Raw genomic sequence first — 57,671 nt, 5'->3', positions numbered from 1 at the left:
CTCAAGCAGCCGAGGCTTCGCCCACCATGACCAGCACACCCGCCAGCGCAGCCCGCTTGTCGAGCCAGCAACAAGCCATTCCACTGATCGCGGCGTTCATGGCGACCAGCGACATGCCCAACCTCAACACGGCGCTCAACCAAGGGCTTGATGCCGGCCTGACCATTAGCGAAACCCGCGAAATCCTCGTGCAGCTCTACGCCTACGTCGGCTTCCCGCGCAGCCTCAACGCCTTGAATGAATTGATGACCGTGGTGCAGGCGCGCAAACAACGCGGCCTTGACGATGCGCCGGGGCGTGAGCCGAGCCGGGTGATACCGGTGGGGGATGAGCTATTGGCAGCGGGTACGGCGAATCAAACGAAAATCTCCGGCGCCCCGGTCAAAGGCCCGGTGTTCGAGTTCGCCCCAGTGATCAACCAGTTCCTGCAAACGCACCTGTTCGGCGACATCTTCGAGCGCGACAACCTCGACTGGCAAAGTCGCGAATTGGCGACTGTCGGAGCGCTGGCAGCGACGCCGGGGGTCGAGCCTCAGTTGCGCTCGCACATGGCGGCGAGCCTGCGCGTCGGGCTCAGCGCAGCACAGTTGCACCTAGTCACCGAACTGCTGAAAAAGCATGGCGATGCACAGACTGCCGAGCGGGCCAACGCAGCGCTGGTCCAAGCCCTCGCGGCGTCGAGGAAGTGACATGAGAACTGCAAAACGTCTGCTGAGCGTCATGCTGTTGAGCCTGTTGGCGGCCTGCGCGAACCACTCCGAAGGCCCGCTGCTGATCCAGAAACAAGGCAGCTTCGCCGCCGGCGGAACGATGACCACGGCACCGGGCACCTTCAACCCGCGCCAACCGATGACGCCCAACGGTCAGACCTACCACGGTGACCACGCCTACGCCTTCTATCAAATCCCGGTGGACGCGCGAAAACTGCCCATTGTCATGTGGCACGGCGCAGGTCAGTTTTCCAAGACCTGGGAAACCACCGCCGATGGTCGCGAGGGTTTTCAGAACATCTTTCTGCGCCGCCACTACGGCGTCTATCTGATCGATCAACCCCGGCGTGGTGATGCCGGGCGCAGCATGGTCGAGACTACCATCAAGCCTGTGCCGGACGAACAACTGTGGTTCAACCAGTTCCGTATCGGCCTTTGGCCCCGCTACTTCAACGGCGTGCAAGTGGCACAGGACGCCCAGACCCGCGAGCAGTTTTTCAGGGCTATGACACCGAACACCGGGCCGTTTGACATGGGCGTGGTCTCCGATGGTGTGTCGGCGCTGTTCGACAAAATCGGCCCCGGCATCCTGTTTACCCATTCTCAGGGCGGCGGGCCGGGCTGGTTGACGGCGATCAAGAACGACAAGGTCAAAGCCATCGTGGCGTTCGAACCGGGCAGCAGTTTCGTGTTTGCTGACGGTGAAGTGCCGGCGCCGATCCCCAGCGCGTTCGACACGGTGCAAGGCGCAGCGGTGCCGATGGAGCAATTCATGGCACTGACGCGCATTCCGATTCTGATCCTGTACGGCGACAACATCCCGGAACAGGCAGTCGATCTGCCCGCTCAGGACAGTTGGCGCGCACGCCTGAAAATGGCCCGGCTCTGGCGTGACGCGGTCAATCGCCATGGCGGTGATGTGCGACTGATACACCTGCCGGAGATTGGCATTCACGGCAATACCCATTTCCCCATGTCGGATCTGAACAACGTGCAGATCGCTGACCTGGTCGCGCAGTTCCTCAAAGAAAAACAGCTGGACTGACCCAAATACTTTCGCAACTGCCGTCCTTTTTTTGCTCAGGAGCTTCACGTGAAGAACACCCTCAAAGCCACGTTCATGTCGGCATTGGTCGGCCTCTCGGCAGGCGAAGCCTTGGCCGCCGACTACAAGAAGAACCCATTCACCCTCGCCTACGACGGCGCGATCACCCGCAACGAACCGGGCAGGGTCAACATCCACCCGGTCAGCTATAAGCTCAACGGTCTGGACATCGCCGCCAACGTCTACACGCCTGCCAACTACGACGCGAAGAAGACCTACCCGACCGTGGTGGTTGCGCATCCAAATGGCGGCGTAAAGGAGCAAGTCGCCGGTCTGTATGCCCAGCGCCTCGCCGAACAGGGCTACATCACCATCACGGCCGATGCGGCCTATCAGGGCGCCAGCGGTGGTCAGCCGCGCAGCATCGATAAACCGGCGTATCGCATCGAAGACATTCACGGCATGGCCGATTTCATCAGCCAGTTCGCTGGCGTGGATGACAATCGTCTGGGCCTGCTCGGCATTTGTGGCGGCGGTGGTTATTCGTTGGCGGCGGCGCAAACCGACAAACGCTTCAAATCCCTGGCAACGGTGAGCATGTTCAACTCGGGTCGAGTACGCCGCAACGGCTACAGCGACTCGCAACTGGACAGCATCCAGCAACGTTTGCAACAGGCATCAGCAGCCCGCGCGCAAGAAGCAGCGGGGGGCGCGGTGCTGTATACGGGGGATGCCAACCTCACCGATGAGCAGACTGCCAAACTGCCTTTCGAACTGTATCGCCAAGGCTATGAGTACTACTGGAAAACCCACGCGCACCCGAACTCGACCTTCAAATACACCACCAGCAGCCTTATTGACCTGATGCGTTTCGACGCCACCGACCATATCGAGTTGATCAATCAACCGTTGCTGATGATCGCCGGCAGCAAGGCCGACAGCCTGTACATGACTCAGGATGCGTTTCCCAAAGCCGCCGGCACCACCGACAAGGAAGTGTTCATCATCGATGGCGCCACCCACATTGAAACCTACTGGGTGCCGCGTTATGTCGATGCGGCGATCGGCAAACTGACGGATTTTTACGCACGCACCTTGTGATCAGCGCGCCAAGGGTCGCACATCCGTGCGCGACCTGCTTTCATGGAATAATCACGCGCTCCTCATGAGAGGTTCTCATCAATGTCCCGCCCCAATCTCAACGACCTGCAAGCCTTCGTGGTCATCACCCGCGAAGGCAGTTTTACCCGTGCTGCCGCGCAACTGGGCGTTTCGCAGTCAGCGCTGAGCCACACTCTGCGGGCACTGGAAACCCGGCTGGGCGTGCGCTTGCTGACGCGGACTACGCGCAGTGTTTCACCAACGGAGGCGGGCCAACGCCTGTATCAAGCGATGGCGCCGCGCTTTGAAGAAATTGAACTGGAACTGGCTGCCGTCAGCGAGTTTCGCGACACCCCCGCCGGCAATGTACGGATTCAGGCGTCCGAGCATGCGGCGAACAATATTCTCTGGCCGAAGCTGCTGAAGGTGCTGCCCGACTACCCGGACATCAAGGTCGAAATCACCGTCGATTACGCCCTCGCCGACATCGTCGCGCAGCGCTATGACGCTGGTGTTCGACTGGGTGACCAGGTGGCCAAGGACATGATCGCCGTGCCGATCGGGCCATCGTTACGCATCGCCGTTGTCGGCTCACCGCAGTATTTCCAGCAGCGGCCTTACCCGATGGAACCGAGAGATCTGGCGGCGCACAACTGCATCAACCTGCGCCTGCCGACTCACGGCAGCCTGATGCAATGGGATTTCGAAAAGGATGGCCACGAACTCAAGGCCCGCGTCGAAGGCCAATGGACATTCAACAGCAGCGTGCCCATTCTGCGTGCGGCCGTGGCGGGATGTGGCTTGGCTTTCCTGCCAGAGGACATGGTGGCGAAGGAGCTTGCCGACGGTAGCCTTGTGCGGGTGTTGGAAGATTGGTGCCAACCCTTTGCCGGTTACCATCTCTACTACCCCAATCGCCGTGAACATTCGTCAGCGTTTGGCGTTGTAGTTGAGGCGTTACTCTACAAGAGCTGAGTCATCGACCTTCAAGGCGTCTGAATTTTTCCCGCCCCCTCAAACCGTGAATGAGCAGATGATTTTGATCGACTGCGTCGGGCGCGACCGGCTGCAAGCCGATTGCTGACCCTCGTAACAAGCAGCTTCTGGCTTATCCCCCCTAAAGCCCCACCCAAAAACGCCGATAACCTCCTACCACCAATCACCACCCGCTCCCCCACACCCGATTCGCTCCCAGCATGCCCGTATGGCACGTCGCATGCTTGCCTCACCCCGGCCCGTCCACATGGAGTACGAGTGAATGCCTGCCCAAGCCCGTTTCATCGAGCACTACCGCAAAGCCGACCGCATCATGCTCGCCCTGATCTGGCTGATGACCCTCTTCTCCCTCGGCCTGGCGTTCTGGCACGACACGCTGCTTCAAGCGCTCTTCATAGGCGGCGGCACCAGCGTGGTGCTGACCCTGGCCTATCGCGTCATCGGCGGCACCCGCCTGATGCGTTGCGCCCTTGGCGTCGGCCTGATGGTCATGGCGGCGTTGCACATCAACCAGGCCCAGGGTGTCATCGAATCGCACTTCGGTATCTTCGCGCTGCTGGCGGTGCTGACGTTCTACCGCGACTGGCTGCCTATCCTGGTGGCCGCTGTCACCATCGCGGTACACCACGTGGTGTTTCATGCCTTGCAGCACCAGGGTTTCCCGGTGTTTGTGATGGAGCATCACGGCGGCTGGAGCATGATTTTCGTCCACGCGTTCTACGTGGTGATGGAGACGGTCGCCCTGCTCTACCTCGCGGTGCACAGCCAGACAGAAGCGCTAGAAAGCCAGGAAATGCTCGAAAAAATGCTCGCCGTCACCACGCAGTTCAGCGGTGAGGCCGTCAAGGGCAGTCCGGAAAAAGTGCATGTCTCCCTTGCCACCCGTTTCGATCACTTTCTGACCCAGATCACCGGCCTGATCGACGGCGTCGCCCGTGACTCTCACGGCCTCGGCCAACTCGGCCAGGAGCTGGCTCACGCCAGCGGCACCCTGGAAAAAGGCGCGCGCCACCAACTGGCGGAAATCGCCCAGATGACCGGTTCCATGCAGCGCATGGACTAATGGCCGACAGTAGCCGCTCATGACAGACCACTTCCAGCCAAGCCATTGAGCCACTTCGACCCTATCGATGAGTAAAACCAAAACACCCCGCACTTCAACCAAAGGCGGGGTGTTCTCTCTTACCTCACTTCACATCAATCACATCGCCGTGTGAAAAATCTGCTCAATCTCATCCTGATTGGCAGGACGCGGATTGGTAAAACCGCAGGCATCTTTCATGGCATTGGCTGCCAGGGTCGGAATATCGTCAGCCTTTACACCCAGCTCAACGAGCCCGCTCGGAATCCCCACATCCGCAGACAGTTTACGGATGGCCGTGATAGCCGCCGCAGCACCCTTCTCCGCATCCAGTTGCTGAGTCTCAACCCCCATTGCATGGGCAATATCCTTAAACCGGGCCGGGCACACGCTGGCGTTGAAGCTCGACACATGGGGCAGCAGGATCGCATTGCACACGCCGTGAGGCAGGTCGTAGAACCCGCCCAGTTGGTGCGCCATGGCATGTACATAACCCAGCGAAGCATTGTTGAAGGCCATGCCGGCAAGGAATTGCGCGTAGGCCATGTTTTCCCGGGCGGTCATGTTGTCACCCTGGGCAACGGCGGTGCGCAGGTTGGCCGAGATCAATTCGATGGCTTTGAGTGCACAGGCATCGGTGATCGGCGTGGCCGCCGTCGACACGTAGGCTTCGACGGCGTGGGTCAGTGCGTCCATGCCGGTGGCGGCGGTCAGGCCCTTGGGCATGGCGGCCATCAGCGAGGGGTCGTTGACGGATAACAGGGGGGTGACGTTGCGGTCGACGATGGCCATTTTCACGTGGCGGACTTCGTCGGTGATGATGCAGAAACGCGTCATTTCACTCGCCGTGCCGGCGGTGGTGTTGATGGCGATCAGTGGCATTTGTGGTTTGGCGGATTGGTCGACGCCTTCGTAGTCGCTGATGTGCCCACCGTTGGCGGCGCACAGGGCAATGCCCTTGGCGCAGTCATGGGGGGAACCGCCGCCCAGGGAAATAATGAAATCACAGTCGCTGCGGGCCAGCAATTCAAGGCCCTTTTCCACGTTGCTGACGGTCGGATTCGGTTTGGCGCCGTCAAACAGGGTGGAGTCGATATCTTGCTGGGCCAGCAGGCCGGCGACCTTGGCCGCCACGCCGGCTTTGGCCAGGCCGGCATCGGTGACGATCAAGGCTTTGCGGAACCCGTACTTGCGGATTGCGAGCATCGCCTCGTCGAGGCTGCCAATGCCCATCATGTTCACGGAAGGAATGAAGAAGGTGCTACTCATGATAAATCCTCTTTTTATTATGGAGACACGGGAGTCAGTGAGGTTTTCTACTCATCTCGCAGGTGATGCGGCGCGCCTTGTTGTCATCGTTGACGATCACAAAGCTGAGCCTAAACCTATGGCGTCAGACCGAAATGGTCCTTTAGCGGGCATTGACACCTCCTTTAGTACTGGAAGCAGGGCTTCACCCATTCCATGGGGGGCGGCAGCAAAATCTGACTTGCGCAGACCCCGACCCGCACGGATGGTTATGATGGTTCGCTGATCAACAGCCCTCACCCACTCTCCTGTGCAGGAACTGATCGGGCTGTCCGTCAGCGTGTTTGTTCTCGGGTATCTGCCCTGGGCCTGCGGTCGCCCTTCTGTTTACCGGGCACTGGCAAATTCTCATCTTCGTAGTGGCGATGCTGGCGGGTATGCATGTGTTTTCCAGCCTGGAAGGCCGGCGCACGTCTTGATGGGGTTTGACCCCGATTTTTACTGAACGCAACTCAAGGACGGCTTCATGGAACAACTCCAACCTCGTGGCACTGATGCGGACGGTTATATCCTCACCGTGTCCAACGTCGAGACGCAGCCACAGTTTCAGGCTTTGCTGACGGACGTTTGCATGACGCTCGCGCGGCCGGAACCTTTGCTGGACGGGATTTATCTTTATGGCAGTGTCGCGAGAGGCGACGCCGTGCCGGGGGTTTCTGACCTTGACCTAACCCTTATTCTGCACAGCCCACCTACGTCGCAGGATCTGGAAATGCTGGAGTCGAAAAGGCGCACGCTGGAAAGTCGGCATGCCGAAGTCACCAAGATCGATTTCGATATCGGTAGTCGTGCTGAAGTATTGGCACCTGACAATCGATTGAGCTGGGGGTATTGGCTCAAGCATCACTGTCGTTGCTTATGGGGCGATGATCTGACCCAACGCTTCGACCGGTTCAAGCCGTCGCGCGATATCGCCATTGCCGTGAATGGTGACTTTGAATCCGTGCTGACCCGGTATGCCGACCTTATCGACCAGGCGACCACACCGACGCAATCGCTACGCTTGCAGCGAGAAGCTTCGCGCAAACTCATCCGGTCAACTCAAGTGCTTCGCTCTGAACAGGACCTGATGTGGCCGCAAACACTGGAAGAGCTTGTCGAGCAGTTTGTTCAGCATTACCCGAGTATGAGAATGCAGATCTCTTTTTTCTTGTCCCAGGCAAGAAACCCGGATGCCAAGCCAAAGAAATTTACGACTCAGCTCCATGATTTTTTGACCTGGATGGCTACACAAACCGGTTGAGTCCATAACGCGCCTATGAAATCAGGGGCGATTCATGTACCTACAGACGGGTTATCACGCATGCCATTACCGCGAAATTCGATATCCATAACCTGTTGGCTGCTCCGTGGTGTTACTGAATTGAGTGAGTCATCCTAAGCGGCCCTGGATCATCATCGGAAGATACGCTTCCAAGCGACAACAGGCTTTGGATCAACTTCCGCTGAATGACCGATACTCCTCTTCTTATTGATGAGTATCAGCCTCCTCTGCGGGATAAAACTCGCCCTCCTTCCCCATTTTTTTCAGCCGTTCGCGCACAATTACCTCGACGCTGGCTACGGCGGTTTGATCGTCAGGGTTGACCAACTGCAAGCACAGGCGTTGGACATTCTGATCGTGGGTGCCCTCGCTCATCATCTCGTGGGTGAAGACCTGTTCGCCACGCCATAGGCATAGCTGGGTATGCGTCCCGCCAAGCCATATTTCGTTGATTGATCCAAGGTCGGTGGTCTCTAGTTGATCGACGGTGATTGTCTTATCCATTGCGCTGTACCTTACCCATGAGTAGATACAGGTAGACTTGCCGGCATAGCGGGTCGTTCCACGCGTTGGCAGTTCAACCGGGCTAATGGTGGTTAAGCACGCCCCGGTTAGAACCAGGACAATTGACGATTGAAGGCGGACAGTACGAGCCGAGAAGGGCCATCACATGACTGATCCTGCTGTTTTACATGCAAATGACCGCGCTTGGATCAACCTTGATCTCCCCTTCTCGGGCTGATACTGCCAGCTCAACAGGTGGCGTGCAGACTACGGGACGACCGGCTGCTATCGGCCAAAAGCAGCCTTTGGTGAAGTGGTAAATTCCGGTCGTGAGCGAGCGTTGTGTTCTTAAAAATTTAACGCATCGTAGAAATTATTCTATATGCGTAACCGGATGGACGGAGTTAACTTTCGTCAACCTTACCTAATATATCTTCCGCTTTTGCTACATTCATAACTCGCACCATAGATTTTCCAAAGCCTAACGGAAATATTGGGTTTGACGGGTCGATCGCAATAAAAAACTCCAGTAAAACCAGTGCTGACTGTATGTGCCTGTATACACACTCTGCGAATAACTCTTCCAATATTGCATCTGTATTACTGGACTTGCTGTGTACTATCTCGTTTCTTAGTCTTTCAAGACTCTTGAAATCGGACCAGAAATTCTCGGATTGAGGTGGAGGGCATTTTAATATTGGTGGCAATATTGATGAAACTTTCTCAGAAGTAGAAATCCATCGTTCGATTTGCTCCTTGCTATAATGTTCTGTAGATTTGTTGGTGGACTTTATGTATACATGTGAGTCAGGGATTGCCGCATTGCAAAATGATTCCACTGCCTTATATGCGAAAATTATTGCCGTCTGTATGCTCTCAAGATAGTCATATGCCAGCCCCACATTGTGATCATATATCGATTGAGTAGACTCTGATAACCGTTCGAGTTTTACTTTAATTTTTTTAGCTTGCTGTAACGACTTGGTTGCTACATTTATTGCAAGAGTGATTTCATTGGGGACCACTATTGTAATGGTTTTTGAACCAATTTTTGGCTTTATTATTTTCTGAAAAAAAGCTGTCTTATTTGTGGAGGTTTCGTGAATGCCGATAGGTTTGTTTGCGCGTCTATCCGGGGTCGGGATGCCTTCAGAAGGGTCGTCTGGGTTGCTCATGTGATAAACGCAAATCAACTGAGTATGTAGTTTTAACATTTTTACTCCAGTGCGTGCGTAATTAATTGGTCTGCTGGCATTCGCTGGATGAGTACGAAGCTGAATAAATGCTCAAATTTAGCCATCGGCCTCAGCTGTTTTGTTGCTTATTCAGTTAGTGATTACTCGATAAAAACTAGATAATTTTATAGAGCATGAGCATTCCGGCGCTGTGCAAGCGGTTTCTATAACTCGAATAGTGCAAGTTGCGCACATCTTAAACAAATTCTTTTTTACGTTTTTCGCACTCAGCTAGAACATTTTCCAACCATGTCTCATACCAGTACCATGTGTTCATTATGGTGACGCCAAAACCTTTGCCTTGTTTTTTTGCATCGTTGAGCTGCCACATTTGCGTGTGGTGCCTCATATTGAATCGTGGATAGCCAGACATCTGTACTTTTTCGATAATTTTCGAAGGTAAATATTTAGGACGTTCAATCTCCTTGATTTGAATATATTTGGTATTTATTCCTTGGGCCATTTCAGAGCCAGGTTTGATAAACTCAATAACTTGATCTGCCTGACCTTTATGGTTCGCTGTTTTGGGAACGAAGAAAACACGATAAGAAAATTTTGGATCATTGAACTCTTCATCGGTTAGAGCCAGATCAAATGCAGTTATATATGCCCGGATATTTTCAGGGAGACCGTCAGCCTGGGATAATTTCTCCACCTGTTCCTTATTCAAAGATGAGAATTGGAGGCTAAAGGATAAGTGCTTGTCTATACCGAAGCTAGCGCCAAATAGCGACTTTATAAGTTCATTATAATTTAGGCAGCAAGCTTGAAATCTAGCACTTAAAAACTGATCTATCCTGGTCGTCATTTGGTGTTCGATTTCATGCCTCAAGCCGATTAGAAATCTAAGATTATTTGCGGCACTCAAATCGACCGGTGACTCTGGCTGATTCAGACATTTCTCTAGCTCCCAATGCTTTACAGCACCTTTAGCAGTTTTTTGAAATCTCTTTCGCGTACCTTCCATTTTGAAGTAACGATACTCAACTCCATTTTTACGATAATATGCATGGAGGAGATAAGTCCAAGATATCATCATTAAAACAATAAATATTTCAGACTTGAAGGTGAGCGCAGGGTTGTTAAATATCTGTACTGACGCAAGGGCGGACTCTCTAGATTTTTTTATAAGTTCTCCCGCTACAGATCCCACTGATCGCACTCTTTTCTCTACCGCCATACTGATCATCCTTGCAGTGAGTCATATTTATAGATTTTATATGCGATTACAATAAAGTGACCATTTCGGGCACTTGGAATGACCCTTCTCTTACTGGATACCATAGCGATACTTGGCGGGAAATCCAGTCTGAGCTTACGGCTCGCAGTGTTCAGCCGTCGTACCGCTACGACGCTCGGCCAAATACCGATGCACAAGCTAGATCCTATCCTATCAGTCGCATTTAGATATCGCTGTTCTCGCAGCTATAAAACCGCTCTGCGGGAGCGACCGCTTCTGGCCGATTGCAGCCCCTCGTAACAAGCAGCTTCTGGCTTATCCCCCCTAAAGCCCCACCCAAAAACGCCGATAACCTCCTACCACCAATCACCACCCGCTCCCCCACACCCGATTCGCTCCCCGCATGCCCGTATGGCACGTCGCATGCTTGCCTCACCCCGGCCCGTCCACATGGAGTACGAGTGAATGCCTGCCCAAGCCCGTTTCATCGAGCACTACCGCAAAGCCGACCGCATCATGCTCGCCCTGATCTGGCTGATGACCCTCTTCTCCCTCGGCCTGGCGTTCTGGCACGACACGCTGCTTCAAGCGCTTTTCATAGGCGGCGGCACCAGCGTGGTGCTGACCCTGGCCTATCGCGTCATCGGCGGCACCCGCCTGATGCGTTGCGCCCTTGGCGTCGGCCTGATGGTGATGGCGGCGCTGCACATCAACCAGGCCCAGGGTGTCATCGAATCGCACTTCGGTATCTTCGCGCTGCTGGCGGTGCTGACGTTCTACCGCGACTGGCTGCCTATCCTGGTGGCCGCCGTCACCATCGCGGTGCACCACGTGGTGTTTCATGCGTTGCAGCATCAGGGTTTCCCGGTGTTTGTGATGGAGCATCACGGCGGCTGGAGCATGATTTTCGTCCACGCTTTCTACGTGGTGATGGAGACGGTCGCCCTGCTCTACCTCGCGGTTCACAGCCAGAAAGAGGCGGTAGAAAGTCAGGAAATGCTCGAAAAGATGCTCGCCGTCACCACCCAGTTCAGCGGTGAGGCCGTCAACGGCAGCCCGGAAAAAGTGCATGTCTCCCTTGCCACCCGTTTCGATCACTTTCTGACCCAGATCACCGGCCTGATCGACGGCGTCGCCCGTGACTCCCACGGCCTCGGCCAACTCGGGCAGGAACTGGCCCACGCCAGCGGCACCCTGGAAAAAGGCGCGCGCCACCAACTGGCGGAAATCGCCCAGATGACCGGTTCCATGCAGCGCATGGAAGATGCCATGGGCCATATCGCCGTGCACGTTGAGCATGCCGTCGAGCACGCGGGGCAAGCCAGCCAGCAGATCATCCGTGGCCAGGAAAGCGTCGGCCGCGCCCAGCTGGAAATCACTCAACTCGCCACCCGCCTCCACGACACTAACGAGACGGTCGAAGGGCTGGCCGTGCAAGCCGAACAGATCGGCTCGGTGCTGGAGGTGATCAACAGCATCGCCAACCAGACCAACCTGCTGGCCCTCAACGCCGCCATCGAAGCCGCCCGCGCGGGTGAGCAAGGGCGCGGGTTTGCCGTGGTCGCCGATGAGGTACGCAGCCTGGCGCAACGCACGGCGGTGTCGACCCAGGAGATCAAGACGATTATTGAAGGGTTGCAACACGGCAGCCGGCAAGCGGTAGAGGCCATGCACGACAGTCGCCAGGGCGTGGAGCGCTGCGTGGAGGACAGTCAGTTGGCGGTGGAGATGCTGCGGGCGGTGGGCAATGATATTTCGCAGATCGATCAGTTGAATGGGCGGATTGTGTCGACCACCCGTGAGCAATCCACGGCGAATGTGGAGATTGTCGGGCGGCTGCAGTCGGTGCAGAGCATTGCGCAGAATACGGCGCAGGATGTGGAGACGCTGGCCAGGAGCAGTGAGCGGTTACCGCCGATTGCGGTGCGGCTGGATGCGCTGGGGCGCCGGTTTCATCAGTGAGTGGGAGCATCGGCCGGTGCTTGATTCAAGCCCTGCTTCTGACGCGGATTGTTAGTCCAGGCGTGAGCGTCGCTACGGGCAGATCGGGTTTCAATCAAATGAATCGGGCCCTTTCTGCTCCTTTATTTGGACGTGGCGTGTTCATTTTGAGCGTGGGCCGGATAACGCATAGCGGCTTGCCTCTTCCATCAAGTCATCGCACATCGGATTGGCTTTGAGCATGTACGCAGCCGGGTCGATTATCGACAAGCCAAGCGATGTCTCTTCTGTGGCAGATGCCCAAACTTCTCCCATTGGCCTGACAATCTATTTCACTGCCCTCGCAGGTGCGTAGGGGTTGATTTACCGCTACCTTCCCTGGAAATCTTGCAAAGAGACGATGCACATGGATGTTGAATGGGCGCATGCCATCGAAGCCGCAGAAAGCGAGTACTTGTGTTCCCGCGTTGAGAGCTTGTCGCGGGTTAGTGGAAATCCTTTTGGTGCTCGTGTGTTTTTCAATGGGGCCTTTCCGTGCTTTCAGGTGAAGGCAACACCTAGCCCGATGTTCAATCGTATCTACGGTGACAGCACCGGCAACCCCCTTTCACTGCTGAGCTTGCTCAAGGAGTCAGCGGAGTATTCAACAGTAACGCCCCTTATCGGGAAAGCCTCGACGTTGGAGCAATTCGCTTTTGTGGGTGAGGAGCGATTCGAGCGTTTGAGGGGGTGGACGCATCTGCAGCTTGCGTGCCCCATCGAGGATGCGGTGTTGACCCCCCAATTATTCAACATCGAAGAGGCCACTTCAGACTCTCTCCCGGAGTTCGCGGCAGTTCATGCGAGTGGCTTTCATACCAAGCCAGAGCATCGTCAGTTGAGCCAGGCTTGTTTTGCAGGACTGATGTCGAATGAACGCCTGAAAATCTACGTCCTTAAGCTGATGGGCAAGTCGTTGCAGGCGCGTTGATGTACCTGGCCAGCAATGGCGTTGCCTACCTGGGCACGGCTGCCACTCGAAAAAATGCACGAGGCTTGGGCTATCATGGAGCGCTGATATCTCACCGGATAGAGCAAGCAAAGAAGCACGGCAGCCTGGTGATTGCTGCAACTGCGCTTCCAAGTTCACAGAGTCGCCGTAATTTGCAGCGCATTGGGCTGGCGGCGTCTCATGCTCAGGCGCTGTACCGCTTGGCAGATGGTTGAAACAGATTCGTAATCTACCTTCCGCTTGTGCGAACGGTAGATGTAAAAAGCTGCTGCGCCTATGGCGAAAATGGTAAGTCAGCCAGAGCTGTTCATATTCATTTAAAACCTCGGCACATCGACGTCGCGCAGAAGTTCCTCGGTGGCACATTTGAAACGCTCCACCAGAAAGTCCAACAGGACCCGCACTCTGGCAATTCGGTACCGATTGCCATGCAGCACCGCAAACACCCCAGCTTCTGCTACGCAATAGTCAGGCAGCAGCATCTTCAACCGCCCGGCACGGATATCCGCTGCAGCGTCCCAAATGGTCTTGCGTGCAATGCCATGACCGGCCAATGCCCAAGCACGCGCCACGGCGCCGTCGTTGGTTTCCCAGGCGTTTTCCAATGGCACACTGTGGTTCCATGTCTGGCCGTCCACCCTGAAATGAAAGGTGTTTAAAGGACCCGCCGGAGTCACCAGCAGAATAAATTTATGCCCGGTGAGCTCGGCCGGCGTCTGCGGCTCGCCGTGGCTCGCCAGGTAGTCCGGCGAGGCACAAAGCACCCGCCAGTTGGGTGCCAGTTGCCGGGCGATCAACGAGCTATCACGCAGTGGGCCGAAACGAATGGCTAGGTCGACATCGTCCTGTACCAGGTTAGACATAGCGTCCGACAAGGTCAGCGCCACCTTCAACTGCGGATGCTGCGCGCAAAAGGTCTCGAGCCAGTCATTAAGCAGGTGACGGCCAAAGTCAGTAGAGGCAGACAGACGGACTTTACCGCGTACTTCCTGCTGACTCGCCTGCAACCCCGCCTCCGCCTCATCAATGGCGCGCAAGGCGACCCAGCATTGCTGCAGATAGAACCGGCCTTCATCAGTCAGGCGCAGTTGACGGGTTGTGCGATCAAACAAGCGGGTATGCAGCGCCGCCTCCAATTTGAGCAACCGTGCGCTGGCCGCCGCCGGCGACAACCCCAACTTGCGTCCAGCGGCTGAAAGACTGCCGAGGTCGGCAGCCTCAACGAACAAGCGCATGTCCCCCAATCGATCAGTGGCCATCTTCAATCCAGATTTGATTAAGCATCAAATTCTAGACCAATTATCAAATCACAGACACTGCATCACAATCAGGCCTCACCTGTTTTTCGAGCAAGCTCATGAACCGCGAAGAATCGATTCAACCCAACCCCCCGCCGTCCTCAGAACTACCTATCACTGGCTTACTGGCCCTGACCACCGCGAGTTTTATCGCCACTGCCAACGAGAGCGTACCCGCCGGCCTGTTGCCACACATCTCCGACACGTTTGAGGTTTCCCAGGCATGGGCGGGGCAATGGGTCACCGCGTGTGCCCTCGGTTCCGGGCTGGCGGCCGTTCCCTTGACCTTGGCCTTGCAAGGTTGGCCACGGCGCCTTGTGTTATTACTGACAGTGGGGGTGTTCTGTTTGTGCAACGCGGTAACTGCCTTGTCGCCGTATTTTGCCCTCACCCTGGTCGCGCGCCTGATCGTCGGGGTCGCCACTGGTGTGGCGTGGAGCCTGTTGGCCGGTTATGCGCGACGCATGGTCGCCGCGCCCTTGCAAGGCCGCGCGATGGCAGTGGCTATGCTGGGTATCCCCGTCGCCTTGGCGCTGGGCGTACCACTGAGTGCCTGGCTGGGTGAACAGATCGGTTGGCGCAATGTGTTCGGGCTGCTAGCGGCGTTGAGCCTGGCGCTGATGGTTTGGATTCGGCTGAATGTCCCTGACTTTGCCGGGCAACGGGCTGGCCAGCGCTTGTCCCTGGGTCACGTTTTTTGCAGGCCAGGCGTGCGACCGGTGCTGACGGTAGTTATGCTGTGGATCATGGCTCATTACATGCTCTACACCTATATTGCGGCATTCCTGGCATCGGTCGGGTTGGATGGACAGGTCGAGCAGGCATTGCTTGCGTTCGGCATTGCGGCTCTCGTGGGTATCTGGCTCACTGGGCTATTGATTGACCGCTGGCTGCGGCGGTTGGTGCTGTTGAGCCTGGCCGGGTTTGCGCTGGTATCGCTTGCATTGGCGTTGGGTGGCTTGCCTGCCATAGCGGTTTATGTGGCGATGGCTGCCTGGGGCCTGAGTTACAGCGGTGCACCGACCCTGCTACAGACAGCTTTGGCGAATGCTGCTGCCGACGGTGCCGATGTGGCTCAGTCGATGCTGGTGACCGTGCTGAACCTCGCGTTTGCGGGCAGTGCCGTAGTGGGCGGTGTACTGCTTGAGACGACAGGCGTGGGATCGATCCCCTGGGCAACCTTGGGATTGGTGCTGCTGGCCTGGTTGGTTGTTAAGGTGGGTGGCCAAGCTGGGTTCAGGAGCTTGTCCAAGCCCTGACCGGTTTTACTGCCGCTTAGTCCGAATTCGGCTCAGCCAAAATGCAGGCAAGCCAGTTCACACAAATGCTGTGTGATGCCTTCCTCGGAGTGTTCCGGAGCTGCAATCAACAGCATCTCCGAGGCACTCGATGAGGCTCAAGCGACGGCACGCAATGCCGGTGATATTACGCCGCCGCTCAATCTCAACTTCGTCACTCTAAGCAGCTCGATTAAATTGTTCGGAGCGCCGTCTGAGTATCTGCGTCCAGTTCAGATGCTCGGTTACTACCCTGACGAAGTCCTCAAGCGCTAATTTTAGCTCGATGAAGCACGCCTAGCCGAGCAGAGCATCTTAGTGTCACAGGCCATTTGAACGGCCTCTGACTGCTAACATTCCGTTGGCAGCCAGTCGGATAATGGCCGTAACGTTGGGCCTCATAGTGGTGAGGCATTTTCAGACGATATAGCCACTTATGCCGTCCCACAGAAGTTTTACCGCCGTGACTACGAGCAGGCAGTAGCAGGCAAGGTACATCTGGCGTTGATCCAGCTTGGTGTGCAGTCGCCAGCCCAGCCAGACACCACTTGGAACTGCTAACAGGCAGATGACCATCAGGCTTAGCACGTTACCGGTGGGCCTGGCTAACAGCAGCCAAGGCACTGCCTTGAGCAGATTGCCTACAGTAAAGAACATGCTGGTGGTGCCGGCATAGGTTTTCTTGCTTAGACCGAGCGGCAACAGGTACATCGCTAATGGTGGCCCACCAGAATGCGCGACCATAGTCGTGATCCCAGAGGTGACGCCTGCGGACACCGCCTTGAGCGATGAGCGCTGGCTGACCCTGATTTCCCCACCGGTTTTGAACCAGAGGCCGACAAAAATCAGGGTAACCGCCGCCATCACTAACGCGACTGCGCGGTGATCCATGACGCGAAAGAGTAGATAGCCGACACCGATGCCGACAATCAGACCTGGTAACAACAGCACCAAGTCGGGTTTAGACCAAGTGGATGGCTTCCAGTAACGCAGGCCGAACAGGTCCATCGCGATAAACAACGGCGCTAGCAGTCCGCCGGCTGTGAGCGGATCCATCACCAGCGACAGCAGCGGAATGCCGACAATGGAGAAGCCTCCACCGAAGGCACCTTTCATAAAGCAGATCAAAAAAACTCCGGCGAAGGTCACCAGAATCGTGGTGGTGGTCAACTCAAGGTCCACGGTGCTGCCCCCTGATCCGGCTGCTCAAGGTTGGCCAGCATTATCGAAGAAAGCTCAACGTGCCCGCGCTCGCGCAAGTGCGCGATCGCAGACAAGCGATCAGCGTGCGACTTGTTTTGATTGAGCTTGCGCTTGCATTCAACGCACTGCATTTCGATCTCGATACCGACAACTCTCGACACCATCTCGTCCAGATATTCACGCGGCGCATCGCCCATCTTCCAGGGCTTGATCTCCTTGGACTCCTGGTGGCGAGTCAGCTGGGCCAGGGTGCGGCGCAGGAGCTTTTCTTCCGACATCACGCGCATGACGCCATGCACATGCACCACCTCGTAGTTCCATGTGGGAACCTGGCGATGCGTTTCGTGCTTGGACGCATACCAGTTGGGCGAAATGTAGCCTTCTGCCCCCCTGAAGATCACCATGACAGGCGTGCCGCCGGCGCAACGTTGCCACACAGGATTGGCGCGGGCCACATGAGCGGTCAGCAACCCGTATGTTCCGTGGCCGGTATCGAGTTCAAAGGGAATGTGGTCCGCATCCATGCCGGATTCACCCTCAGTCACGAGGATGCCCAGCGGATTGTCGCGGATAATTCGGTGCAACTGTTCCGGGCGGTGCTCTGCGAAGTGTTCGGGAATGTACATGGGATTTCACTACGGATTGTTGGGAGTCCATAATGTCGACCACGACCTGCATCATCGAAAGTGCCAGTTTCGAGGTTTTTCCATGGGCCAGTTTTTAGCCAATCCGGATGCATTTTCCCGCGGCGCGCAACGTCGGATCTATGCCAGGCTGCGCGCGCAGATAGAAGACGGCACGCTTGCCGCCGGCACGAGGCTCATGTCGACGCGGGCAATCGCGGCCGAACTCGGCGTGTCGCGAACCACGGTAACGGCGGCTTACGAGCAACTGGCGGCCGAAGGCTTTGTCCTGACATCAGTGGGCAAGGCCGCCACGGTAGCGAGCATAATCAGCACTCAATCCGGGCATGCCCAAGGGGACTCGGCGCAGCAAAAGGAACTGCCGCCAGTGCTTTCCCTTTACGGGCAACGAGTGGCCATCATGAAGCCGTACAACATGGCGTCACCCCAAGCCCGCATCGATTTCAGGTACGGCTCGGTCGCTACCAGGGATTTTCCGGCGCTGGGTTGGCAGCGCGCCTACCGTTCCGAACTAGTCAAGCGTCAACCGAGCCTCGCTTACGGCCACCCCGAAGGGGAAGAGCGCTTGCGCAATGCGCTGCAAGGTTATCTGCGACGCGCACGCGGTCTGGCGTGCGATGCGGATCAAATACTCGTAGTGCATGGCTCGCAGCAAGGACTTGACCTGTGCGCCCGGCTTTTGCTGAACCCGCAAGATGCATTCGTCTTCGAAGAGCCTGGCTACCGCATGGCCAGATATTGCTTTGAGGCCACGGGCGCGACGGCGTTGCCCATACCCGTCGATGCCTCTGGACTGGATACCAGTGCTCTGCCGGAAGGTGATCGCGTGCGCCTGGCCTTTGTCACTCCGTCGCACCAGTTTCCAATGGGTGCGGTGCTTCCTGTCGCACGTCGCCTCGAACTGCTGAGTTGGGCGAGGCGACATCGCGCGTGGATCATTGAGGACGATTACGGCGGCGAGTTTCGCTATGGCCAGCGGCCCATCGACGCACTGCAATCCATGGACGCAGATGCTCGCGTCATTTATGTCGGAACGTTCTCCAAGGCACTCTCACCGCAACTCAGGTTGGGTTATCTGGTTCTTCCACGCGAGTTGGTTCACGTTTTCCGTGAAGCCAAACGGCTGACCGATCGACACTCACCGCGCTGGGAGCAAAACGTGCTCGCCTCATTGATCGAAAGTGGAACCTATGAGCGTCACGTTCGCCGCCTGCGGCGGGAAAATGAACTGCGGCGAAGGGCATTACTGGAGGCTTTTGAACAGCATCTGGCGGAATATGGGCAACTGGCCGGCATGGCGGCGGGCTTACACGGCGTATTAACGCTACCCGCGCTTCGCGCTCAGGATGAGCCGACGTTGCAGGCGATAGCGCTCGAACGCGGGGTTGGCGTATATCCGCTTTCGCCGCTGTTTGCCGAACCCACGTCGGTAGAATACGAGCGACCGGCAGGGCTCATTTTGGGCTATGCCGGCCTGACAACGCAGCAGATTCATGAAGGGATCGGCATTCTTGGCACGGTGGTTCGGGAGGTTGAAGAGCTTGGGGCTCGGTCCGGATCAGTGGATGACTATGTCATCTAATATGCGGCTCGAACACGAGCAAATTTACAAGGTAGAGATAAGGCGAATAAGAAAAAGTGGTCGGCTTGAGTGACTGCTAAGGGTGGAAAATGGTTCTGGACGGAGGGACCGCTATTGGCCGATTGCAGCCCATCATGACGGGTAGCTTCTTGAAAACTGGCCCCCATTATCGGCCCCAATTTTTCGATGCTGATAATTGGCTACTTTTCCCCGGAAAACCTCCTGGCTTGGGTCGAAGTCGTCGATACAACTACCACCGCCTCCACCACGTTTTCTGAGCAACCACCTCAGGCTTCAGCGAGGCGATCTTAGAGCCTGCAATCTTTACCGGTGCGACGTCCAGACCATCGAAGCTACCTAGACCCAGAGGGGGGCTTTCTGCTTGTAGAAAGCGAGTGGTTTCTGCTGAAGCCACCGCATGCAGTAACGATGAGGGCGTTATATTCCGACTCAAGACGTGAATGCCGTTCTCTGGGTCATGCAGACCACTTGCGTCGGTGCCTTCAACTCCATCTATCAGAAGCGGCTGGATCATGACCGTCCCAAGCTCGTAGGTGATATCCAGATCACCGCAAACGCAACGCAGTCTTTGCAGTTCACCATTCGACGATACACACACAAAATCCAGCCCGTCGTCATCCGTGCAAAAGCTGCAAACGTGTAATTGAAGGCTTTTACTCAGCGCTAAATTCACATTCAGGAAAGCTCTCTTGAAGTAGTCGGCTAGCTGAGCATCCTTAAGCACTTTGTATATCCGCGATAGCGCTGCCAATTCTTGAGGGAGCTCAAGCGGTACATCCTTGATGGGTGGCATAGACGTAAAGGGCCATTTCCGTTCTTCGCCAGCCTTGAACGTGTCTAAGTAGAACGACGTGGCGTTTTCATCCTGGTGCAATGACCAACCAATGCTCACCGGCAACGTAGAAAGTGGTTCTAACTCCGGCTTCACATTCATCGCGTGAGCAACGACAAGGTACCCCATTGTTTAGATCCTTCAGGTACAGGGCTGAATCGCTCCAAGCATAGTCGATACTTGAGTGTGTGCTATTGGCCGATAGCATTCGCGCATGGCCGAGAGCTGACTCAAACGGCCTGAAAAATTCCGGGGACTGAAAATGGAAGAAACGCTCTCTTCGATATTTATGCACTAAAGGAAAACCCATAAATTTCAATGGGAAAACCGTCGTTGCGATCATCAATCCCGATTTTTCCTAGCCGTTTTACAAATGTTAACTCCTTCAAGTGGCTATTGGCTTTAGGCTTCGAATCACAAAGTCCGATCGGACCCAATCAGCTTTAAGACGACTCTACAACCATGAATCTGCACGCCATCGCCGCGACGCTTTTTGCGTTTTTCACGCTGCTTCCTTACTCGGTACACGCCGCAACCCCCATCGCCCATGTCGCTATCTACCGAGGCCCGGCGGGCTGCGAGGGATGTTCAGAGAATGTCAAAACAGCCCTGCTGCGCGTCCGCCCAACTGCGCAGATTGACTTTGTAGGTGCCGATGAATCGATCGACATCACGCCGCAAAACCTCGCTCGTTATGACCTCTACGTTCAACCGGGTGGCGGTCAGGACATCCCTGCGGCGCTTGATAGTTTGGGGGATGCGCGGGGGCAGGCCATTCGTGACTTTGTCGCCCAGGGTGGGCGCTACCTGGGGCTTTGTATGGGTGCTTATCTGGCCGACGACAGCAACTTTGGCCTGATACCCTACGACCTTGATTCAGAGGCGGGCAGGCCTGGGTTTGAGGTCGCGGGCATTGCAGACGCGGCGGTGCAGGTTGTGTGGGATGGGAAAACCGATAGCGTCTTTTATCAGGATGGGCCTTACTTCCCCAAGCCTGACGCGACCTCGCCTTCTTCAACCATTGCGACCTACCGGAATGGTGATGTGGCGGCAGCGCGTTACACCTATGAAAACGGGGTCGTGGTGCTGAGCGGCCCGCACCCAGAGGCGGATCGGGAGTGGTTCGAGAAGGCGAATATTCCCTTGAGCGAGATGCCGCAGGGTGAGCTTTTTGGGGCGTTGGTGCGCAGCATTGAGGGGCGCAACGGCGCAAAGTCACCCTGATGTGCAGCGCACTGGACTGGCGACATCCCACGTTCAGGCGCTGGCTGGAACACCGTACCGATTGTTCCAGCCGGGGTTTCTGTTGTGCCTGACGGCCATGCAATAGGTATTGGCAAAGAACCCTGCCCTAATAGCGTTTTTCCAGTCTACAGGCACCTGTTTGATGACCCGACTCCCCCTCATATTCCTGATGGCTGCTGCAGTTACCAGTGCGAACGCCGCCGACAATGTCCCTTTGGAGCGTTCGATCAAGGACTGGATTATCGGCTGTGATAACACGCGTGCCTGCACGGCTATCGGTGCCGTCCCGGAGCGTGACGATATCGGTATCGCGACGTTCAGCCTGCGGGTAACCCGTGAAGCCGGACCACATGGAGACTTGCGGGTAGGCGTGTTCAGCTACACCGCCCCCCAGGGTCAGCCAACACTCGATGGCAAGCCGCTGAAAAATCGATTCGAGCCTGGCGAACTCAAAAAAGGTGAGGTATCTGAGGTGTTTGCTCTGACCGGAACGAATGCCGACGCCTTGATTGCAGAGTTGCGCAACGGGCGGGAGTTGATTTTACCCATTGAGGGCGGTACCTCCGTCGCCTCGCTAAACGGGATGAGCGCGGCGCTTTTGCTGATCGACTCGGTCCAGGGGCGCGTTGGTACACAGGACGCACTGATTTCCAAGGGGCAGGCGCCCGCCAGCAGCGTGCCGCAAGCACCGGCCGCACCGCCGGCACCGAGTTGGCAGGCACCCGTTGCGCTAACCCCGGACAGGGCAAAAGAAGTCGCGGATGCCGTGGTGGCGGCCACGCGCAAGGAGTGGCAAGCGGATCTGAATGAAGGCGTTGCGCCAAAGGCAAACGCCTATGCCTTGAGTGCAGATCAAGCGCTGGTGATCATCGAAACCGGCTGTGGGGCATACAACTGTTTCTACAATATCTACCAGGCGCCCCTGGACCACCCTGAGCAGGCGCGCCCAGCACGGGTCGCCGAAGTGCCAAATCTGCCGGAAAGAGAGCCCAACGGCCTGGTCGATTTTGATCCGGCCACGGGTGAGCTGAGCAGCCAGGCAATGGCGATGGGCATGGGCGGTTGTGGCACTGCGCTGCGCTGGCGCTACGACGGTAACGGTTTCACGCTGACCCATGCGGCTGAAATGAACACCTGCATGGGGCTGGAGCAGGTTCATTGGCCTGTGCTGTGGCGTACCGAGGCAAGTCGCTGAAACTGTCGAATACATCAATGTGTGTGGCGAGGAGCGAGCGCCCTCGCCACACACGGGTGTAGCCCCTACCCCTTCAGGAAGCCTTCAACGCCCGCAACTCACCCTCTACACGCGCCGCGTTGCAGTAGGTGTCCAGCATTTCCAGCACTTGTTCGCCGGTGAGGACTTTACCGTTCAGTTGCAGGCCGAACAGCGTCAAGCATATCTGAGGCTCCCGGGAGCGCTTGATCTTGACGTGGGGCATCAGGGGGCCCGCAGCGTTTTTGCAGGCGGGCAATGGCGCACCCTCGCGCAATGTCAGCGTGATCCATAGCTTGATGCGGCCCTCTTTGATGTGGATATCGCCGATATCCAGCAGATCGATTTCTGCATCAAGGTTGCGAAACCACAAGTGGCTATGGGTCAGGCGCATCAGGATTTCTTCGCCGGCCCGACGGTGCAGCCACACCCCGCTGAGCAAGACCAGCGCCACGATTGCAAAAATGCCTCCCATCAACGCGTTTTTGCCATCCCATGCACTCCCGCCCGCCATCACGAAAGCGAACACTGAAAAGAGCAACAGGGTGCGGCGCACCTTGCGTGGGTAGGCCAGTTCGGTGACTGCGGGAACCTCGGCCAACCACTCCTCGCGTTCCTGGATGGCCGCCTGCAACTGATCGCCAGTGTGCTGATTAAAATCCTCAGTGAGGGATTGGGCCAGGCTGGCCAGTGGATCATCAGGGTGGTTCATACCGGTACTCCATTCTTGTTGGCATCCTCAGCCGACTGCGGATCATGAGTGAGTTGACTGAACCACTGCCGGTCGTGCGCGGTGGGCGTCCGTGTTGCCTGGGCCAGCAACTGGTCGTCGAGAACCACACCCAGTTGCTGCAGGCGCACGGCAGTGGGGGGATGGGTATCGAACGGATGAGCGATCGCGTGATCCATCACCGCCTCGTTCAAGATCACCGGAGCCTGGCGAAGGTGGTCCGCTAACGCCTGGATCAAGTTGCTGTGGGTACGCTGCCCAAGCAGTTTGTCGACTTCGGCATCAAGGGCGATGACGCGCAGCAGCGCCTGGCAAAACAGCCGCTCGCCGGCAATTTGCGCCCCGACCTTATCCGCCACCAATTCCTGCGCACGACTCCAATGGTGCACGGCTATCTGGAAGTGGTGCAGAAAGCGCCACGTCATCCAGATCGCCGGGCGTTCGATCCAGGACGGCATGTCATCCACCGCGCTGATGTTCAGGAAATGCATGTACATCAGGCTGAACCGTGCCCCGGCTTCACTGCCGCGCTCGGTGTCGCGGCTGCTGAAGTGGCCAAGCTCATGGCCGATAATCGAGGCGGCTTCTTCCTGGCTCAAGGTCGACAGGAAAGTCAGCGGCAGGTACATCGTACGGCCCGTCAACAGTTGCCCCGAGGGTTGCAGGGCCACCTGGACACTGGTGACGAAAAACGATTGGTCGACCCCAATCACGATGTGGTCTGGCACGGGCGCGCGGGTGACGGCTGCCAGTTTTTCTATCCACTCCCATAAGGCCGGGGCGCTGGCCCGGCTGATTGAACGCCCCAGAAACCCGGATTGCGGCGTTTCCATATCCTGCCATTGCCGACGCAGGCGCCCAATCAACAGCACGCCCAGGTACAGCATCACCAGCAAGGGCACCACCACCAGCAGTATCACCATGCCGCTGTTCTGGCGGTTGCTCCAGCCCCAGCTGACTTCATACAGCAGGGCCATCGCCAGCGCCCCCACTATCAACCCGGTGTAGACCACCAGCCACTGCCCCAGCGCACGCCAGCTCAGGACCAGTCGGTCATAAAGAAAGTCCCGCGAACGCAACGCGCGCCAGGCATCCAAGCGCAGTTTTACCCAGGTCGCGCAGCCCGCCAGCACGGCCGCGACCGCCAGCCAGTAACCGAGAAACGCCAAGACCTGGCGCATGTGCACCGAGCCCTGGTCGGCATCGGCCCGAGCGACCTCACGCTGCAGGTAGCCGCGCAGGCTGTCGTCCGGGAGTACCGGCGTTTTGCGCCATTGTTGCGGCAGTTGCTGCCTCAATTCATCGCTCGGGCTGGCGAGCCATTGGCGCATCACCTGCGCTTCTTCCAGGGTACTGTCGGCACGCCAGCTCTGAAGGCTGCTCCAGCCCATCAGTACCAGCGGCAGCAGCAACATCGCCAGGCCCCACGACCATCGTCTCAACAGGCTCATGGCTCAGTTCGCCTGGAGATAGTCAGTGAGAAATGCTTGCGCATTGCCCTGACTCGCCAGCGCCTCGTTATAGGCGACGGCCAGCGCTTTTGCTTCGCCTGGCAAGTACAGCTCTCCCCAGCCGTTTTGCAGAATCAGTACGACGAACTTCTGACCGTCTACCGTGGTGTAATAGCGCGTGTCCTTGCTGGTCTTCTCGACAGACATCTTTTGGATTTTCAGGTTCCAGTCGTGGTCAGCCCCTTCCACTTGCACCAGTGCCTGATTTTCGTCACGGGCCCCGATACGCAGTGTCCAGACTTTCACCCCGGCCTCACCCGAATACGCAGCGACCTTATCTGCGACTTCCGGGCGATCTTGAGCGAAGGTATTGCCCGTCATGACGGCCAGTACCATGCTTAGCACGGCAGCCCATTTGCGATAAATCAGCATACTCAGGTTCCTTGAATTTCACGGCCGACCATTGAAAGTCACCCTCGGCGATCTGCCAACCGTGCAGGCCGTTGCGCACAACAATGAGACTGCGGTTCACAACGACGAGTGACGGGGTACAATGGAGCGAACACATAAGGACATGACTCAAACCCTTCTCGATGAAACGCCAGAATCCTTATCTCGACACACACTTCTGCTTCGATCACCCGGGTCCCCTGGACCAGGCCGGCGTATTCGACGACAGCGCTCGTCAGGTTATCGGTTCTGCCATCGGCCACTACCGCGCACGGACCGTTCGGCCAGACCTGCAGTATTTCGACTGTGACTTGCAGTTCCCCGAGCCGCTGAAGATCCACAAGGTATTGCCCGACAGTGTGTGCATCGTGCAGGTGCTCGGCGGCCAGTGGCAGCATCGGGTCGACGGTGTGCTCAATGAATACACCACGGGCGCAGTCCATGTGCTGGGCCTGAGTGAGAGCATGGAAACCGTCGATCAACTGCCCGCCGGTAGTCATGCGCGCATGGCCGGGCTACGCATCGCAGGCGATTATTTGCGCGAGCTGGCCGAAGAAGACTCGGCGCTCCAGCCGTTACTCAGCCTGCTCAATGACGGCGTTCAGTTTTCGGGACTGCACGGCTGCCCGGCACTGGGGCGTTTGCTGGAGCGGATTTATCACTCACCGTACCAAGGCGCCTTGGAGCGCCTTAATCAGGAAAGCCTGAGCCTGGCAGCGCTGGTGGAGCTGGCGGCCCATCTCGCCCCTCAACCTGCCAGGCCAATACCTGCGGTACGCGGTCATTCAGACCTGGCCCATGAAGCGCGGTTTCAACTGGATGCCAACCTCATCGACCCTCCCGGCACTCAAGCGCTGGCCCGGCGCCTGGGTGTGGGGGAAACCACGTTGCGCAGGGCGTTCAGTCAAATCTACGGCCAGTCGATGCTGGATTATGTGCGCCAGCAACGCATGGAGCTTGCGCGCAATCTGCTTCGTCAGCGCAAGTGGCAGGTGGCGCAGATCGCCTACCGCCTGGGCTATGCCAATCCCGCTAACTTCAACCATGCCTACAAGGCCTACTTTGGTCACCCGCCAGGTGCCGAACGCTAGAGAGCAAAGCCATGAATAGACCCCTTCCGGCCATTAGCTATCCCAACTCCCGCCCCAAAAACGGCGCAGTCCGGCTCCCCTTACTCTTCGCCACCTTCTGCGGCGTCCCGCTCACCACCACCTTCCCTCCTCTGTCCCCGGCACCCGGCCCAATATCAATCACCCAATCACTCTGGGCCACCACGCGCATTTCATGCTCCACCACAATCACCGTGTGCCCCGCCTCCACCAGATGATTCAACTGGCTCAACAACCGATCCACATCCCGCGGATGCAGCCCGGTCGTCGGTTCATCCAGCACATACAACGTCGCGCCCCGGGCATTGCGTTGCAGCTCGGTCGCCAGCTTGATGCGCTGCGCTTCCCCGCCCGACAGCTCCGTGGCCGGCTGGCCAAGGCGCAAATACCCCAAGCCAATATCCCGCAGCACTTGCAGCGAGCGCAGCACACCCGGCTCTTCGGCAAATACCCCTACCGCCTGTTCAACCGTCAGCCCCAGCACCTGGGCGATGGTCAGCCCTTCCCACTTGATCGCTAACGTTTCCGGGTTGTACCGCGCTCCGTGGCACGTCGGGCATGGCGCGTACACGCTGGGCATGAACAGCAATTCAACGCTGACAAACCCCTCGCCTTCGCAGTTCGGGCAGCGGCCTTTGGCGACGTTGAAGGAGAATTGCCCGGCGTCGAAATGGCGCTTTTTCGCCGCCGGTGTGGCGGCGAACAGTTTGCGTACATTGTCGAACAGGCCGGTGTAGGTCGCGAGGTTGGAGCGCGGTGTGCGGCCGATGGGTTTCTGGTCCACCTGGACCAGGCGGCGGATGTGTTCCAGGCCGCCGCTGATACGCCCGCCGCTGGTTTGCGGGGCGTCGTCTTCGAGGCTGGGTTCGTCTTCGGTTTCCACCACGCGGCCCAGGCCTGCGCCTACCAGTTCCAACAGCGCCTGGCTGACGAGGCTGGATTTGCCCGAGCCGGAAATGCCGGTGACGGCGGTGAAACAGCCCAGGGGAAAGTCCACGCTGAGGTCGTTGAGGTTGTTGCGCGTGACGCCTTCCAGGCTCAGCCAGCCGGTGGGTTGGCGCGGTGGTTGGCTGACCGGGCGTTTTTCGGCGAACAGGTATTCGCGGGTTTGCGAGGCTTCGACCTGCGCCAGGCCGGCGGGTGGGCCGCTGTACAGGACCTGGCCGCCGTGCTCGCCGGCAGCCGGGCCGACGTCGATCAGCCAGTCGGCGCGGCGCATGGTTTCGAGGTCGTGTTCCACCACGAACAGCGAGTTGCCGGCGGCCTTCAGGCGGTCGAGGGCGGCGAACAGGGCTTCGCCGTCAGCGGGATGCAGGCCGGCGGAAGGTTCGTCGAGCACGTAGATTACGCCGAACAGTTGCGAGCCCAGTTGGGTGGCCAGGCGCAGGCGTTGCAGTTCGCCGGAGGACAGGGTCGGTGTGCTGCGTTCCAGGGCCAGGTAGCCCAGGCCGAGGTCGGTCAGGGTGCTGACGCGTTCGAGCAGGTCCTGGGCGATGCGTTGGGCGGCCAGACGTTTTTCCACGGAGAGCTTTTTATCGCCCTGCCCTTCAGCCACCGGGCGCAGCAGTTCGGCAAGTTGCAGCAAGGACATTTGCGACAGTTCGCCAATGTCTACGCCGGCAAATTTCACCGACAGCGCGGCCTTGTTCAGGCGCTTGCCTTCGCACAGCGGGCATGGGCTGCCTTGCATGAATTGCGACACGCGCTTTTTCATCAGGGCGCTTTGGGAGTGGGTGAAGGTGTGCAGGATGTAGCGTCGGGCACCGGTGAAGGTGCCCTGGTAGCTGGGTTCGAGTTTGCGTTTGAGGGCGTCGCGGGTTTGGGCAGGTGTGAAGCCGGCGTACACCGGGACGGTGGGGGTTTCGTCGGTGAAGAGGATCCAGTCGCGCTGCTTTTTCGGCAGGTCGCGCCACGGGATGTCGACGTCGTAGCCGAGGGTGACGAGGATGTCGCGCTGGTTCTGGCCTTGCCATGCCAGTGGCCAGGACGCCACGGCGCGTTGGCGGATGGTGAGGGAAGGATCGGGCACCATCAGGGCTTCGGTCACTTCGTACACGCGGCCCAGGCCGTGGCATTGCGGGCAGGCGCCCTGGGGCAGGTTGGGGGAAAAGTCTTCGGCGTAGAGCATCGGTTGCCCCGCCGGGTAACTGCCGGCGCGGGAGTAGAGCATGCGGATCAGGCTGGACAAGGTGGTGACGCTGCCCACTGATGAACGTGTGCTGGGTGTACCGCGCTGTTGTTGCAGGGCCACGGCGGGCGGCAGGCCTTCGATGGCGTCGACGTCCGGTACGCCGACCTGATCGATCAGGCGGCGGGCGTAGGGCGCCACGGATTCGAAATAGCGGCGCTGGGCTTCGGCGTAGACGGTGGAGAATGCCAGCGAGGACTTGCCGGAGCCTGACACGCCGGTGAACACCACCAGGGCGTCGCGGGGGATGTCCACGTCGACGTTGCGCAGGTTGTGTTCCCGGGCACCTCGTACCCGCACGAAGCCAGGGCGTTGGGTGGTGAGTGAGGTGTCTGGTGGCAGGTTGCGCTGGGAAGTCATGGGTAACCTTATCGGTGTGTTCAAGGCAGTGAAGATCAACTGTGGGAGCCGGGCTTGCCCGCGATGACGGTGTGCCAGTTACCGGATGGGGTGCCTGACACTCCGCCATCGCGGGCAAGCCCGGCTCCCACAGTGGCTTGGTGTTGCTGGCTGGATCTTCATTCGTCACATCATTCGGGAGGTCAGTACCGAGCGCACCCGTTGCGCCAAGTCATCCGGGCCATAGGGTTTGCTCAGCAGGTGAATGTCGTTGCCCAGCAGGTGGTTGCTGGAAAGAATGTCGCGGGTATGCCCGGAGGTAAACAGCACCGCTATCGCCGGCACTTGCCTGCGCGCCCACTCGGCCAGGTCGGTGCTTTTGACCCGGCCCGGCATCACCACGTCGGTGAAGATCAGGTCCGGTTGCAGGCCGGCCTGGAGCATCAGCATGGCCCGGTCGCCGTCTTCGGCGGTGAGCACGGTGTAGCCGGATTGTTCAAGCAATTCCACCGCGGCCGCGCGTACGCCTTCGTTGTCCTCAACCACCAGGATCGTCTCATGGCCGCCGGTGGGTTGTGTGAGCTCGACGGGCGCATCGTGGTTTTCCGGCTCTCCCAGGTTGCGCGGGAAATACATCTGCACCACGGTACCGCTGCCCTCCACGCTCTCGACCTCAACATGCCCGCCACTTTGGCGCACGAACCCAAACACCATGCTCAGGCCCAGGCCGGTACCGTGGCCATTCGGCTTGGTGGTGAAAAACGGTTCGAAGGCCCGTGCCAGGATCGTTGGTGACATGCCGGCGCCGCTGTCGGCGACGGCCAGGCGCACGTATTCACCGGGGTTGATGCTTTTACCGGCGCAATCCGGAGGGTTGAGGATGATGTTTTCGCCGGTGATCCGAATCACCCCCTCGCCTTTCATGGCATCCCGGGCATTGATCGCCAGGTTGAGCAGCGCGTTTTCCAGTTGGTTGCGGTCGACGTTAATGCACCACGGATCCTGGGGCAGCTGCACATCAATGTGGATGGTTTCTCCCAGCGCCCGCTGCAGCAACTCGCCCAGGCCTTCATAGATGCGCAGCGGGTTGTACACCGCCGGTGACAATGGCTGGCGACGGGCGAAGGCCAGCAGTTGCGAGGTCAGTTTGGCCCCACGTTCCACTGCCGCGATGGCGGCGCTGACCCGGCGCTGCACCTGGGGGTTGTCCGGTTCATGCCGGGCCAGCAGGTGCAGGTTGCCGGAGACCACTTGCAGCAGGTTATTGAAGTCGTGGGCCACGCCGCCGGTCAGGCCGCCAATGGCTTCCAGCTTCTGTGATTGGCGCAACTGTTCCTCGGCGGCGGAACGGGCTTGCACCTCCGCGGCCACGCGCTGCTCCAGGTTGTGAGTGAGTTCCTGGCGCAGGCGCTCGGAGATCATATGTTCGGTGGTCTCCACTACAATCGCCAGGACCCCGGCCGGTCGTTGGTCGTCACCGGCCACGGGGCTGTAATACAGGTCCATCCAGACTTCTTCCGGGCGGCCGTCGCGCAACAGTTCCAGGGGCAGGTTGCGGTAGGACAAGGTGCCGCCAGCCAGGCAGGTGTCGACCACATTGCGGTTGAAGTCGGCGACTTCCGGCCAGCCCAGTTCCACCGGCGCACCCAGCAGATAAGGGTGGCGACCGCCGGCAAATACCGAATAGCTGTCGTTGTAGATCATGTAACCGGCGTGCCCCCACAGCATCACCATGGGCATGGGCGATGCCAGCATCATCTGCACGGCGCTGGTCAGGCTGGAGGGCCAGGCATTCATCGGGCCGAGGTCGGTGGTGGACCAATCGAAAGCACGAATCCTCTGGGCCATTTCCCCAGCCCAACCCTCACAGCCGTGGGTATTGGATAAAAACTGCATCGGTCGGCTCTGCAAAAGATAAAAGGTGGGCGGCGATGAAAACTTTGAGCCCGGCAGCGGCGGTTGGTTTCATCGCATATTGCTTATGCCGGCAGGAAGGAGCAAGGGCCGACTCAGCGAAAGTCCCGGCTGCGCACACTGATGCCCGACAGCAACGGGGTCAGGTCGGTCAAGCGCCCGGCGATCAGGTGCCGAACCTCGCCCACCGCCTCCCAGCGGCCATCCACCTTGAGCAACCGCGAGCCCACCAGCGCCTGGCGTTGGCGCTCGGCCAAATCGCGCCAGACCACCACATTGATATTGCCGAACTCATCTTCCAGGGTGACGAAGGTAACGCCGCTGGCCGTGCCAGGGCGTTGTCGACCGGTGACCAGGCCGGCGACGCTGACGTTGCGGCCATGCTCAACCTGCAGCAATTCCCTGGAACTGCGGCAACGCCGCGCGCGCAGTTCATCGCGCAACAGCGCCAACGGGTGTGGGCCCAGGGTGGTGCCGACGCTGGCGTAGTCGGCATACAAATCTTCGCCGACTGTCGGCTGCGGCAGCTCCACCACCGCCTCTTCCGGGCTGGCGATACCGGCAAACAGGCCCAATTGTTTCTGCACCCCGGCCACCTCCCAACGCGCCCGGTGCCGATGCCCGGCCAGGCCGCGCAAGGCACCGGCATCCGCCAGCAGTTCCTGGGCGCGAGTGTCCAATTGGGCACGCTCGCCCAAGTCGGCAATATCAAAAAACGCCCGGGCCTGGCGCGCCATTTCGATACGCCGGCCATCCTCTTCGCGAAACCCGGAGATCATGCGCAAGCCCATGCGAATCGCCGGTTGCTGGCCTTCGATCGGCTCAAGGCTGCAATCCCAATCACTGGCCTGCACGTCCACCGGGCGGATCTGCAAATGATGGCGACGGGCGTCCTGCAGGATCTGGTCGGGGCTGTAGAAACCCATGGGCCAGCTGTTGATCAGGGCGCAGGCAAACGCTGCCGGTTCATGGCATTTGAGCCAGCAACTGGCATAGGTCAGCAAGGCGAAACTGGCGGCGTGGGACTCGGGAAAACCGTAGCTGCCAAAGCCCTTGATCTGCTCGAAGATCTGCGCGGCGAAGGCTTCGCTGTAGCCGTTTTTCAGCATGCCGGTGCGCAGGCGTTGCTGATGGGGTTCGAGGCCGCCGTGGCGTTTCCAGGCGGCCATGGAACGGCGCAGTTGGTCGGCTTCGCCGGGGGTGTAATCGGCGGCGACCATGGCGATCTGCATGACCTGTTCCTGGAACAGCGGGATGCCCAGGGTTCGTTCCAGTACGGACTTGAGTTCCGGCGATGGGTAGGTGGTTTCTTCCTCCTTGTTCCGCCGCCGCAGGTACGGATGCACCATGCCACCCTGGATGGGCCCCGGCCGCACGATGGCGACCTCAATGACCAGGTCGTAGAATTTTTCCGGTCGCAGGCGGGGCAACATCGACATCTGCGCCCGCGACTCAATCTGGAACACGCCGATAGTGTCGGCCTTGCTGATCATCGCGTAGGTTGCCGCATCTTCCTTGGGCACCGAAGCCAGGCTCAGGTCCCGGTTGCGATGGCGGCGCAGCAGGTCGAAGCAACGGCGAATCGCACTGAGCATGCCCAGCGCGAGGATGTCCACCTTGAGCAGGCCCACGGCGTCGAGGTCGTCCTTGTCCCACTGGATGATGGTGCGCTCGGCCATGGCCGCATTTTCCACCGGCACCAGGGTGTCCAGCGGGTGTTCGGAAATCACGAAGCCGCCGGGGTGCTGGGACAGGTGCCGGGGGAAGCCGATCAGTTGCTGAGTGAGTGTGAGCACCCGGCGCAGCACCGGGCTGTCGGGGTCGAAACCACCTTCGCGCAGGCGTTCCAGGGGCGGTGCTTCGTCGCTCCAGCGCCCACAACAGTCGGCCAGGGCGTTGACCTGATCCGGCGGCAACCCGAGGGCCTTGGCCACGTCGCGCACCGCGCCGGCGCCGTGGTAGCTGCTGACCACCGCCGTCAACGCGGCGCGGGTGCGCCCGTAGCGCTGGAAGACGTATTGCAGCACTTCTTCGCGGCGTTCGTGCTCGAAGTCCACGTCGATGTCCGGCGGCTCGTTGCGTTCGCGGGACAGGAAGCGCTCGAACAGCATGTTCATCAGGCTCGGGTCGATCTCGGTGATGCCCAGGGCAAAACACACCGCCGAGTTGGCCGCCGAGCCGCGGCCCTGGCACAGGATCGAACGGCTGCGGGCGAAGCGCACAATGTCGTGTACGGTGAGGAAGTAGCTTTCGTAGCCGAGGTCGCTGATCAGTTCCAGTTCGTTATTGATCTGCTGGAGGGTCTTGGCGTCGACCCCTTTCGGCCAACGCTGGGCGATGCCTTGCTCGGTCAAGGTGCGTAACCAGGATTTTGCATCCTGGCCTTCAGGTACCAACTCCCTGGGGTATTGATAGCGCAATTGGCCGAGGTCAAAGGTGCAACGCCGGGCAATGTTCAGGGACTCTTCCAGCAAGTGCGCCGGGTACAGCGCGGCCAATGCATCGAGGCTGCGCAAGTGCCGTTCACCATTGGGATGCAGGCGCGCGCCGGCTTCGGCCACCGGGACGTGGTGACGGATTGCGGTCATGGTGTCTTGCAACGCACGGCGACCGCGCACATGCATATGCACATCGCCGCAGGCCACCGCCGGCAGGTGCAGGCTGGCGGCCAGGTTCAGGCGTTGCTCAAGGTGGCGGGCATCGTTCTGGCCGCAATGCAGCTCCACCGCCAGCCACAGGCGATCGGTGAAGGTGCTGCGCAGCCATTGGATATGGGCCTGGGTATCGGTGTCTTCGACCATCCATAACGCGAGCAAGCCGTGTACCGCGGTGAAGTCTTCCTGCAGCAAGCGGTAGTGACCTTTTTCCGCACGGCGACGGGCGATGGTGATCAGCCGGCACAGGTGTTGATAGCCTTCCAGGTTCTCCACCAGCAGCACTAGCTTGGGGCCGTTTTCCAGGCGCATCTCGCTGCCGATAATCAGCGGCAACCCGACTTCCTTGGCCGCTTGCCAGGCACGGACGATGCCCGACAAGGTGCATTCATCGGTGATCGCCAGGGCTTCGTAGCCCTGCTGCCTGGCCCGTTCAAACAGCTCGCGGGCACTGGAGGCGCCCCGCTGGAAACTGAAGTTGGACAGGCAGTGCAGCTCCGCGTACTTCATGCAAACCAGCCTTGCAGCCACAGCGTGCCGCTTTCGCCCACGGTGCGGTAAGCCCAGCCCTGCTGGCCGGCGCGGGTGCGCACCAGGTAGTAATCGCGGCGCACATCGGCGCCATCCCACCAGCCGGACTCGATGCGTTCCGGGCCCATCAGGATGTGTAGACCTTGCTCGGCCAGAGGCGTCGGTTCATGCAGCAACCAGCCCGGGCGCTGCACGTTATTTGAGGGGGTACACGGGCGAGTGTCGGCACCGGCTTGCCAGGCGCATTCGGGGCGGTGGTCGGCGTGAAACCGCAGGCCTTGCACCGCTTCATCCCCCAGCCGCGCCCGCAGGCGTTCGCGCAGTTGTTCCCACGGCAGGGTTTGTTGCGGGCGCTCGTCGAACAGGTCCTGGCGCTGGGGCACAAACACCGGCAGGTCCTCGGCCACCAGGCGAAAGCCGCGCACCGGCGAGGTGACTTGCACTTGCTCCAGGCGCCCACGGGCCAGTTCGAACAGCATCGCTGCGTCACGCTCGGCGCTGAGCAGGCCGACCTTGATCACGCTGTCGGGCTCGGCCGCGTGCTCCAGGTGCAGGTCAAAACGCTGCACGCCACTGTCGCGGCCACACAGGAACGCCGACAGATCGCCAGTCAAACGGCGCAAGGGAAACAGCAAGGCCTGGTGGGACAACACATCAAAATTCAGCTCGATGCGCACATCAAACCGGTCCGGCGGCTGGTAGAACGCCAGCGCCAGGGGCCGTTGGCCGCACAGTGCATCGAGGTGCTTGAGCAGCGCAGCGTCGAAGCGCCGGGCCAGGGTATGCCGAGGCAACGCCTGCACCTGGGCCAGGGTGCGCAAGCCCATGCGCGACAATGCGGTGGCGGCTTGCGGGTCGAGGCCGGCGCGGTCGATGGGGATCGGTGCCAGGGCGTGTTGCAGGTATTGCTCATCGGCCACGGCCAGGCCGTCGTAGACATTCGCCAATATCCGCGCCGCCGCCGGGTTCGGCGCGGCGACGATGCGGTGACGAAACCCCAGTTCGGTCAGTTCCTTGCGCAAGCGCGCTTCGAGCAACGGCCACGGCCCGAACAGGCCCAGGCTCGACTCGATCTCGAACAGCAACGCCCGTGGGTAGAACACGCTGACCTGGGAGCTGAAACGGTAGGCCCAGGCGGCGAGAAACTGCTGCCAGTATTCGATCTGCGCCGGGTCATATTCGGCGCAGGCGAACGCCTTGGTCAAGGCATGGGCCGCCGTCAGGAATTGGCCGGGGCGCAGGCCGAGTTTGCGCGCGGCGTCATTGACGGTTTGCAGCACCCGCCGCTGCGGCGTGCCGGCCAGCAGGGCCAACGGCTGGTCCGGTTCGGGGCGCGAACGCAGCACCCCGTCCAGCGCCAATTGCGGGAACACAATACACACCCAGCGCATGCCAACCTCAGTGCCCAAGCGCAATGGGCGCGGGATGGGCCAGGCCACCCCGGCACTTGAGCACCCGCACCTGCGCCGGGCTGGCCTCAACCGCCAGGCGCAACGCGGCCGGTGACGGGTTGATGGCCTCGCTCAAGGAGCGCCAGGCGAAGGCCAGGGTCTGGCCGGTTTCCGCCGCCACCTGCAAGCGGCGCAAGGCGCGGTCATCGGCCTTGCGCGGCCAGCACAGCACCGCGCCACAGCTGCCGGAACGCAGGCATTGCTCCACTGCCCACAAGGCATCGCGTTCATCGGCCTGGATCACTGACAGCTGGCGCACATCCACCCCGGCGTTTTGCCAGGCGTGGGGGTACGGCGTGTAGGGCGGCGCCACCAGCACGATGCGCTCACCGGCCGCCGCCAACCGTGCCAGGGTCGGCCACACCAGCTGCAACTCGCCCACGCCCTCCTTCGCCATCAGGATTTCGCTCAACGCCGCTTCCGGCCAGCCACCGCTGGGCAGCACCGCATCCAGGGCCGCAAGCCCGGTGGGATGGACGCTGGCCGGCGGCGCGGCGGGCCGGCCTTTCCAGACCCGGCCGCCATTGAACAGCGAGTCCAGTGCAACGACGGCGCCCATCAGCCTTGCCTCACCAGGCCGCAGAACACCCCTTCGATGGCCAGGTCCTGATCGGGCCGCACCACGATGGGTTGATAGGCGGGGTTGCGCGGCAGCAGGCGCACGCGCTCGCCCACGTGTTCGAAACGTTTGATGGTGACTTCACCGTCCAGGCGTGCCACCACGATCTGCCCGTTCAAGGCCTCGGCACTGCGGCGTACGCCTACCAGGTCGCCATCGAGGATGCCGTCTTCGATCATCGAGTCGCCCTGCACCCGCAGCAGGTAATCCGGGGTTTTCGCGAACATGCCCGGGTCGAGCAATAGACGGTTGTGCACTTCGGCATCGGCGCCAATGGGCAAACCGGCGGCCACCCGGCCGAGCACCGGAATATCCAGCAGCTCCGGCCGCGCCGGTTGATTGAGCAGGCGGATGCCGCGCGCCTGGTTGGGGTTGACCTCGATAAAGCCGCCCTCGGTCAGCGCCAGCACATGCTTGCGCGCCACGCTGCGGGAGGCAAAGCCGAACGCCTCGGCGATCTCGGCGAGGCTGGGGGACTGGCCTTGCTGCGCGATACGGTCGCGGATAAAGGTCAGGATGGCGGTACGGCGGGGCGTTAGATTCTTCATGGAGTACATTTGTACTCCTGCGGGAATTTTCTGGCAATATCCGTCAGTCGCTTCCCTGGCAACCGCCGGAAAAGTACCCGCCAAGTTGACGAACGGTCTTTCGAATGTTCAGATGCCGGCCTGTTTCAGGTGCCTCATGCCGCCGTGCATGGGGTGAAACGGGAAACCGGTGCCGCTCTTTTCGAGCCAGTCCGGTGCTGCCCCCGCAACGGTAGACGCGTGACCCCTTCGACACACCACTGTGGCCTGCGCGCCATGGGAAGGTGAAGGTGTCCATACGCGTGAGCCCGGAGACCGGCCTGGAATTCTGTTTGGCAAAATCCTGCGGTGGGCGGGCATGGGCCGGTATTGGCGTGTGCTCGGTGCCTACTCGTGCGTGCTTTTCGCGAAAGATACTTTTCCGAGAAGACTATGATTCGACCTTACAATACGTCCGTGCCCAGCCTGCTGCTCGGCTGCCTGTTCAGCCCCCTGCTGCTGGCCGACGACCCTCCCCTTGAGCTCAAGCAGCAGATCATTTCCGCACCGTCGGTGGAATCCACTACCGTGGCCGACATGGCCCAGTACGGCAGCAAGGTCGAGATCGTCACCCGCGAACAGATCGAACGCGCCGGCCCCGCCGCCGATGTGTCGCGCGTGATGCAGATGTTCATCCCCGGCCTGTACGTGGCCCCCAAGAACGGTCCGTTCGACTACGGCACCTATTCCCTGCTGGGCGGGCGCAACGATGACACGTTGATCCTGCTGGACGGCGTGCGCCTGAACAACCGCCTGTACGGCGGCCTGTACCTGGACACCCTGCCCGCCAACGCCATCGAGCGCATCGAAGTGCTCAAGGGTGGCCAGAGCCTGCTGTTCGGCACCCAGGCGGTGTCGGGAGTGATCAACATCGTCACCCGCAGCCCGCAAACCCGCGAGGCGTCCGGCGAGGTGAACCTGGGTGCCGACACCTTCGGCGGCACCACCGGCGACGCCCGGGTCGAGAAGATTTTCAATAACGGATTTGGCGACCTCGGCTTGCTGGCCTACGTCAGCCGCAACGCCTCCGAGGGCTACCAGCCGTTTCGCAACCGCGACATGAAAAACGTCAGCGACAAGAAACGCTCCTACGAAGTCACCACCTTCGGCACCAAGGCGATCCAGTCGTTTGGCGATGACACGCGCCTTGAGCTGTTTTACCAGTACGCCGACGCCAACCTCGATTTCGCCCGCCCGGTGGACAACCACAAGACCACCAACGACCGCGTGCAACAGATCGCCACGGCCACCTTCGAGCAAACCCTCAACGAGCGCCTGAGCTACTTCGTCAAAGGCCATATCAACGATTGGGACACGCGCTATACCCGCATCAACAATATCGAAGGCGGCGGCACCCGGGTCATCAACCACAACGACTACTGGGGCTTCACTGACTGGGGCGTGCAGGCCGAAGGCAAGGCCGTGCTGCCCGGCGAGCACGTGCTGGTATTCGGGTCCGATAACCAGTGGTTCAAGGGCCAGGACGATGTATTGATCATCGACGACAACAAGGCCCAGGCCCACGCGCTGTACACCCAACTGCGCCCGAATATCGAAGCCCTGCCGAACTGGCACCCGAGCATCGGCGTACGCCACGAAGCCATGAGCGGCGGCGACAGCGCCACTGTCGGCATGCTCACTTCGCTCTACGACCTCAACGACAACTGGGCCCTGCGCGGCCAATACGGCACCGCCTACAAACTGCCGAATGCCGAGCAACTGTTCGTCAACGAAGACGATGAGAAAGGCAACCGCAACCTCAAGCCGGAGAAGAGCCGCAACGCCGAACTGGGCGTCGACTACAGGGGCAGCCTGCTGGCCCGGGACTTCAGCGCCAGCGTCACGCTGTTCAAACGCAAGATCACCGACCTGATCACCCTGGACGATATCCAGTGGGTCAACGGCCAGGGGCAGATCCAGATGCGTGGTTTCGAGGCCGACGCCAAGCTGCAGCTCAATGAACAATGGAGCGTGCAGGCCGACATGACCCGCAACCTCACCGAGTCCCGTGCGGGTGTCACCATCAACGATATCCCAGGCTTCTTCGCCCGCTCGCGGGTCGGCTATGAATCGGCGGACCGCCTGTGGGGCGTCGGTACCGCCGTGCGTTACATCGGCGATATCGTCAGCTCGAAAAAGGTCGAGTACGGTAACTACACCGTGGTGGATGCCGACGCCTATCGCTATCTCGACAACGCCCACCAACACCGCGTGAGCCTGCTGGTAGAAAACCTGTTCGACCGCGATTACGTCACCAGCCGCGCCAGCAACGTCGACAACCTCGGGCGGCCGTTCACCTCCGAAGTACGCTACACGTATCGCTTCTGATGAGTACGCCCGTGGAAACTCATCCGGACTGGTCCCACGTGCCTGACCACGCCCGTCACGTGTTCCTGTGCACCGGCCCGCGCTGCACCCAGCGTGGCGCGCTGCAACTGTGGAAAACCCTGCGCCGCCACCTGCTGCAACACGACTGCATCGAAATGCCTGGCGGCGTACTGTTGACCCGCACCCACTGCCAGTTCCCGTGCAACCTGGGGCCAATCGTGACGGTGTACCCGGACACTTGCTGGTACGGCGTGCACAGCAACGCAGACGTGCAACGGCTGGTGGAAGTGCATCTGGTGGGCGGCGAAGTCGTCGAGGATCTGCTGATCAAGGAGCGCCCATGAAAGCCTCGTGGTTGCTGTTGGGCGCCCTGCTCTGCCCATCGTTGGCCCTGGCGGACCGTTATCGCAACTGCAACCAGGACTGGACGGCCGCCCACTCACCGCCTTCGCGCATCGTGGCCCTCAATCAGCATGCGGCCGACCTGTTATTGGCGCTGGATGTCGGTCCCGCATTGGTGGGCGTGGCTTATCTGGATGACAACGGTGTGGCCCACCGACACGGCGAGTATTTCGGCGTGCCGGTGATTGCGCCCAAGTACCCGTCCAGCGAAGTGCTCTATGCGCAGAAACCGGATCTGGTGGTCGGTGGATTCGCCACTGCATTTGGCGCCGGCGTTACTTCCCGCACAGGGTTGGCAGGCAACGGGGTTGGGTCGTATTTGCTGGAGTCGGCGTGCGACGGGCATTCGCTAGATTACTTCGGGCATATCCGCAACGACCTGTTCACCCTTGGCGCCCTGGTGCATAAACAGCCACGGGCGCAGGCGTTGAGCGATGCCATGGACGCCGACCTGGCCAGTGCCCAGGCGCTGGCTGGTGAGGGTAAACCGCTGTCGGTGTTTTACCTGGACAGTGAGGTCAACGGGTTGGACAGCGAGGGTCGGCGTGGTTTTGTCACCACGTTGGTGGCGGCTGCTGGTGCGCGCAATTTATTTGCCGGGATCAACCAATACCGCGTCACCGTGAGCAGCGAAACCCTGCTGATGAGTGACCCGGATGTGATCTTGCTGGCAGATGCGCTGTGGTCACCGGCCAGCCGCAAACGTCAGTTGCTGACCACCGACCCGGTGCTGTCGCGTTTGCGGGCGGTGCGGGAGAACCGGATGATCGATATTCCGTTTACCCATTTGGTGCCTACCGCGAATAGCGGCCGAGTCGTGTTGGAGTTGGCGAGGCAATTCAAAAAACTGGCTGAATAATTCACGAGCGAAGCGCCTGACCAATTTCCTCAGTCCATGCCACCGACCAAAGTTGTGAAACGCTGTAGGTTTCCAATGCTGAGCGCATCGTACTTTTGATCTCCTCCAGCTCCTGGCCTGACAGATCAGGGTGATAGAGCTCGCACTTGGTGGCCGAGATATCACTCATCCCGGCTTCAGTGACTACCGGCTCGACCGCGCCACCATCCACCGGGGAAAGCCGGGACCCCAAGACAAAAAAAAGGGGCGATCAATGATCGCCCCAAATACAACGAGAGGTCCTTTTCTAAAACTACAAGCTGATCTGCTGGCGCTCCTCATCCGTCAACCGCGCCCGCGCCTGGTCACTCAACGGTCCGGCGCCGAGTACCTGCACCGGGCTGTCGGGGTTGTAGCCCGAGGTCTTTTGCCCGTCCTCCGGCTTGCGCTCCACTGGCTCGCTGCCAAAGCTCAACACTTCCACCGTGACAATCGACGCCCGGCCCTGTTTGGCCGCCGCCTGCTGGCTGCGCGCGGCATCTTCCGCCGCCTGGGACGCCGCCGCACCGGCTGCGCTCGCCGAGGTCATGGCCCCGGTGTTTACCGCCGCCGACACCGGCACCCCGGACGACTTGCCCTGGGTCTGGATGTTGGCGGCATTAACGACGCGCAACGCGGCAATGTTGATGTTGCCCGAGACCCGAATCCCCGCTTCACCCGCATCGATAGTGCCCAGCGGGGCGATCAGGTCGATGTCTCCGGCCGGCACTTCGGGAATCGGGTTCAAGGTGGCAATCCCCGCCCCGGTGCTCGGCACCGCCGGCGACAGGGTCACGTTGCCCCAGTTGTCGTAGACACGCTTGGGCGGCGTGTACACCACGGTGGTCTTGGATCCGCGACCGGCGTTGATGTCGCCCTCGCCGGACCAGCCCATGATCGAGCCGCCGAAGGTGGTCATGATGCGGCTCTGGCCCAGCAGGATGCTGCCCATGGAATACAGCTGGATATCGCCGGCGCCCTGGGTGATCACACCGGCGGTGGACGGCGGTGCCGCGCCTTCGATGCCGAAGGTCTGCCCACCGCCCGGGGTGAGCATCTGGATCGAGCCACCGAAATTGGTGTGTACACCGGAGCCGCCGAACAACGTGATATCGCCCTTGTAGGTGATCGGGTTGCCGGCCACGTCCTTGTCCGGGAACAGCGCGGCAATCGCTGCACGCCCCCGTACATAGCTGCCCTGGCGCACACCGCCCACCGCGTTGTACTCACGGCCGGCGGCCTTGAGTTCGGCGAAGTACACATCACGGGCGAACACCCGTTGCTGTTCAGCGGGCAGTGCGGCGTAAACCGCGCGGGCCTGCTCGCGGGTGCCGACGAAACCGAAGCGCTCGGCGAGCCAGGTGACCAGTTCGTTCTCATAGGTCTTGGCGACCTTGCCGCCCTGGATCGACACGGCTTCGCCTGGCTGGACGAGGTTGGCCGGGTCCAGGTAGGCCTCGACAAAGCGCCGGTAATCCGGGCCGTTGGGGCCGACGCCAGCTTGCATGACGATGCCTGCGCCAGGGCGGTTGTCGCCCGCGACCACCGGGCCCAGGCTGGTGATGCTGACTTCGCCGCCCTTCGCCGGGTCACGCCCGGACATCAGGATATTGCCGCCCGCCGTCACTTCCAGCAGGCCAGGACCGGCAACCTGGAAGTTGCTGTACAGAATGTCGCGCCCGGCGGAGACGATGGAGATGTCAGTGGGGTTGTTGTGGATGAACAGGTTGCCGGTCGACTGCTCGCTGACCGCACCGGGGGCCGTATTAAAACGGCTGCCACTGCTGACAATGTCTCGCCCCGCCATCATCCAAACCGGCCCGTTGCCCTCGTACCAGGTCTGCCCCGAATGCAAAAACGTGGGGGAAGAATTGAACGTCAGGGTCCGGCCGCTGCTGACCCCCACCAGATCGCCGGTCAAGGCATAGAACCGCGCCGGTTCCGTTGGCGCGTAAGCGGCTGCCGACGCCGTGGCGGAGCCAAAGGCAAACAGAGGCCGCGGAAGGGAACCCGGCGAGCTACCGTTCTCCGACAGATTGTTGCCATCGACAACCACCTGACCATCAATGGTCCCGACGAACGCCGGCCGCCAAGGTGTGGCCATGATGCTGGGGTCGGCCCCGGAAGGCGTGACAAACATACCGCCCGCATAAATCGAGTCATGGGCCAGGAATTGCAACTGGCTGCTGGCACCGGGGGCGAGCACCAAGGCATTTATCGGACTCGTATCGGCTTGGTACCCCAGGACGGCGTTACCGTAATAAATACTGCCGCCAGCCGCCGTCGCTCGAACGATCGATGGGTAGACAGTTGCCAGGTCGGACGCTGCGGCGGAGACAGATGGCGTCAAGTTGCCCCCCGCTGAAAACAGGTCGATTGCCGTGTGCCCGGTCCATAACGAGAACCAACTTTCGCCGGTCCCACTCGTCCCGCCACGGGTAAACGATGAGTTGTTCAGCAGGACGACACGGCCCGGGTCAATCACTTGCTGCAGCACCAGGTCACCCAATGTGGTCAAGTTGAATGTGGCATCCCCCGGCACCAGGGTGATGCCCCCCACTGCCCGGCCACGGGTCGCCTGGAACGGATCGAATGCGCGGGTTTCGCCCGGGCTCTGCTCAGAGCTGTTGCTGCCGTAGGTCAGGTCGATCCGGCCCGTGGTCGCACTTTGCAGTTGGACATTGCCCCGGATATTCACCAACTGGCCGTTCTGATCGTTTACATCAACCACGCTGCCAGGGTTCAGGGCGCCACCGATACGCACCCGCAGATCACCACCGCCCGTCAACTGCAGGCTGCCATCACCGGCAACCCGCCCGGTACTGCCGACCGCCAGCACCAGCCCCTGGCTGCGCGGGTTGGCAGAGGCCGACATTGGGTTGCCGTCCATGCGCCGAAGCACACCGGCATCCCCGCCTACCTGTACATCCACGTCACCGCCGCCGAGGGTGCCGAAACCGGTAAACCCGACGAACGCATCAGCCTTGGAGGCGTTGGCGGTATAGCTACCGAAATTGATCCACCAGGCCGTCGGCTGCGCCTGCCCGCCGGTGTTCACCGTGCCGCTGCCCTGGCGCCACAGCCAGTTGGCCACATCGGCGGAGTCGATGCCGTTATCCAGGGGGTTGGGCCGACTTGGGTTGAAGACGCCTCCCAGGATATTCCCCGTCAGGTTGCCCCCCACGTTCACGCTCAAATTCCCCCCTGCCTCCGGGTACCAGGCACGGTACAGGCTGTCAGATGAGCCGTTGACGAACTGTTCAAAATAACTGTTGGTATCGTTCAGCACCGTCTTCGCGCTGTTCAGCGCCTTGGGCTGGTTGTAGGGGTCACTGGCACCGGTTGCAGTGGACGATGTACCGGCGGTGTAGACCCCGTACAGGGAGTCCATGCTCAAGTCGCCGGCGCTGAGCAGTTCGAGGTCGCCCGTACCGGTGCGAATCACACTGAAACGGCTGCTGGAGGGGGTCGCCGCATACTCTTTGCCGCTTTGGGCCTGGCAGTAGGCGGGCGAGCTTGCACAGAACTCATCGATGGACGGGATACCGAACTGGTCCAGGATGCTTTGCTCGATCGGCGTTCCGACGGTGACGATAATCCCGTTGTCCGCCAGGTCCTTGGCGCCGAATTCGGTCCAGACATAGCCAACTTTCACGGCGCAGTACGCCGGATTGCCCCCACAGAAATCATCAATCGAACCCAGCCCGAAATCATCGAGGATCTTTTGGTCGATCGGGTCGCCTTCCTTGACCACCACCCCATTGGCCGCAAAGTCCTCCACCGCGAAGGCGGTCCAGGTCAACTTGCCCTTGGCGGGCATCTCCTTGGCAAACATGCCGTAGTGGCTGTCAGCCAAACGCAGGTCGCCGCTGCGCGGATGGGCTTGCAGGATGCGGCTGTCGGCCGCCTCGGTGTCAGCACCTGCAACCAACCGCAGCGTCCAGGATTGCGAACCTTCGGCCAGCATCGGCGAGAGGGCCCACAGCTTGCCCTGGCGCCCCGCCACTTCCGGGCGCAACGCCACCGACTCAGCCCCGCCCGGCAACTTGACGTTGGTGCCGGAAGGAATCAACGCGCCGCGCGGCAGCGGTATGTCGCCATTGAGGGTCACGTGGTTTTGCGTCGGATTAAGCGCCTCGTAGTTCGTCGGCAACGGCACCCCTTTGGGCCAGGTCAGCGCCCCGAGCCGGGTGTCCTGGGTCAGCAGGCTGCCGGCGTCCAGCTGTGAGCCGGCCGCCAGGGTGTGTGCCTGGTTCAATAACGTGCCTGCGGCAAACAGCACATTGCCCGCGCTGTCGAACACCGCTGCGGCCAATACCGTACCGGCAGGCAGCCTCAGGTCCTGGTTCAGCGTCGCCCGGGTCGGCAAGCGCGTTCCGGCGGCCACGCCCACGGCCTTGATCGGCAGGTCGTAGTTGAGCACGGTGCCCGCCGGGAAGGTCGTGCCGTCCGCCAGGGTGATGCCGTTACCCGGCACGATGATCGTGCCGCCGGTAAAGTCGATGCCCGGCAACAACACCCAGCCCTTGTCATCGACGGTCTGCGGTGGCGGCGCAAAACCGTCGTTGATGCTGCCGTAAATATTCAGGTCGCCACCGGCGCGCAGGGTCAGGCTGCCCGACTCACCGGAGCCATACACCGAGGTTTTCTGGCTGTTGGGGTTGAGGCTGGCGTAGCGGTAGCCGGACAGGTCCAGATCGCCCTGCACCACCAGGTCACCGTCCGCGGTCTTGCTGACGATTTCCACGCCCGGGCGCAGGTGGAAGGCATCGGCGTAGGTTGCATTGTTAAGCCCGGCGAGTTTGTTTTGCAGCAGGTTCTGGTTGAGCAATGCACCGTTGATAAAGGCCGTGCTCAGCACATGCTTGCCATCCAGGTAGGCCTGGTCGATCTGTTGGTAAGGCCGCCCGCTGGCCGTCGGATCGGTGACCAGTGGCGCATCGTCGTAACTGATCATGCCGTTGAGGGTGATCGAGCGCGCGCCCTGGATCGTCAGGCGGCCATGGGCATCGATGTTGATGTCGTTGCTGGTGCCATCGACGTTGATCAGCCGTGGTGCATTCAGTTCCAGGGTGCCGCGGTTGCGCCCGTCATTGCCCTGGACCGCCTCGGTGCCGTGGCGCAGGTCGATGCGTGCGCCATCGGCCAGGGTCAGTTGACCGGTGCCGGAGCCGAGCACCACCATGGCCCGGTTGGGCGAATCGATGATCTTGCCGTAGCTGTCCACCCGCAGCTTGCTGCCATGGGCGTCGAGTACCGCGCCGCCGTCCAGCGTCAGGCCGTGCTTGCCGGCCAGGTTGATGCTGCCGACGCGCTCGCCACTGGCGTCCACCAGGCCGGTGACCCGCAGGCTGCCGTTGTCCACGGAGACGTTGACGGTGCCGGCCTTGAGGCCATTGCCGATGGTCAAGTCGCCCTGCTTGAGTTGGAAGCTGCGTGTGCCGAACACCTGGCCTTGATTCAGGCGCTGGTTGAGGTCGGCGAACTGCTGGTCCAGTGAACCGCTGCTGCCCAGGCGCTGGGCCTGGATTTCCACGGTACCGGCCTCATAAGGCATCGTGGTCCCGCCCGCATCGTAATAGCCACTGCTGCCGGCGAGGATCGTGCCTTGCAGGTCGACGATACCGCCCGCCGCGTCCACCGCAACCGCCCGCAGTTTGCCGGCCTGGTTGTTTTTGGCCGAGAGGTCGATGGTCGAGCCGGCAGCCTGCAGTATGTTGCCGCTGCGGCTGTCCAGCAGCACCGTGCCGCCCGCGCCGTACTGGGTCACATCGTTGAACACAGTGGCGCCACCGGCCACGTCGATCAACGCCGCATCCGTCAGCACCACATCATCCCGGGCGCCCAGGCTGACTTTGCCGCTGGGCAGCACTACCGCCGTGGCCAGGCGAATGCTGTCGCCTTGCAGGGACAGTTCGGCGCCCTGGCCGTCGGCCTTGCCACGCGCCCCCGCGGACGCTGCAATATCAATCGCCCCACCTGCGGTGATGCGGTTCACCGAACCGGCTTCGCCGGTCATCAGTGGGGTGAGGATATTCAGGTCGCCGCCGCTGTACTGGAAGCCCTTCACCGGGTCATAGGCGCCCTGGCTCTGATACACCGAGAGGCTGCCCTTGTGGTTGGCGGTAATGCGCTCGCTGGCATTGAGGTTCACGCTGGCAAAGCCCAAAGCCAGGCGATCGAAACTGCTCACGGTGTTGGTCTGGGCAAAGGCGCCGTAGCCGAACTCAATACGCTCGGCGTTGATATCCAGGCGCCCGCTGCCCGTGCCCGCCCCGCCGGCGATCACCGAGCCCGGTGGGGTGGTCGCGCCCTGCCAGATCAGGTTGGCGGTATGAATGTTGGCCACGTCGCCAGCGCCACCGGCACCGTAGATCGCCGGAGTGGAGAGCATCAGGTTGCTCAGCCGCGACTTACCCGTCAGTGGGTCATAGGTGTCCAGGGAGGTACTGCCGTAGAAGTTGAAACTGTCCCGCGCCGAGAGCTGCAGGGTTTCCAGGGCCGGCGCACCGAACTGTGAATCACCTTTGAGCAGGCGATCAAGAAGCGCCTGGGTGAGTGTCAGGCCGGCCGGCAACTGATTGGCCGCAGCGGCAGCGGCCAGGGCTTGGGCGCTGCCGAGGTTAATGGTGTTGACCCCCAGGTTGAGGTGACGGGTGCCGTAGCGCACCTGGTCGCCCAACTGGAAGGTATTGTTGGTCAACGCCACGATGCTGCCTTCGGAGTACAGCCCGGTTTGCCCGCTGCACAGGCCCGTGTCACACACACCGATGCTGATCCCGCCGCTGGGCACCGTCGTATTGAATGCAATGACATTGAGCAAGCCGTTGGACGCCGCCAGCATATTGGTGACTTTGTAGATAAAACCGTCACGAGCGTCGTAGCTGGCTTTGCCACGGCCGATGGTGTTGATGGATGCGCCCTGCTCCAGGACGATCGCGTTGGTGTCACTCAACAAAAAGACTTCCGGCGCTGCGAGCGTCACACCTTCCCGAAGCGTGACGGTGCTGTTGGCCCGACTCGTACCGCCAGCCAGGACGATGTAATTCCCGGACTGGCCATACGTAACTGCCGTCATCCCCCCCACCATCAAACGCGAGGCTCCCAAGGCGTTGAGGCTGTCATCGTTGAAGGTAATGCCGGAAAAACCGCTGGTTGCGGAACTGCCCGCCGCGACGACTTCAATACCCAGTTTGCTTGGATCAATCACCGCCACCGCGCCGCCATAGCCACCCGCCGCGGCCTCAAAACGGCCTATGCCCTGGAACGAAAACGCATCAGCGCCGCCCCCTGGCCGCAAGGCCAGTTTCAGGGTCTTGGCGTCGACGGCGAGCATCGGGCGTGGCACACCCTGTTTCGCAGCGTCGGCCATGGCGAACTGGGCGTAGCTGGTTTCGTTGTATTGGGAATAGCGACGCAAGGTATCGGCCGAGGTCAGAATCAACTGGCTGGCAACGCTGTTGCCGATCCCGGTGTTGGCGATGGACAAGCGCCCGGCGGTGGACCAGGAGCCATTGCGCATGCGCTGGGTGGCGGCATCACTGCCGAGCCCGGCCAGGCCGTTGATCTCGACGCGGAAAGCGCCGGGCATCAAGGCGTAGGTGGACGGCATCAGGGTATAAGTGCCCGCCGGCAGCCCCGGCACTCCGGCGCCGATGGTGACCTGCTGGCCCACCAACGGATCGACTGCGCCCTTCTCCGATGCCACCGGCGCCGAGCCAGGCTGCACCCCGGGCACGATGGCGTAAATCGGGTTGGTGCCCAGGCCCGGCAAAACAAAGCCGCCATTGGCACCAAACTGCACCAGTGGGCTGTAGCGCGCATCCGTAGAGCCTCCGCGCCCGGAAACGAAACCGGCCCCCAGCAATTCGCCGCCGCCCGACAGGTCCAGGGTAGCCTCAGGCTGCACCTGCACCGACTGGCCGCCGAGAATCACCCCGACGCTGAGTTCCGCGTCCTGGTTGACCAGCCCGCCCTGGCCGACAAACGTCACGGTCTTGCCGTTGTACTTATAGACCTGCCCGTCCAGGGTGCCGCCATACGGCAGCACCAGGCCCTTGCCGCTCACCGAGGTCACGCTGCCCGGCAGCAATTGCACCTGGCTGCTGCCCATGCTGCCGATATCGATCAACCCCAGGGGCGCCCGCACCACACCGCCCTGCCGCACCGTCGCGGCGCCCAGTTGCAGGCGCCCGAATGCCGAGTAAGGCACCGCGGCATCCGTGTTGCCGGTACGGCCAATGGTCAGGGTGCGCAGCGGGTCGAACGTGATGTTGAGGCTGTTGAATTCGCTCAGGTAGCCGGCAATGACCCGCGCACCGACCTCCGTGGCCGGATACAACTGCGCCGCCCGCAAGGTCATGTCGCCCTGGGTCAATAACTGGGTGCTGACCCTCAAGGCCACGCCGTCCGGGTTCGCACCCGCCAGGAAGCGCAGATCGCCCTGGCTGGTCAGGTTGACCTGATCAAAGCCGCGACGCTCAAGGCCGACCAGGCTGTCGTCGGCCTGGCGCAGTTTGCCCTTGCTGCCAAACAACACGCTGCCGCGCACATCGATCAAGCTGCCGCTGGCATTGAACTGCGCCTCGGTGGCGCGCAGCGAGGGTAACGGCAACACCGACACCGGGTTCACGTAGAATTCCCGGGCCGGCGAATCCATGCCGGACAGCAGCAGAGACGGTGCCGACAGATTCACCCGGGCATTGGCTGCCGCGCCCTCACTGAGGTTGAAGGCACCGCTGTACAGGCGCAGGCTCTGGCCCATGTTCAAGGACACATCGCCGTCGAAACTCAACAGGCCGTTGCTCATCAATGCCAGGTTGTCGAAGCCGCCCGCACTGACCTGGTCGACGCCCAGGCGAGCGTGGCCGTATTCCAGGCTGTCGGCCGCGTCGGCGGCGGTGCCGGCGAGCGGGTGAGCCTGATGGGTCTGGCCGAGCACCAGTTCACGCACCTTCAGCACGCGATCCGTGACACTGCTCTTGGTGTAATACGGGCTGTCCAGCGCTACGTTCAGGCTGCCGCCCGCTGCGCCGGCACCGCCGGCCCGGGCCACCAGACTGCCGTCCAGGTACAAGCCATTGTTGGACGCCAGGCTGATGCTGCCGCCATTGCTGGCCACCCGGGTTGCGCCCTGCCCCGGCACATCCAACACCGCTTGCGTGCCCGACGCGTCCAGCCGGGCGCCCTCGCGTACCACCACAAACAGGTCGCTGGCAGTGACCGTGCCGGTGCTCAGGTTGATCTCGCCACCGATGCTGATCTTGCCGCCGTCACGGACCAACCCGTATTGGCTTCCACGATTGTCCACGGCGGTCGCGGCCCGGGCGGCGACATCGATCAGTGCGTTTTCACCCAGCCAGATGGAGCGGCCGTGGCCAACCGCGTTGGCCGGCTCGAACGCGCGCGTGGTCAGGCCGTTCAGGTTGACGCTGCCACCCCAGGCATTGAGCGTGCCGTCGACCGTCAGTTGGCCGATGCTGCGCAGGTTGATCGACTGGCCCGGGTCGACGCTGATCACCGCGCCCTTGCCGACCACCAGCGCGGTTGTCGGCAGTTGCTCGGCAGGCGACTCCAGGTGGCCGGCGGAAAGGGTCAGGCTGGCGCCACGGCGTTGGCTGAGTACGCCCTTGCTGGCGTCTTCCTGGTAAAGCGGCGGGGTCCAGCGCTCCATCACGCTGGCCGCATCGCCGCCACCCGGCGTCGTGGCGGCCTGCTCCGAGAGCCGGTAGGCCGGCACGTTCACATCCACCTGAGTACCATCGGCGACCAGCAATCCTTCGTTGCCGGTAATGTCATAGGCCGAAAAACCCTTGTTGAAAAAATCCCCGGCCAACTGCAAGGTCTTGGCATCCGGCGCCTGCGGGCTCTGGCCGATCTGCACCTTGTTGGCCTGCAAGGTCAGGGTGCCGCCTGCGCTGACGCCATAGCCGCGAATCTCGGCGCCCAGGTCCAAAGCCCCCAGTGCGCCCACGGTCACGTCGCCGCCCTTGCCGCCCCGGACTTTGCCATCCAGGCCGATGGTCGCCCCGGACGACGTTTCCACCAGGCTGCCCGCCGCGAGGTTCACGTCGCCGGAGCTGCGCAACGACACCTTGCCACCGTTGATATACGCCACCCCGTCAGTGGCCGAAGGGTCCAGCGCCAGATTATTCCAGCGCCCGGAACTGTCCAGCTTGACTCCGGCGGCCACATCGAGCCGGCCGATACCCGGCAGAATCACATCGCCAACGACATTGGAGCGATTGAGGTCGACCTGATTCAGCAGGTTGCCCGCGTTGATGCTGCCGCCGTGGGCCGTGAGGTTGGCATTGACTGAAACCACGGGGCCGAACAGGGTGATGTCGCCGCCGTCAGCCACCTTGAGTGCGCCATTGATGTCAATCTGCTGCTTTGCGCCGACCTTGATCGCGCCCAACCGGTAGCCATTGAGCTGGTCACTGTCGAGCACCAGTTTGCCCTGGCGTTCGGTCGGCAGCGCAGTGGCCAGGTCCAGGCCGTCGGCGATTTTTTGCGTGCTGCCCTCGATCAGCACCTGGTCGATGGTCGGGGTCAAGGCGTAGCGCAAGGTGCCGGTGGCCTTGTTGTACACCGGCGTGTACTGGCCAATGATCAACTGCGCCCGCTGGGCCATGGCCTGCTGTGACTGCTGATAACCATCAAGGTTGATATTCGGTGCCTGGGTCTGGCGATCGCCCTGGAATACATCGCTGATCAACTGGCCTTCCAGCACCGCGTTGGTGGTGCCCACCACCAGCTTGCCGGCGTCGCGGCCCACGGTGTAGCCCGCCTCGTAGCGGCTTTGCTGGGCCACCAGCGGGTTGTAGTAGAAATCGCTGCGGCCCCAGCGGACGCTGGTGTCTTCAAAGCCCTTGTAGATCCCCGCGTAGAGAATGTCCCCGGGGGCTTTCGACAGCTCATAGAGCTGGCCGTCAGGCCCCTTGAGCCAGGTCTGGCGGATGTAGCCGGCCTGCACATCGACGGTGCCGCCCGACAGATTGACTTGGGCACCCTGCTGGGTCACCACGTCCTTGCCGGTGAACGTCACAGTGCCGCCCTGGGCCATCCACTCGCCGACCGAGTGGCCCTGGGTGCCCAGGTAACCGCCGACTTCCAGCAGCCCGCCGGCGGTGTACCAGCGGTCCGTCGCATAGCCGTTGGTGCCGGCCGGGACGAACACCAGGTCCCGCAGGTCGACCCACACGTCATTGTTGATCAATTGCCCGCCGTCACGGTTGGCGGGCGCGTCGCGCTGTTCGTTGCCTTGCACGTTGATCTTGATGTTGTTGGCTTCCATCGCCACCTTGACGCCAATCGCGCCGGACACGTCGATCATCGCGCCGTCACGCACCAGGCTGCGCTGGCCGGCACTGACCGCCACCTGGCCGCCGGTGGCCAGGGTGATCGAGCCTTTGCGCAAATCCACAGTGCCGCCGCTGACGATCTCGATCCGCGACTGGTCGGTGCGATCGGCCACCGCGCTGAGGTTGTTGAACTGGCCGGTGATCAGGTTGGCAGGCAAGCCGTCGAGCTTGATCAGGCCGTTGTCCTTCTGGCTGTTGAGGGCGGTGCTGCCGCTGGCGTCCAGCAGGATCGCCGTGGTACTGCCCTCGCCCAGGGTCACGCTGGCGCTGGTGTCGCTGGCGGCGTTGAGCAAGTGAATCGTGCCGCGGGTATCCACCGAGGTGCTGGCCAGGGCCACGCCGTTCTGCTGCACCTGGTGCCCGGTGAGGGTGATGTCGCCGGTCGACGCCATGATCAGGCCGCTGTTGCTGACCTTGCCCGACGTGCTGCCGGCCTTGAGGCTGGTGGCCACTTCATTGCCACGGGTGGTGGAGCGGTCGTTGCCGGTGGTGCCGACGCCCTTGCGGATATAAAAACTGTCGCCGGCGGCCAGGGTGGCCTGGCCCCTGGCGGTGATGATGCTGCCGGCGTTCTCGACCTCCGAGCCGAGCAGCAAGGCGTAGCCACCGGCGTCGGTAGAGGTGGCCGGGTTGTGAGTCTGGATCAACGCGCCGCGCTGCACCTCGACCTTGCCCGCCGCGTCGGTGAAAGTCGGCTGGGTGCCGTTGGCATCCACATAGATCCCGCGTTGGGTGAATTGGTCATCGGTGATGGTGGCGGCGGCCGCCACCAGGTTGCGCACATTGACCTGGCTGCTGCCGCTGAAGATCACCCCGTTGCGGTTCATGATCATCACTGTGCCAGGGGCGTTGATCTGGCCCTGGATTTCGCTGGGGCGCGCGTTGGGGTCGTTGACACGGTTGAGCACGGCCCAATTCGATTGCTGCTGGAAATCGACCGTGGTGTTGCGTCCGACGTTGAAGGTTTCCCAGTTGAGGATCGCCTTGTCGGCGGTCTGCTCGATGGTCACCGTGGTCTTGCCACCGGACTGGCTCTGGGTCGGGCCCTTGGCGTTGGTCCAGCCCTGGGTCAGGCTGTTGTCCACCTGCAAGCCGCCCTTGCCGAGGCCGTCGGGAATCGTCGAGACCTGGCCGAGCGCCGCTTGCCGGCCAGCGGCCTGGGCGGCCTGCTGAGCCGCAATCGCCGCGACACTGTTGTTGAGCGTGCTGATGGAACGTGACAACTGCTGGTTCGCCCGCGCCTGCTGATTCAACGACGGAATCCCCGGCACCTGCGCCCCGTTGAGGCGGGCCGCTGTCGCCGCCTGGGAGGCACCCTTGTCGGCAAACCAGCCGGAGCTGAACGCTGTCGCCGCGTGGGCGCTGCCTGCCACCATGAACAAGGCAATCGCCTGGGCCAGGGGTTTGAGGCGCAGGATCGTCTGGCCGCCAGGGCCTTGGGCATTCAGGTTGACCGGTGGTTTGCAGCGGACCATCAGGAAGCTTCCTTCTTTGTTTTTGCCCATAGGGAACTGGCGACGTGCGTCACGTATGGGAGTTAGGCGGTTGGCGAGGGGCGGGACTGAACTTCTGTCATGGAAAGTTCATGTAAGGCTGATAGCCGAGCCGCAAACGCAAAAATCAGCAACGGCACAGGCCGTTGCTGATCGGGTGTTGCCGGTCGGTAAAAGCGTGGGTTACAGCGGACGACCGATGGCGTTGCAGACATCAGACTTGCCGATGCTCAGCGCGCTGGTTGCGGTAACGAAGTTGCTGGTGATCGCGGCTTTCCAGGCAGCTGGCAGTGGCACGAAGCGGTTGGCCTTGATCGCGTTGTCGTTGCTGTTCAAGGCGCTGGCACCGAAGTGACGGGTGAAGAATGCACGCACTTGCGAGGTCTGGGTGGCGTCGGCGTAGCACTGGCTGAAGATCAGGTTGGTGAAGCCCAGGATCGGATAACCGCTGCTTGGGTAAGGCACGACGCTTGGGTCGTTGGCATCGGCGGCGGCAGCAAACACCGGTACCCAGGCGTTCTGGTTGGCGACGTTGGCAGCAGCCGGTACGGGCACAGCAGCGATGGCGGCGGAAACGTTATCAGGGGCTGGAGAAACACCGGCGACCTTGGCCACTTTGGTGGCGTCATCCAGGCCAGCCAAGGTAGGCGCGGCATAGTCCGGGCTCATGTAGGTGATGCGACCATCACCGGCGTTCAGCGCGGTCATCACGCCTTGGCTGGTGACGGCAGGCACGGCGCCTGGTGGCACGCCGAAGCTGTCCGCGAAGTTGGTGGTGACCACAAATTTCTTGGACTCATTGACGCACTTGGCCGCCAGGAAACGGGTGAACAGCTCGGTGGTGCCACTGGCTTCGTTACGGTAAACCACCACGATATTACCGGTGCGACCGGTAGCCGGGAGTTGGTTCCAGGTGGTGATGCGGCCCGAGAACACGCCGCACAGTTGATCAACGCTCAGGTCAACTGCGTTGGTACCGGCCTTGTTGAATGGAATGGCAACCGAAGTGGCGACCGAAGGCACTTGAATCAGCTTGCCCCAGGTCGCTTGTTTGGTGGAGGCGTAGGTGGACAGTTCAGTCGAGGTCAGCTTCGAGTCGCTGCCCGCCCAGTGAACGTTCTTGGTGCCGGTGCCGAACTGGCTGTAGTCGTTGTTCAGGAACGCCAGTTTGCCCTTGCCGCTGCCCACGCCGATGTACGGGGCGAAACCGGCGGTCAATACGCCGGAGGTCTGGTACAGCGGTTGTGGCAGGGTGGCGCCGCCGCCGTTGATGTCTGCCATGGCAGCCTGGGCCGAGCACAGTGCAGCGAGGGTCATGGATACCGCGAGAACGTTGCGCTTAAACATGAAGAAGCTCCTTTCGTCGTGTTTGTACGTTGGGGTAGATGACGCTATGGCTTCGGTCCCGGGCTGTGTTCCGGGGGGTACCCAGGGGTGAGGCCATGGGTATGAAATTTCGCAGCATCCGATGACAGCTAAAGGAAAAAACCTCGGGAGGAACGGCTTGATTTTTAAAAAGATTCTCGGGTGTTTTGGTCACACTTTTGAGCGGTTTGGGGGTGAGGTGACAGCGAGGTTTCAGCGCGGATTTCGAGTACCGGGCTGGAGGCGTTACGGGCCGTGTGGTGGGGTTGGGCAGATGACAGAATGAGGAACCCGAGGTTGGGACCCGCGTGTCGGGCGCGCGAAAATAGTCTTGAAGAAACGCGATTCAAATGTGGGAGCGGGCTTGCTCGCGAAAGCGGTGGATCAGGCGCGACATGTGTTGATTGACACACCGCTTTCGCGAGCAAGCCCGCTCCCACATTTTTGATCGTGTTTCGTCAGCAGTCAGGTCACCAGTTGGTTGATTTCGATGATCGGCAGCAGCACGGCCATGACGATGACCAACACCACGGCGCCCATCACCACGATCATCAAGGGTTCAAGCAACGCCGTCATGCCCATCGCCCGACGCTCGATATCCCGCGACAGGGTTTGCGCCGCGCGTTCGAGCATCGGCGGCAGCGAGCCGGTTTTTTCGCCGCTGGCGATCAGGTGGATCAGCACGGGCGGAAAGACCTTTTCCACCGCCAGCGCAGGAGCCAGGTTGACGCCCTCGCGCACCTTGGCGGTGGCATCTGTGACGCACTGGCTCAAGCGGTCGTTGGACAAGGTCTGGCGCGCCGCTTCCAGGGCGCGCAACAACGGCACGCCCGCCCCGCCGAGAATCGCCAGGGTCGAGGCAAACCGCGCGGTGTTGAGGCCCAGTACAAAACGCCCGATCAACGGCAGGCGCAACACCCGGCTGTGCCAGCTCAACCGCGCCACGGGGTTGCGCAGGTACAGGCGCCAGCTCCAGAAACCACCCACGATCCCGGCAAAACACAGCCAGCCCCAGGCGCGGATAAAGTCACTCGCATTGAGCATCGCCAACGTCAGCCCCGGCAGGTCCTGGCGAGCCTGGGAAAACGCACTGACCACCTGCGGCACCACGTAGCTGAGCAGGAAAATCACAATGCCGATGGACACCAGCCCCACCACGCCCGGGTAGATAAACGCCGTGAGGATCTTGCCCCGCAGGTTATTGCGCTCCTCGATGTAGTCGGCGAGGCGCTCCATGACCTGGGCCAGGTCGCCGGACTCCTCCCCCGCCGCGATCAGCGCCCGATAGATCGACGGAAAGTCCCGGGGCCGGGCGGCCAACGCATCGGCCAGGCGCATGCCGCTGCGCACATCGGCGCGCACCGCGCTCAAGGTCTGGGCGATGTGTTTTTTCTCGGCTTGCTCCACCGTGGCGCTCAACGCGGCCTCCAGTGGCAGGCTCGCACCGAGCAGGCTCGCCAGCTGGCGCGTGGCCCAGGCCAGGTCATTGTCCGAGAGCTTGGCGCTGAACCGGCTGCCACCGCCGGCACGCTCGTTGTTGTTCTCGACCTGCACCCGCAAGGCCGTCAGGCCACGGCTGCGCAGGTGGGCAAACGCGCCGCTCTGGCTGTCTGCCTCAAGGTGCCCGGACTCCAGCTTGCCGCTGGCGTCGGCGGCTTCGTAGCGGTATCGGTTCATCAGGCGTCCCGTGTTACGCGCAGGATTTCTTCGGGGGCGGTGGCGCCGCTGCGTACCCAGCGTTCGCCATCCTCACGCATGCTGAACATGCCGGCGCGGCGTGCGGCGGCCTTCAAGGCCTGCTCGCCGGCGCCCTGGTGGATCAGCCCGCGCAGCTCGTCGTCGATGCAGAACAATTCATGGATACCGGTACGCCCGCTGTAACCGATCTGGTTGCACTGCGCGCACCCGACCGGCCGCCAGGTGCCGGGCGCGGCCGGGTCTTCCTGCTTGCAGTACGGGCACAGCCGGCGCACCAGGCGCTGGGCCAATACGCCGAGCAGTGACGAGGCCAGCAGGAACGGTTCGACGCCCATGTCGATCAAGCGGTTGACCGCCGAGACGGCGTCGTTGGTGTGCAGGGTGGCGAGCACCAGATGGCCCGTGAGTGAGGCCTGGACGGCAATTTGTGCGGTCTCCAGGTCGCGGATTTCGCCGATCATGATGATGTCCGGATCCTGGCGCAGGATTGCCCGCAGGGCCAGGGCGAAGGTCATGTCGATCTTGGCGTTGACCTGGATCTGGCTGATGCCCGGCAGGTCGTATTCCACCGGGTCTTCGACGGTCAGGATATTGCTGGTGCTCGCATCCAGCCGGGCCAGGGCGGCGTAGAGGCTGGTGGTCTTGCCGCTGCCGGTGGGGCCGGTGACCAGCACGATGCCGTGGGGTTGGCGGATCAGGGTGTCGAGTTTGGCCAGGACGGCGGGGTCCATGCCGAGGGTTTCCAGCTGCAGGCGGCCGGCTTGTTTGTCCAGCAGGCGCATCACTACGCGCTCGCCATGGCCGGTGGGCACGGTGGAGACGCGGATATCGATGGGGCGACCGGCCACGCGCAGGGCGATGCGGCCGTCCTGGGGCAGGCGTTTTTCGGCGATATCGAGTTGGGCCATGATCTTGATGCGTGAGACCAGAGCGCCGTGCAGGGCCTTGCGCGGGGACACCACGTCACGCAGGGTGCCGTCGACGCGGTAGCGCACCACGGAGTGGGTTTCGTAGGGTTCGATGTGGATGTCGCTGGCTTCGTCGCGGGCGGCCTGGGTGAGCAAGGCGTTGATCATGCGGATCACCGGGGCGCCGTCCTGGGTGTCGAGCAGGTCGGTGATTTCGGGGATGTCTTGCATGAGGCGGTCGAGGTCGACTTCGTTTTCGGCGGCGCCCACGACGGCGGCGGCGCTGCCGGTGTCGGCGTAGGCAGTGGCCAGGAGGCCGTCCAGTTCGTCGTCGCGCACCTGGATCAGGTGGGTTTGGCCGAACTGGCGGTGGACTTCGCTGATGGACCAGCCGGGGGTCGAGGGGCAGATGGTCAGCGTCGGGCCCTGGGTTCCCGGGTGAAGGAGGATGCGTTGGGATTTGGCCCAGGCGTAGGGCAGGAGGCTCATGCTTTTGGGCTTCGTTTGGTTGAGTACATATCCATTCCTTCGGTTACGGCTTCGATTGGTTCCGCTCTTACAGCG

36 protein-coding genes, 3 pseudogenes and 1 riboswitch (1 of these 40 running past the window's edge) are annotated in these 57,671 nt (G+C 61.0%); of the genes and pseudogenes, 17 read left to right on the top strand and 22 right to left on the bottom strand.

Going from position 1 to position 57,671, the window contains the following annotated elements:
• From HX801_RS11075 to HX801_RS11055, 5 genes and pseudogenes are all read left to right on the top strand, one after another.
• Positions 1-689 carry the 3' portion of a carboxymuconolactone decarboxylase family protein gene (locus HX801_RS11075; protein ID WP_177022084.1) on the top strand. It extends 85 nt beyond the left edge of the window, so only the last 689 of its 774 coding nucleotides appear in the window; the start codon falls outside the window, past its left edge; it ends in the stop codon at positions 687-689.
• A gap of 121 nt (positions 690-810) precedes the next feature.
• Positions 811-1,755 (top strand): alpha/beta fold hydrolase, encoded by a 945-nt coding sequence (locus HX801_RS11070; RefSeq protein ID WP_173406085.1) that lies wholly within the window; start codon positions 811-813, stop codon positions 1,753-1,755.
• A gap of 48 nt (positions 1,756-1,803) precedes the next feature.
• On the top strand, positions 1,804-2,856 hold the full coding sequence (locus HX801_RS11065) for an alpha/beta hydrolase (RefSeq protein ID WP_008432604.1): 1,053 nt from the start codon (positions 1,804-1,806) through the stop codon (positions 2,854-2,856).
• Between the two features lie 81 nt (positions 2,857-2,937).
• A complete protein-coding gene (locus HX801_RS11060; RefSeq protein ID WP_003209726.1) occupies positions 2,938-3,831 on the top strand; it encodes a LysR family transcriptional regulator in 894 nt (297 codons plus the stop codon).
• A gap of 283 nt (positions 3,832-4,114) precedes the next feature.
• Positions 4,115-4,912 (top strand): annotated as a pseudogene (locus tag HX801_RS11055) (methyl-accepting chemotaxis protein); the annotation flags it as partial.
• Positions 4,913-5,053: 141 nt separating this feature from the next.
• On the opposite strand, the gene yiaY reads toward HX801_RS11055, so the two are convergent.
• Positions 5,054-6,202, bottom strand: a complete 1,149-nt coding sequence (gene yiaY, locus HX801_RS11050) for an L-threonine dehydrogenase (RefSeq protein WP_102368759.1) — start codon at positions 6,200-6,202, stop codon at positions 5,054-5,056.
• Positions 6,203-6,531: 329 nt separating this feature from the next.
• Here yiaY and HX801_RS32015 point away from each other — a divergent pair.
• Together HX801_RS32015 and HX801_RS11045 are read left to right on the top strand one after the other, a co-directional pair.
• Positions 6,532-6,660, top strand: a pseudogene (locus tag HX801_RS32015) (DUF6691 family protein); the annotation flags it as partial.
• Positions 6,661-6,707: 47 nt separating this feature from the next.
• On the top strand, positions 6,708-7,484 hold the full coding sequence (locus tag HX801_RS11045) for a nucleotidyltransferase domain-containing protein (RefSeq protein ID WP_177022083.1): 777 nt from the start codon (positions 6,708-6,710) through the stop codon (positions 7,482-7,484).
• Between the two features lie 225 nt (positions 7,485-7,709).
• Here HX801_RS11045 and HX801_RS11040 read toward each other — a convergent pair whose 3' ends face one another.
• From HX801_RS11040 to HX801_RS11030, 3 genes are all read right to left on the bottom strand, one after another.
• A complete protein-coding gene (locus HX801_RS11040) occupies positions 7,710-8,009 on the bottom strand; it encodes a hypothetical protein (protein ID WP_003212641.1) in 300 nt (99 codons plus the stop codon).
• A 404-nt stretch (positions 8,010-8,413) separates the two neighbouring features.
• Positions 8,414-9,184 carry a hypothetical protein gene (locus tag HX801_RS11035; protein ID WP_177022082.1) on the bottom strand — a complete coding sequence of 257 codons (771 nt, stop codon included), beginning with the start codon at positions 9,182-9,184 and terminating at the stop codon, positions 8,414-8,416.
• 256 nt (positions 9,185-9,440) lie between these two features.
• Positions 9,441-10,424 (bottom strand): DUF3644 domain-containing protein, encoded by a 984-nt coding sequence (locus tag HX801_RS11030; RefSeq protein WP_256344245.1) that lies wholly within the window; start codon positions 10,422-10,424, stop codon positions 9,441-9,443.
• A gap of 465 nt (positions 10,425-10,889) precedes the next feature.
• On the opposite strand from HX801_RS11030, the gene HX801_RS32165 reads away from it, so the two are divergent.
• Both HX801_RS32165 and HX801_RS11020 read left to right on the top strand, forming a co-directional pair.
• Entirely contained in the window at positions 10,890-12,386 is a 1,497-nt protein-coding gene (locus tag HX801_RS32165) for a methyl-accepting chemotaxis protein (protein ID WP_177022080.1), read from the top strand.
• Between the two features lie 385 nt (positions 12,387-12,771).
• Positions 12,772-13,571, top strand: a pseudogene (locus tag HX801_RS11020) (GNAT family N-acetyltransferase).
• A gap of 102 nt (positions 13,572-13,673) precedes the next feature.
• On the opposite strand, the gene HX801_RS11015 reads toward HX801_RS11020, so the two are convergent.
• Positions 13,674-14,615: a LysR family transcriptional regulator gene (locus HX801_RS11015; RefSeq protein ID WP_177022079.1), complete on the bottom strand. Its 942-nt coding sequence runs from the start codon at positions 14,613-14,615 to the stop codon at positions 13,674-13,676.
• Positions 14,616-14,713: 98 nt separating this feature from the next.
• Here HX801_RS11015 and HX801_RS11010 point away from each other — a divergent pair, with 98 nt between their 5' ends.
• Complete coding sequence (locus HX801_RS11010) at positions 14,714-15,913, top strand: MFS transporter (RefSeq protein WP_177022078.1); 1,200 nt, start codon at positions 14,714-14,716, stop codon at positions 15,911-15,913.
• Between the two features lie 435 nt (positions 15,914-16,348).
• On the opposite strand, the gene HX801_RS11005 is transcribed toward HX801_RS11010, so the two are convergent.
• Together HX801_RS11005 and HX801_RS11000 are read right to left on the bottom strand one after the other, a co-directional pair.
• On the bottom strand, positions 16,349-17,113 hold the full coding sequence (locus HX801_RS11005) for a sulfite exporter TauE/SafE family protein (protein ID WP_003210527.1): 765 nt from the start codon (positions 17,111-17,113) through the stop codon (positions 16,349-16,351).
• On the bottom strand, positions 17,098-17,760 hold the full coding sequence (locus HX801_RS11000) for an FMN-binding negative transcriptional regulator (protein WP_008432591.1): 663 nt from the start codon (positions 17,758-17,760) through the stop codon (positions 17,098-17,100). Before HX801_RS11000 ends, HX801_RS11005 begins: the two co-directional genes overlap by 16 nt.
• On the opposite strand from HX801_RS11000, the gene HX801_RS10995 reads away from it, so the two are divergent.
• Complete coding sequence (locus HX801_RS10995; protein WP_256344244.1) at positions 17,759-19,360, top strand: PLP-dependent aminotransferase family protein; 1,602 nt, start codon at positions 17,759-17,761, stop codon at positions 19,358-19,360. The two genes, HX801_RS11000 and HX801_RS10995, sit on opposite strands and share 2 nt — an antisense overlap.
• A gap of 250 nt (positions 19,361-19,610) precedes the next feature.
• On the opposite strand, the gene HX801_RS10990 is transcribed toward HX801_RS10995, so the two are convergent.
• Positions 19,611-20,342 carry a hypothetical protein gene (locus HX801_RS10990; protein ID WP_177022077.1) on the bottom strand — a complete coding sequence of 244 codons (732 nt, stop codon included), beginning with the start codon at positions 20,340-20,342 and terminating at the stop codon, positions 19,611-19,613.
• A 333-nt stretch (positions 20,343-20,675) separates the two neighbouring features.
• Between HX801_RS10990 and HX801_RS10985 the strand changes: the two genes are divergently transcribed.
• Together HX801_RS10985 and HX801_RS10980 are read left to right on the top strand one after the other, a co-directional pair.
• Positions 20,676-21,437, top strand: a complete 762-nt coding sequence (locus tag HX801_RS10985; RefSeq protein ID WP_177022076.1) for a BPL-N domain-containing protein — start codon at positions 20,676-20,678, stop codon at positions 21,435-21,437.
• 163 nt (positions 21,438-21,600) lie between these two features.
• Positions 21,601-22,653: a DUF1176 domain-containing protein gene (locus HX801_RS10980; protein WP_177022075.1), complete on the top strand. Its 1,053-nt coding sequence runs from the start codon at positions 21,601-21,603 to the stop codon at positions 22,651-22,653.
• Positions 22,654-22,726: 73 nt separating this feature from the next.
• Here HX801_RS10980 and HX801_RS10975 read toward each other — a convergent pair whose 3' ends face one another.
• From HX801_RS10975 to HX801_RS10965, 3 genes are read right to left on the bottom strand one after another with little or no spacing between them, the layout of a single operon-like run.
• Positions 22,727-23,383 (bottom strand): hypothetical protein, encoded by a 657-nt coding sequence (locus tag HX801_RS10975; RefSeq protein WP_177022074.1) that lies wholly within the window; start codon positions 23,381-23,383, stop codon positions 22,727-22,729.
• On the bottom strand, positions 23,380-24,852 hold the full coding sequence (locus HX801_RS10970) for a M48 family metallopeptidase (protein ID WP_256344243.1): 1,473 nt from the start codon (positions 24,850-24,852) through the stop codon (positions 23,380-23,382). Before HX801_RS10970 ends, HX801_RS10975 begins: the two co-directional genes overlap by 4 nt.
• Before the next feature lie 3 nt (positions 24,853-24,855).
• On the bottom strand, positions 24,856-25,284 hold the full coding sequence (locus tag HX801_RS10965) for a hypothetical protein (protein WP_003210496.1): 429 nt from the start codon (positions 25,282-25,284) through the stop codon (positions 24,856-24,858).
• 161 nt (positions 25,285-25,445) lie between these two features.
• On the opposite strand from HX801_RS10965, the gene HX801_RS10960 reads away from it, so the two are divergent.
• Positions 25,446-26,393, top strand: coding sequence for an AraC family transcriptional regulator (locus HX801_RS10960; RefSeq protein WP_177022073.1), 948 nt, complete (start codon positions 25,446-25,448; stop codon positions 26,391-26,393).
• A 37-nt stretch (positions 26,394-26,430) separates the two neighbouring features.
• On the opposite strand, the gene HX801_RS10955 is transcribed toward HX801_RS10960, so the two are convergent.
• The 6 genes from HX801_RS10955 to lexA form a co-directional block, all read right to left on the bottom strand.
• Entirely contained in the window at positions 26,431-28,959 is a 2,529-nt protein-coding gene (locus HX801_RS10955; protein WP_177022072.1) for an excinuclease ABC subunit UvrA, read from the bottom strand.
• Between the two features lie 165 nt (positions 28,960-29,124).
• Complete coding sequence (locus HX801_RS10950; protein ID WP_177022071.1) at positions 29,125-30,834, bottom strand: ATP-binding protein; 1,710 nt, start codon at positions 30,832-30,834, stop codon at positions 29,125-29,127.
• A gap of 113 nt (positions 30,835-30,947) precedes the next feature.
• Positions 30,948-34,037, bottom strand: a complete 3,090-nt coding sequence (locus tag HX801_RS10945) for an error-prone DNA polymerase (RefSeq protein ID WP_371316565.1) — start codon at positions 34,035-34,037, stop codon at positions 30,948-30,950.
• Positions 34,013-35,428, bottom strand: coding sequence for a DNA polymerase Y family protein (locus HX801_RS10940; RefSeq protein WP_177022069.1), 1,416 nt, complete (start codon positions 35,426-35,428; stop codon positions 34,013-34,015). The genes HX801_RS10945 and HX801_RS10940 overlap by 25 nt, the downstream gene beginning before the upstream one ends.
• A gap of 7 nt (positions 35,429-35,435) precedes the next feature.
• Complete coding sequence (imuA, locus tag HX801_RS10935) at positions 35,436-36,047, bottom strand: translesion DNA synthesis-associated protein ImuA (RefSeq protein ID WP_087694708.1); 612 nt, start codon at positions 36,045-36,047, stop codon at positions 35,436-35,438.
• Positions 36,047-36,664, bottom strand: coding sequence for a transcriptional repressor LexA (lexA, locus tag HX801_RS10930; RefSeq protein ID WP_003210482.1), 618 nt, complete (start codon positions 36,662-36,664; stop codon positions 36,047-36,049). Before lexA ends, imuA begins: the two co-directional genes overlap by 1 nt.
• A 101-nt stretch (positions 36,665-36,765) precedes the next feature.
• A riboswitch (cobalamin riboswitch) is annotated at positions 36,766-36,973 on the top strand.
• Positions 36,974-37,066: 93 nt separating this feature from the next.
• Between lexA and HX801_RS10925 the strand changes: the two genes are divergently transcribed.
• Genes HX801_RS10925 through HX801_RS10915 form a run of 3 tightly spaced genes read left to right on the top strand, consistent with a single transcriptional unit; the run spans position 37,067 to position 40,262 of the window.
• Positions 37,067-39,001 (top strand): TonB-dependent siderophore receptor, encoded by a 1,935-nt coding sequence (locus HX801_RS10925; protein ID WP_177022068.1) that lies wholly within the window; start codon positions 37,067-37,069, stop codon positions 38,999-39,001.
• 11 nt (positions 39,002-39,012) lie between these two features.
• Positions 39,013-39,345 carry a (2Fe-2S) ferredoxin domain-containing protein gene (locus HX801_RS10920; protein ID WP_177022067.1) on the top strand — a complete coding sequence of 111 codons (333 nt, stop codon included), beginning with the start codon at positions 39,013-39,015 and terminating at the stop codon, positions 39,343-39,345.
• Positions 39,342-40,262: an ABC transporter substrate-binding protein gene (locus tag HX801_RS10915; protein WP_177022066.1), complete on the top strand. Its 921-nt coding sequence runs from the start codon at positions 39,342-39,344 to the stop codon at positions 40,260-40,262. Before HX801_RS10920 ends, HX801_RS10915 begins: the two co-directional genes overlap by 4 nt.
• Before the next feature lies 1 nt (position 40,263).
• On the opposite strand, the gene HX801_RS10910 is transcribed toward HX801_RS10915, so the two are convergent.
• The 5 genes from HX801_RS10910 to gspE form a co-directional block, all read right to left on the bottom strand.
• Positions 40,264-40,431 (bottom strand): hypothetical protein, encoded by a 168-nt coding sequence (locus tag HX801_RS10910; RefSeq protein WP_177022064.1) that lies wholly within the window; start codon positions 40,429-40,431, stop codon positions 40,264-40,266.
• Positions 40,432-40,554: 123 nt separating this feature from the next.
• Positions 40,555-53,118 carry a filamentous hemagglutinin family protein gene (locus tag HX801_RS10905; protein WP_177022065.1) on the bottom strand — a complete coding sequence of 4,188 codons (12,564 nt, stop codon included), beginning with the start codon at positions 53,116-53,118 and terminating at the stop codon, positions 40,555-40,557.
• 201 nt (positions 53,119-53,319) lie between these two features.
• Complete coding sequence (locus HX801_RS10900; RefSeq protein WP_003210472.1) at positions 53,320-54,483, bottom strand: substrate-binding domain-containing protein; 1,164 nt, start codon at positions 54,481-54,483, stop codon at positions 53,320-53,322.
• A 483-nt stretch (positions 54,484-54,966) separates the two neighbouring features.
• Positions 54,967-56,178 (bottom strand): type II secretion system inner membrane protein GspF, encoded by a 1,212-nt coding sequence (gene gspF, locus HX801_RS10895; RefSeq protein ID WP_177008690.1) that lies wholly within the window; start codon positions 56,176-56,178, stop codon positions 54,967-54,969.
• Positions 56,178-57,596, bottom strand: coding sequence for a type II secretion system ATPase GspE (gene gspE, locus HX801_RS10890; RefSeq protein WP_102605752.1), 1,419 nt, complete (start codon positions 57,594-57,596; stop codon positions 56,178-56,180). The genes gspF and gspE overlap by 1 nt, the downstream gene beginning before the upstream one ends.
• Positions 57,597-57,671 lie beyond the last annotated feature (75 nt).

The sequence above is a fragment of the Pseudomonas sp. G1002 genome, assembly GCF_013385455.1.
GTDB lineage: Bacteria > Pseudomonadota > Gammaproteobacteria > Pseudomonadales > Pseudomonadaceae > Aquipseudomonas.
The sequence above is the reverse complement of the archived record's forward strand: the minus strand, read 5'-3'. Positions and strand labels throughout refer to the sequence as shown.

Bases quoted from the DNA above. Each gene is read 5' to 3' on its own strand.
- HX801_RS11070 (WP_173406085.1), top strand. From the start codon at position 811: ATGACCACGGCACCGGGCACCTTCAACCCGCGCCAACCGATGACGCCC.
- HX801_RS11060 (WP_003209726.1), top strand. From the start codon at position 2,938: ATGTCCCGCCCCAATCTCAACGACCTGCAAGCCTTCGTGGTCATCACC.
- yiaY (WP_102368759.1), bottom strand. From the start codon at position 6,202: ATGAGTAGCACCTTCTTCATTCCTTCCGTGAACATGATGGGCATTGGC.
- HX801_RS11045 (WP_177022083.1), top strand. From the start codon at position 6,708: ATGGAACAACTCCAACCTCGTGGCACTGATGCGGACGGTTATATCCTC.
- HX801_RS11040 (WP_003212641.1), bottom strand. From the start codon at position 8,009: ATGGATAAGACAATCACCGTCGATCAACTAGAGACCACCGACCTTGGA.
- HX801_RS11035 (WP_177022082.1), bottom strand. From the start codon at position 9,184: ATGAGCAACCCAGACGACCCTTCTGAAGGCATCCCGACCCCGGATAGA.
- HX801_RS11030 (WP_256344245.1), bottom strand. From the start codon at position 10,424: ATGGCGGTAGAGAAAAGAGTGCGATCAGTGGGATCTGTAGCGGGAGAA.
- HX801_RS32165 (WP_177022080.1), top strand. From the start codon at position 10,890: ATGCCTGCCCAAGCCCGTTTCATCGAGCACTACCGCAAAGCCGACCGC.
- HX801_RS11015 (WP_177022079.1), bottom strand. From the start codon at position 14,615: ATGGCCACTGATCGATTGGGGGACATGCGCTTGTTCGTTGAGGCTGCC.
- HX801_RS11010 (WP_177022078.1), top strand. From the start codon at position 14,714: ATGAACCGCGAAGAATCGATTCAACCCAACCCCCCGCCGTCCTCAGAA.
- HX801_RS10995 (WP_256344244.1), top strand. From the start codon at position 17,759: ATGGGATTTCACTACGGATTGTTGGGAGTCCATAATGTCGACCACGAC.
- HX801_RS11000 (WP_008432591.1), bottom strand. From the start codon at position 17,760: ATGTACATTCCCGAACACTTCGCAGAGCACCGCCCGGAACAGTTGCAC.
- HX801_RS10990 (WP_177022077.1), bottom strand. From the start codon at position 20,342: ATGGGGTACCTTGTCGTTGCTCACGCGATGAATGTGAAGCCGGAGTTA.
- HX801_RS10985 (WP_177022076.1), top strand. From the start codon at position 20,676: ATGAATCTGCACGCCATCGCCGCGACGCTTTTTGCGTTTTTCACGCTG.
- HX801_RS10980 (WP_177022075.1), top strand. From the start codon at position 21,601: ATGACCCGACTCCCCCTCATATTCCTGATGGCTGCTGCAGTTACCAGT.
- HX801_RS10975 (WP_177022074.1), bottom strand. From the start codon at position 23,383: ATGAACCACCCTGATGATCCACTGGCCAGCCTGGCCCAATCCCTCACT.
- HX801_RS10970 (WP_256344243.1), bottom strand. From the start codon at position 24,852: ATGAGCCTGTTGAGACGATGGTCGTGGGGCCTGGCGATGTTGCTGCTG.
- HX801_RS10965 (WP_003210496.1), bottom strand. From the start codon at position 25,284: ATGCTGATTTATCGCAAATGGGCTGCCGTGCTAAGCATGGTACTGGCC.
- HX801_RS10960 (WP_177022073.1), top strand. From the start codon at position 25,446: ATGAAACGCCAGAATCCTTATCTCGACACACACTTCTGCTTCGATCAC.
- HX801_RS10955 (WP_177022072.1), bottom strand. From the start codon at position 28,959: ATGACTTCCCAGCGCAACCTGCCACCAGACACCTCACTCACCACCCAA.
- HX801_RS10950 (WP_177022071.1), bottom strand. From the start codon at position 30,834: ATGCAGTTTTTATCCAATACCCACGGCTGTGAGGGTTGGGCTGGGGAA.
- HX801_RS10940 (WP_177022069.1), bottom strand. From the start codon at position 35,428: ATGCGCTGGGTGTGTATTGTGTTCCCGCAATTGGCGCTGGACGGGGTG.
- imuA (WP_087694708.1), bottom strand. From the start codon at position 36,047: ATGGGCGCCGTCGTTGCACTGGACTCGCTGTTCAATGGCGGCCGGGTC.
- lexA (WP_003210482.1), bottom strand. From the start codon at position 36,664: ATGTACTCCATGAAGAATCTAACGCCCCGCCGTACCGCCATCCTGACC.
- HX801_RS10925 (WP_177022068.1), top strand. From the start codon at position 37,067: ATGATTCGACCTTACAATACGTCCGTGCCCAGCCTGCTGCTCGGCTGC.
- HX801_RS10915 (WP_177022066.1), top strand. From the start codon at position 39,342: ATGAAAGCCTCGTGGTTGCTGTTGGGCGCCCTGCTCTGCCCATCGTTG.
- HX801_RS10910 (WP_177022064.1), bottom strand. From the start codon at position 40,431: ATGAGTGATATCTCGGCCACCAAGTGCGAGCTCTATCACCCTGATCTG.
- HX801_RS10905 (WP_177022065.1), bottom strand. From the start codon at position 53,118: ATGGTCCGCTGCAAACCACCGGTCAACCTGAATGCCCAAGGCCCTGGC.
- HX801_RS10900 (WP_003210472.1), bottom strand. From the start codon at position 54,483: ATGTTTAAGCGCAACGTTCTCGCGGTATCCATGACCCTCGCTGCACTG.
- gspF (WP_177008690.1), bottom strand. From the start codon at position 56,178: ATGAACCGATACCGCTACGAAGCCGCCGACGCCAGCGGCAAGCTGGAG.
- gspE (WP_102605752.1), bottom strand. From the start codon at position 57,596: ATGAGCCTCCTGCCCTACGCCTGGGCCAAATCCCAACGCATCCTCCTT.